Annotated in this window: 51 protein-coding genes and 1 other RNA gene (1 of these 52 cut by a window edge); 24 read left to right on the top strand and 28 right to left on the bottom strand. The window is 61.6% G+C overall.

Annotation, left to right across the window (positions count from 1 at the left end):
* Positions 1-37: 37 nt before the first annotated feature.
* Both argA and argE read right to left on the bottom strand, forming a co-directional pair.
* Complete coding sequence (gene argA / locus ACM6I7_RS13875; protein ID WP_007967974.1) at positions 38-1,336, bottom strand: amino-acid N-acetyltransferase; 1,299 nt, start codon at positions 1,334-1,336, stop codon at positions 38-40.
* A 267-nt stretch (positions 1,337-1,603) separates the two neighbouring features.
* Complete coding sequence (gene argE / locus ACM6I7_RS13870) at positions 1,604-2,758, bottom strand: acetylornithine deacetylase (RefSeq protein ID WP_414888740.1); 1,155 nt, start codon at positions 2,756-2,758, stop codon at positions 1,604-1,606.
* 156 nt (positions 2,759-2,914) lie between these two features.
* Here argE and ACM6I7_RS13865 point away from each other — a divergent pair, with 156 nt between their 5' ends.
* On the top strand, positions 2,915-4,285 hold the full coding sequence (locus ACM6I7_RS13865; protein WP_150370120.1) for an inorganic triphosphatase: 1,371 nt from the start codon (positions 2,915-2,917) through the stop codon (positions 4,283-4,285).
* A gap of 89 nt (positions 4,286-4,374) precedes the next feature.
* Here the strand turns inward: ACM6I7_RS13865 and ACM6I7_RS13860 are convergent, their stop codons facing one another.
* The gene (locus ACM6I7_RS13860) at positions 4,375-4,839 is read right to left on the bottom strand and encodes an Lrp/AsnC family transcriptional regulator (RefSeq protein ID WP_027610503.1); all 465 of its coding nucleotides are present in this window, start codon (positions 4,837-4,839) and stop codon (positions 4,375-4,377) included.
* A gap of 126 nt (positions 4,840-4,965) precedes the next feature.
* Between ACM6I7_RS13860 and ACM6I7_RS13855 the strand changes: the two genes are divergently transcribed.
* From ACM6I7_RS13855 to ACM6I7_RS13845, 3 genes are all read left to right on the top strand, one after another.
* Positions 4,966-5,304, top strand: a complete 339-nt coding sequence (locus ACM6I7_RS13855; RefSeq protein ID WP_096796142.1) for a hypothetical protein — start codon at positions 4,966-4,968, stop codon at positions 5,302-5,304.
* A 90-nt stretch (positions 5,305-5,394) separates the two neighbouring features.
* The gene (locus ACM6I7_RS13850) at positions 5,395-7,179 is read left to right on the top strand and encodes a GspE/PulE family protein (RefSeq protein WP_414888739.1); all 1,785 of its coding nucleotides are present in this window, start codon (positions 5,395-5,397) and stop codon (positions 7,177-7,179) included.
* 65 nt (positions 7,180-7,244) lie between these two features.
* Positions 7,245-7,565, top strand: coding sequence for a DUF2388 domain-containing protein (locus ACM6I7_RS13845; protein ID WP_177409030.1), 321 nt, complete (start codon positions 7,245-7,247; stop codon positions 7,563-7,565).
* A 189-nt stretch (positions 7,566-7,754) separates the two neighbouring features.
* Here ACM6I7_RS13845 and gcvP read toward each other — a convergent pair whose 3' ends face one another.
* Entirely contained in the window at positions 7,755-10,628 is a 2,874-nt protein-coding gene (gene gcvP / locus ACM6I7_RS13840) for an aminomethyl-transferring glycine dehydrogenase (RefSeq protein ID WP_414888738.1), read from the bottom strand.
* Positions 10,629-10,784: 156 nt separating this feature from the next.
* Here gcvP and ACM6I7_RS13835 point away from each other — a divergent pair, with 156 nt between their 5' ends.
* Positions 10,785-11,927 (top strand): DegT/DnrJ/EryC1/StrS family aminotransferase, encoded by a 1,143-nt coding sequence (locus tag ACM6I7_RS13835; protein WP_096796140.1) that lies wholly within the window; start codon positions 10,785-10,787, stop codon positions 11,925-11,927.
* A gap of 56 nt (positions 11,928-11,983) precedes the next feature.
* Here ACM6I7_RS13835 and gcvH read toward each other — a convergent pair whose 3' ends face one another.
* From gcvH to ACM6I7_RS13795, 8 genes are all read right to left on the bottom strand, one after another.
* Positions 11,984-12,367 carry a glycine cleavage system protein GcvH gene (gene gcvH / locus ACM6I7_RS13830; RefSeq protein WP_027610498.1) on the bottom strand — a complete coding sequence of 128 codons (384 nt, stop codon included), beginning with the start codon at positions 12,365-12,367 and terminating at the stop codon, positions 11,984-11,986.
* A 49-nt stretch (positions 12,368-12,416) separates the two neighbouring features.
* The gene (gene gcvT / locus ACM6I7_RS13825) at positions 12,417-13,499 is read right to left on the bottom strand and encodes a glycine cleavage system aminomethyltransferase GcvT (protein ID WP_414888737.1); all 1,083 of its coding nucleotides are present in this window, start codon (positions 13,497-13,499) and stop codon (positions 12,417-12,419) included.
* A 156-nt stretch (positions 13,500-13,655) separates the two neighbouring features.
* On the bottom strand, positions 13,656-15,272 hold the full coding sequence (locus tag ACM6I7_RS13820; protein WP_285373065.1) for an ABC transporter permease: 1,617 nt from the start codon (positions 15,270-15,272) through the stop codon (positions 13,656-13,658).
* Positions 15,273-15,471: 199 nt separating this feature from the next.
* Complete coding sequence (locus ACM6I7_RS13815; RefSeq protein WP_183782961.1) at positions 15,472-16,476, bottom strand: extracellular solute-binding protein; 1,005 nt, start codon at positions 16,474-16,476, stop codon at positions 15,472-15,474.
* Positions 16,477-16,696: 220 nt separating this feature from the next.
* Complete coding sequence (locus ACM6I7_RS13810) at positions 16,697-17,914, bottom strand: 2-octaprenyl-3-methyl-6-methoxy-1,4-benzoquinol hydroxylase (RefSeq protein WP_414888781.1); 1,218 nt, start codon at positions 17,912-17,914, stop codon at positions 16,697-16,699.
* A 109-nt stretch (positions 17,915-18,023) separates the two neighbouring features.
* Entirely contained in the window at positions 18,024-19,211 is a 1,188-nt protein-coding gene (gene ubiH, locus ACM6I7_RS13805) for a 2-octaprenyl-6-methoxyphenyl hydroxylase (RefSeq protein WP_414888736.1), read from the bottom strand.
* Positions 19,208-20,542: a Xaa-Pro aminopeptidase gene (gene pepP, locus ACM6I7_RS13800; protein WP_414888735.1), complete on the bottom strand. Its 1,335-nt coding sequence runs from the start codon at positions 20,540-20,542 to the stop codon at positions 19,208-19,210. Before pepP ends, ubiH begins: the two co-directional genes overlap by 4 nt.
* 27 nt (positions 20,543-20,569) lie before the next feature.
* Positions 20,570-21,130 carry a YecA family protein gene (locus ACM6I7_RS13795; RefSeq protein WP_098966178.1) on the bottom strand — a complete coding sequence of 187 codons (561 nt, stop codon included), beginning with the start codon at positions 21,128-21,130 and terminating at the stop codon, positions 20,570-20,572.
* A 134-nt stretch (positions 21,131-21,264) separates the two neighbouring features.
* Here ACM6I7_RS13795 and ACM6I7_RS13790 point away from each other — a divergent pair, with 134 nt between their 5' ends.
* The 4 genes from ACM6I7_RS13790 to ACM6I7_RS13775 all read left to right on the top strand — a co-directional run bounded on the left by ACM6I7_RS13790 (position 21,265) and on the right by ACM6I7_RS13775 (position 22,683).
* Positions 21,265-21,474 carry a TIGR02449 family protein gene (locus tag ACM6I7_RS13790; protein ID WP_047597101.1) on the top strand — a complete coding sequence of 70 codons (210 nt, stop codon included), beginning with the start codon at positions 21,265-21,267 and terminating at the stop codon, positions 21,472-21,474.
* Positions 21,471-21,788, top strand: coding sequence for a cell division protein ZapA (locus ACM6I7_RS13785; protein ID WP_007967943.1), 318 nt, complete (start codon positions 21,471-21,473; stop codon positions 21,786-21,788). The genes ACM6I7_RS13790 and ACM6I7_RS13785 overlap by 4 nt, the downstream gene beginning before the upstream one ends.
* A gap of 30 nt (positions 21,789-21,818) precedes the next feature.
* Positions 21,819-21,997, top strand: a non-coding RNA gene (ssrS, locus tag ACM6I7_RS13780) — 6S RNA.
* Between the two features lie 80 nt (positions 21,998-22,077).
* A complete protein-coding gene (locus ACM6I7_RS13775; protein ID WP_414888734.1) occupies positions 22,078-22,683 on the top strand; it encodes a 5-formyltetrahydrofolate cyclo-ligase in 606 nt (201 codons plus the stop codon).
* 35 nt (positions 22,684-22,718) lie between these two features.
* Here ACM6I7_RS13775 and ACM6I7_RS13770 read toward each other — a convergent pair whose 3' ends face one another.
* Complete coding sequence (locus ACM6I7_RS13770; RefSeq protein WP_003229308.1) at positions 22,719-22,874, bottom strand: hypothetical protein; 156 nt, start codon at positions 22,872-22,874, stop codon at positions 22,719-22,721.
* A 197-nt stretch (positions 22,875-23,071) separates the two neighbouring features.
* On the opposite strand from ACM6I7_RS13770, the gene ACM6I7_RS13765 reads away from it, so the two are divergent.
* The 4 genes from ACM6I7_RS13765 to ACM6I7_RS13750 all read left to right on the top strand — a co-directional run bounded on the left by ACM6I7_RS13765 (position 23,072) and on the right by ACM6I7_RS13750 (position 28,449).
* On the top strand, positions 23,072-23,521 hold the full coding sequence (locus ACM6I7_RS13765; protein ID WP_115988661.1) for an EVE domain-containing protein: 450 nt from the start codon (positions 23,072-23,074) through the stop codon (positions 23,519-23,521).
* Positions 23,522-23,642: 121 nt separating this feature from the next.
* Complete coding sequence (locus tag ACM6I7_RS13760; protein ID WP_414888733.1) at positions 23,643-24,608, top strand: HlyD family secretion protein; 966 nt, start codon at positions 23,643-23,645, stop codon at positions 24,606-24,608.
* Entirely contained in the window at positions 24,605-27,331 is a 2,727-nt protein-coding gene (gene rbbA / locus ACM6I7_RS13755; protein ID WP_414888780.1) for a ribosome-associated ATPase/putative transporter RbbA, read from the top strand. The genes ACM6I7_RS13760 and rbbA overlap by 4 nt, the downstream gene beginning before the upstream one ends.
* Positions 27,331-28,449 (top strand): ABC transporter permease, encoded by a 1,119-nt coding sequence (locus tag ACM6I7_RS13750; protein ID WP_097089562.1) that lies wholly within the window; start codon positions 27,331-27,333, stop codon positions 28,447-28,449. The genes rbbA and ACM6I7_RS13750 overlap by 1 nt, the downstream gene beginning before the upstream one ends.
* 16 nt (positions 28,450-28,465) lie before the next feature.
* Here the strand turns inward: ACM6I7_RS13750 and ACM6I7_RS13745 are convergent, their stop codons facing one another.
* A complete protein-coding gene (locus ACM6I7_RS13745; RefSeq protein WP_027610485.1) occupies positions 28,466-28,873 on the bottom strand; it encodes a flagellar basal body-associated protein FliL in 408 nt (135 codons plus the stop codon).
* 150 nt (positions 28,874-29,023) lie between these two features.
* Here ACM6I7_RS13745 and ACM6I7_RS13740 point away from each other — a divergent pair, with 150 nt between their 5' ends.
* The gene (locus tag ACM6I7_RS13740; protein ID WP_097089560.1) at positions 29,024-30,001 is read left to right on the top strand and encodes an NADPH:quinone oxidoreductase family protein; all 978 of its coding nucleotides are present in this window, start codon (positions 29,024-29,026) and stop codon (positions 29,999-30,001) included.
* A gap of 70 nt (positions 30,002-30,071) precedes the next feature.
* Here ACM6I7_RS13740 and ACM6I7_RS13735 read toward each other — a convergent pair whose 3' ends face one another.
* Together ACM6I7_RS13735 and ACM6I7_RS13730 are read right to left on the bottom strand one after the other, a co-directional pair.
* Positions 30,072-30,686, bottom strand: coding sequence for an energy transducer TonB (locus ACM6I7_RS13735; protein ID WP_097089558.1), 615 nt, complete (start codon positions 30,684-30,686; stop codon positions 30,072-30,074).
* Positions 30,687-30,863: 177 nt separating this feature from the next.
* Positions 30,864-31,493, bottom strand: coding sequence for a flagellar basal body-associated protein FliL (locus ACM6I7_RS13730; protein ID WP_414888732.1), 630 nt, complete (start codon positions 31,491-31,493; stop codon positions 30,864-30,866).
* Positions 31,494-31,718: 225 nt separating this feature from the next.
* On the opposite strand from ACM6I7_RS13730, the gene glpT reads away from it, so the two are divergent.
* Complete coding sequence (gene glpT / locus ACM6I7_RS13725) at positions 31,719-33,068, top strand: glycerol-3-phosphate transporter (RefSeq protein ID WP_027610481.1); 1,350 nt, start codon at positions 31,719-31,721, stop codon at positions 33,066-33,068.
* Here glpT and ACM6I7_RS13720 read toward each other — a convergent pair.
* Positions 33,044-33,712 (bottom strand): gamma-glutamylcyclotransferase, encoded by a 669-nt coding sequence (locus tag ACM6I7_RS13720; protein WP_047596692.1) that lies wholly within the window; start codon positions 33,710-33,712, stop codon positions 33,044-33,046. The two genes, glpT and ACM6I7_RS13720, sit on opposite strands and share 25 nt — an antisense overlap.
* Before the next feature lie 353 nt (positions 33,713-34,065).
* Between ACM6I7_RS13720 and ACM6I7_RS13715 the strand changes: the two genes are divergently transcribed.
* On the top strand, positions 34,066-34,539 hold the full coding sequence (locus ACM6I7_RS13715) for a sn-glycerol-3-phosphate transporter (RefSeq protein ID WP_414888731.1): 474 nt from the start codon (positions 34,066-34,068) through the stop codon (positions 34,537-34,539).
* Between the two features lie 9 nt (positions 34,540-34,548).
* Here the strand turns inward: ACM6I7_RS13715 and ACM6I7_RS13710 are convergent, their stop codons facing one another.
* The 6 genes from ACM6I7_RS13710 to ACM6I7_RS13685 form a co-directional block, all read right to left on the bottom strand.
* Positions 34,549-35,517, bottom strand: coding sequence for a CDP-6-deoxy-delta-3,4-glucoseen reductase (locus tag ACM6I7_RS13710; protein ID WP_414888730.1), 969 nt, complete (start codon positions 35,515-35,517; stop codon positions 34,549-34,551).
* A complete protein-coding gene (ubiD, locus tag ACM6I7_RS13705) occupies positions 35,517-36,983 on the bottom strand; it encodes a 4-hydroxy-3-polyprenylbenzoate decarboxylase (RefSeq protein WP_414888729.1) in 1,467 nt (488 codons plus the stop codon). The genes ACM6I7_RS13710 and ubiD overlap by 1 nt, the downstream gene beginning before the upstream one ends.
* Positions 36,984-37,052: 69 nt before the next feature.
* The gene (locus ACM6I7_RS13700) at positions 37,053-39,053 is read right to left on the bottom strand and encodes an acyltransferase family protein (RefSeq protein ID WP_414888727.1); all 2,001 of its coding nucleotides are present in this window, start codon (positions 39,051-39,053) and stop codon (positions 37,053-37,055) included.
* Between the two features lie 195 nt (positions 39,054-39,248).
* The gene (rho, locus tag ACM6I7_RS13695) at positions 39,249-40,508 is read right to left on the bottom strand and encodes a transcription termination factor Rho (protein ID WP_003229334.1); all 1,260 of its coding nucleotides are present in this window, start codon (positions 40,506-40,508) and stop codon (positions 39,249-39,251) included.
* 247 nt (positions 40,509-40,755) lie between these two features.
* On the bottom strand, positions 40,756-41,085 hold the full coding sequence (gene trxA / locus ACM6I7_RS13690) for a thioredoxin TrxA (protein ID WP_003177349.1): 330 nt from the start codon (positions 41,083-41,085) through the stop codon (positions 40,756-40,758).
* A 120-nt stretch (positions 41,086-41,205) separates the two neighbouring features.
* A complete protein-coding gene (locus ACM6I7_RS13685) occupies positions 41,206-41,913 on the bottom strand; it encodes a FadR/GntR family transcriptional regulator (RefSeq protein ID WP_097089549.1) in 708 nt (235 codons plus the stop codon).
* Positions 41,914-42,169: 256 nt separating this feature from the next.
* Here ACM6I7_RS13685 and ACM6I7_RS13680 point away from each other — a divergent pair, with 256 nt between their 5' ends.
* The 5 genes from ACM6I7_RS13680 (at position 42,170) to ppx (ending at position 46,754) form a co-directional block, all read left to right on the top strand.
* Positions 42,170-42,955 carry a transporter substrate-binding domain-containing protein gene (locus ACM6I7_RS13680; RefSeq protein WP_096796124.1) on the top strand — a complete coding sequence of 262 codons (786 nt, stop codon included), beginning with the start codon at positions 42,170-42,172 and terminating at the stop codon, positions 42,953-42,955.
* 22 nt (positions 42,956-42,977) lie between these two features.
* On the top strand, positions 42,978-43,646 hold the full coding sequence (locus tag ACM6I7_RS13675; protein ID WP_027610474.1) for an amino acid ABC transporter permease: 669 nt from the start codon (positions 42,978-42,980) through the stop codon (positions 43,644-43,646).
* On the top strand, positions 43,643-44,293 hold the full coding sequence (locus ACM6I7_RS13670; RefSeq protein ID WP_150370105.1) for an amino acid ABC transporter permease: 651 nt from the start codon (positions 43,643-43,645) through the stop codon (positions 44,291-44,293). Before ACM6I7_RS13675 ends, ACM6I7_RS13670 begins: the two co-directional genes overlap by 4 nt.
* Positions 44,280-45,017 (top strand): amino acid ABC transporter ATP-binding protein, encoded by a 738-nt coding sequence (locus ACM6I7_RS13665; RefSeq protein WP_096796122.1) that lies wholly within the window; start codon positions 44,280-44,282, stop codon positions 45,015-45,017. Before ACM6I7_RS13670 ends, ACM6I7_RS13665 begins: the two co-directional genes overlap by 14 nt.
* A 234-nt stretch (positions 45,018-45,251) precedes the next feature.
* The gene (gene ppx / locus ACM6I7_RS13660; protein WP_027610472.1) at positions 45,252-46,754 is read left to right on the top strand and encodes an exopolyphosphatase; all 1,503 of its coding nucleotides are present in this window, start codon (positions 45,252-45,254) and stop codon (positions 46,752-46,754) included.
* 263 nt (positions 46,755-47,017) lie between these two features.
* Here ppx and ppk1 read toward each other — a convergent pair whose 3' ends face one another.
* Entirely contained in the window at positions 47,018-49,243 is a 2,226-nt protein-coding gene (ppk1, locus tag ACM6I7_RS13655; protein WP_041072035.1) for a polyphosphate kinase 1, read from the bottom strand.
* Between the two features lie 18 nt (positions 49,244-49,261).
* Positions 49,262-50,275, bottom strand: coding sequence for a porphobilinogen synthase (hemB, locus tag ACM6I7_RS13650; RefSeq protein ID WP_097089544.1), 1,014 nt, complete (start codon positions 50,273-50,275; stop codon positions 49,262-49,264).
* Positions 50,276-50,482: 207 nt separating this feature from the next.
* On the opposite strand from hemB, the gene ACM6I7_RS13645 reads away from it, so the two are divergent.
* Entirely contained in the window at positions 50,483-51,133 is a 651-nt protein-coding gene (locus tag ACM6I7_RS13645) for a DedA family protein (RefSeq protein ID WP_027610469.1), read from the top strand.
* A 279-nt stretch (positions 51,134-51,412) separates the two neighbouring features.
* On the top strand, positions 51,413-52,081 hold the full coding sequence (gene elbB / locus ACM6I7_RS13640; protein WP_027610468.1) for an isoprenoid biosynthesis glyoxalase ElbB: 669 nt from the start codon (positions 51,413-51,415) through the stop codon (positions 52,079-52,081).
* Positions 52,082-52,219: 138 nt separating this feature from the next.
* Here the strand turns inward: elbB and ACM6I7_RS13635 are convergent, their stop codons facing one another.
* From ACM6I7_RS13635 to ACM6I7_RS13625, 3 genes are all read right to left on the bottom strand, one after another.
* Complete coding sequence (locus ACM6I7_RS13635; RefSeq protein WP_027610467.1) at positions 52,220-52,675, bottom strand: YaiI/YqxD family protein; 456 nt, start codon at positions 52,673-52,675, stop codon at positions 52,220-52,222.
* A 108-nt stretch (positions 52,676-52,783) separates the two neighbouring features.
* Positions 52,784-54,679, bottom strand: coding sequence for an FTR1 family protein (locus ACM6I7_RS13630; protein ID WP_414888726.1), 1,896 nt, complete (start codon positions 54,677-54,679; stop codon positions 52,784-52,786).
* An 86-nt stretch (positions 54,680-54,765) separates the two neighbouring features.
* Positions 54,766-55,665: a LysR family transcriptional regulator gene (locus tag ACM6I7_RS13625; protein WP_414888725.1), complete on the bottom strand. Its 900-nt coding sequence runs from the start codon at positions 55,663-55,665 to the stop codon at positions 54,766-54,768.
* Between the two features lie 128 nt (positions 55,666-55,793).
* On the opposite strand from ACM6I7_RS13625, the gene ACM6I7_RS13620 reads away from it, so the two are divergent.
* Positions 55,794-56,762 carry the 5' portion of a COG3014 family protein gene (locus ACM6I7_RS13620; RefSeq protein WP_103368178.1) on the top strand. The gene runs 411 nt beyond the window's last position, so only the first 969 of its 1,380 coding nucleotides appear in the window; its start codon is at positions 55,794-55,796; its stop codon lies off the right edge, out of view.

Raw genomic sequence — 56,762 nt, 5'->3', positions numbered from 1 at the left:
GATGAATCCCCTCGCCACAAAAGTCCTTCGCTAATCTTCAGAGGGTCTTTTCGAAGATCTTCGAGTTACGCTGATAGTTGTACAGCGACGCCCGCGCCGCCGGCAGGCGCTCGACGCTGCTAGGTTCGAACCCGCGCTCGCGGAACCAGTGCGCCGTGCGGGTGGTGAGGACGAACAGGGTTTTCAACCCTTGCGCCCGGGCACGGGTCTCGATGCGCTCCAGCAGCTCATCGCCGCGACCACCGTGGCGATACTCCGGATTCACCGCCAGGCACGCCAGCTCACCGGCATCCGAATCGGCAATCTGGTACAGCGCCGCACAGGCGATGATCATCCCTTCGCGCTCGACCACGCTGAACTGCTCGATCTCGCGCTCCAGCACCTCGCGCGAACGACGTACCAGAATCCCCTGCTCTTCCAGCGGACTGATCAAATCGAGCAAACCACCGACGTCCTCAATCGCCGCCTCGCGCACCAGCTCGAATTGCTCTTGCGCGACCAGTGTGCCGCCACCGTCGCGGGTGAACAGTTCGGTCAGCAGCGCGCCGTCTTCGGCGTAGCTGACGATATGGCTGCGCGCGACACCGCCACGGCAAGCCTCGGCGGCGGCATCCAGCAGCTCCGCCTGATAGTTGTTGCCCAGACGCGCCAGATGCGCCGGCACCTGTTGCGGACGCAGTTCGCGCACCAGTTTGCCGTTCTCGTCGATCAGACCGAGGTCGGCGCCGAACAGCAGCAGCTTGTCGGCACCGAGGTCGATGGCGGCGCGGGTGGCGACGTCTTCGCAGGCGAGGTTGAAGATTTCCCCGGTCGGCGAGTAGCCCAGCGGCGACAGCAGCACGATCGAACGCTCGTCGAGCAGACGATTGATGCCTTTGCGATCGACCCGGCGCACTTCACCGGTGTGGTGATAGTCGACGCCTTCGAGCACGCCGATCGGCCGCGCGGTCACAAGGTTGCCGCTGGCCACCCGCAAGCGCGAGCCCTGCATCGGCGACGAGGCCATGTCCATCGACAGCCGCGCTTCGATAGCGATACGCAGCTGACCGACCGCGTCGATCACGCACTCCAGCGTTGCCGCATCGGTGATGCGCATGCCGTGGTGGTAGTGCGGGGTCAGGCCGCGCGCAGCGAGGCGGGTTTCAATCTGCGGGCGCGAACCGTGGACCAGCACCAGGCGCACGCCGAGGCTGTGCAACAGCACCAGGTCGTGGACGATGTTGCCGAAGTTCGGATGCTCCACGCCGTCGCCGGGCAGCATGACGACGAAGGTGCAGTCGCGGTGGGCATTGATGTAAGGGGACGCGTGACGAAGCCAATTGACGTATTCGGGCATGAACCTGGGCCTGTAATAAATAGCAGCCGGAAATAAGGGCGAAACGGAAAACGCACAGCGGGCTGATGGTTATCGTCGGAACAGGCTTGGCGACACGCGCGCTCTCCTCATGAATACGGGTTGGGGTGCTGGCAATTTACAGCGTTTGATCGGATAAAACACATACCTCCTGTGGGAGCGAGCCTGCTCGCGAAAGCGGTGTATCTGTCGACATTGAGGTGTCTGGAATGGCGCTTTCGCGAGCAGGCTCGCTCCCACAGGGGTTGATCATCGTTCGTCAGCTGTCAGGCAGTAATGTTCAATCAACTGCCGCAATAGATGCACGGTAGGCTGCAAACGTGACATTTCAAGGTATTCGCCGGGCTGGTGTGCACAGGCGATGTCGCCGGGGCCAAGCACGATGGTTTCGCAGCCAAGGCGCTGAAGATAAGGCGCTTCGGTGCCGAACGCTACTGCTTCGGCACTGTGGCCGGTGAGCTTTTCAGCAATGCGCACCAATTCGGTGTCTTCGGCCTGCTCGAATGGCGGCACTTCCGGAAACAACGGCTGGTAGTCGATCTTCACCTGATGACGTTCCGCAACCGGATTGAGCTTGCGCAGGATTTCCGCACGCAGGACTTTCGGGTCCATGCCCGGCAACGGGCGCAGATCGAACTCCAGCGAACACTGGCCGCAGATGCGATTCGGATTGTCGCCGCCATGAATACAGCCGAAGTTCATGGTCGGCTGTGGAACGCTGAACTGCGGGTTGTTGAATTCACGCTGCCACAACAGACGCAAACCGCGCAGCTCGCCAATGGCATCGTGCATCGCTTCGAGGGCGCTGTGGCCCAGGCGCGGATCCGACGAATGGCCGCTCTGCCCGAGGATATCGATGCGCTCCATCATGATGCCCTTGTGCATGCGGATCGGTTTGAGCCCGGTCGGCTCGCCGATCACCGCCGCACGGCCCAGTGGCTTGCCGGCCTCGGCCAGCGCCCGGGCACCGGACATCGAGCTCTCTTCATCACAGGTGGCGAGGATCAGCAGCGGTTGCTTGAACGGCTGGTCGAGCAGCGGCTGCACGGCTTCGATGATCAGCGCGAAAAAGCTCTTCATGTCGCAACTGCCCAGCCCGACCCAGCGGCCATCGACTTCGGTGAGTTTCAGCGGATCGGTCTGCCACAGCGCATCGTCATAAGGCACGGTATCGCTGTGCCCGGCCAGTACCAGGCCACCGGGGCCACTGCCGAAACTCGCGAGCAGGTTGAATTTACCGGGGCTGACCTGCTGGATATCGCAGCTGAAGCCCAGATCACCCAGCCAACCGGCAAGCAAATCGATCACCGCCCGGTTGGACTGATCCAGGCTCGGTTGGGTGCAACTGACCGACGGTGCGGCGATCAGTGCCGCGAACTGGTCTTGCATGGATGGCAAAGGCATCGCTGACTCCAACTCCCGATTTGAAGTCCATCATAGAGCCATCCGGCGCTCGGAATAAACCGCCGCAGGGCGTAGGAAGTTTGAGTCCTGTACACTGCACGGCCTTGGCAGCCACACATTCCCCCGGCTGCGCTCCCGATCCTGGATTTTCCGGCCATGCAGAAAGAAACCGAAATCAAACTCCGCGTCAGCCGCGAAACCCTCGCGGCCCTGCGCGAGCACCCGCTACTGAAAAAACGCAACAAAAATGGCTGGGAACGCCGTGAGTTGATGAACCAGTACTTCGACACCCCCGAGCGCGATCTGGCTCAGGCCAAAGTCGCCCTGCGTCTGCGCAAGGACGGTGACGAAGTGATTCAGACCCTCAAGACCCGCGGCCAGAGCGTGGCCGGTCTGTCCGAGCGTAATGAGTACGACTGGAAATTGCCCAAAGCCAAGCTCGACGTGAAGAAACTCGACGGCGAATGCTGGCCCGAGTCGCTGGCCGAGCTGGACAAGAAAACCCTGAAGCCGATCTTCACCACCGATTTCGTCCGCGAGCGCGCGGAAATCGCCTGGGGCCGCGGCAAGGCCAAAGTGGTTATCGAAGCCGCGCTGGACCTCGGTCACGTGGTGGTCGGCAAGCAGAAAGAAGAAATCTGCGAGCTGGAACTGGAACTGCGCGAAGGCGACCCGGCCGCGCTGCTGGAGCTGGCCGCCGAACTGGCCGAGACCCTGGCCCTGATGCCGTGCGACATCAGCAAGGCCGAGCGCGGCTACCGTCTGTACGACGCCAACAGCTACTCGCTGAGCCTGCCCGCGCCGCAACTGACCCCGGAAACCCAACTCGACGACGCCTTCGCCGCGCTGGCCTGGCACTTGCTCGGCAGCAGCCAGCGTCTGGCCGAACAATATCGCTTCAACGGCCACTGGCGCCTGCTGCAGGACTGGGTCGAGAACCTCGCGGAAATGCGCGCCCTGCTCAGCAGCCTCGGCCAGGCCGCACCGCGTCCGGCCACTCACGACCTGCGCGTGGCGCTGGACGCATTGCTGGAAGACTGGCGCCCACTGGTTCAGGTCGGTATCGAAGACGAAGACGTACGCAAGGCCGCGCCGGAGCAATTCCTCGAAGAACTGGAAGACCCACGCTGGGGCCTGTTCTCGCTGACTGTTTCGCGCTGGCTGCTGGCCCGCACCTGGGCCGCCGAGCGCAACACCCGCGGCAATCGTCAGGGCGCCGCGCAACTGCACAGCTGGCTGCCGCGCATGCTCGGCGAAGAAGCCACGTCCCTGCAACTGCAGCGCTATCAGCAGCAGCCGGAAGATCTGGCCGAGCAACTGCCGCGCATCGAACGCATCCAGGTCTGGCTGCACCATGCGCGTAACGTGCTGGAGATCGCGGAAATGGATCGCCTGTACGGCGAGCTGAACAAACTGGCGCAACTGGCCAACGAACCGACCATCACTGACGAACTGCTCGATGCGCGCAAGCAGCAGGCGATTGCGGTTTATCAGAATCGTGCGTGGAAAATGCTGCTGCGCATGTAAAACCGCTTTCGCGAGCAGGCTCGCTCCCACATTGGAATGCAATCCCCTGTGGGAGCGAGCCTGCTCGCGAAGAGGCCATCTGCCTTACCTCAGACAGGCAAGCTTGTTGTGGACTTGATCTCCGACAGCGCCACAATCGAGTTCACCTCCTGAATCCCTGGCACCAGCGACAGCTTTTCGAAGAAGAATCGCTCATACGCCTCGATGTCCGCCGCGACAATCCGCAACAAAAAATCCACCGCACCCATCAGCACATAACACTCCAGCACTTCCGGAAAACCGCGAATCGCCTCGGTGAATTCGGTGAAGTTCGAACGCCCGTGGGCGTTGAGTTTGATCTCGGCGAAGATCTGCGTGTTCAGGCCGATCTTCTTGCGATCAAGCAAGGTCACCTGCCCGCGAATGATCCCCTCCTCCTTCATCCGCTGAATCCGCCGCCAGCACGGCGACTGCGACAGTCCCACCTGCTCGGCGATCTGCGCGCTGGACAGTGACGCGTCCTCTTGCAGCAAGGCGAGAATCCGCCGGTCGTAGCTGTCCAGCTCGCTGTGCATAACCAATCCTCAAAGTGATCATTTTTCGAATCGTTCTAGTCGATCAATCCGCGAATCCGCTCATCTTAGACAAGAAATGCCCGACACCGAATGTAAAAATTCCTCCACTGACTCTGGAGACCGGACATGCCTCACCTCGAAGCCGTGAATACCCCTGCGCCCCGCGCCGATGTGTGGAACGTCAACAACGCGCACTGCTGTGCGCGTTATCAGTTGCTCGCCGAAGCCGAGCCGGATCTGTTGGTGCGGGTGCTGAATCTGTTTGCGCTGCAATTCCTCACGCCGCAACAGGTCCACGTCGAGCGGCTCGACGATCTGCTGTCGATCGATATCGTCATTGACGGTCTGAGCTGGCATCGCGCCCAGGTGATTGCGGAAAAACTTCGTAACCTGATCAGCGTCTGCTCGGTGAACCTGCAAGACGCCGACACGGCGTGGGCTGCGCCGGCCCAGGCGTCCGGCTGACAAATCCGGCAACGGCTTTGTCGGGTAGTGGCCCAACAGTCTGCGGGGCCACGACTATCCTTTGCGCACAGTCGTTCAAAAGGAGCCCGCATGTCCGTTCAACTCGCCACTCAGGACCGCTGGCTGGATCTCAACGATGTGTTGCGTGAGCTGGTCGCCCAAGGCTTTATCAGCCAGGACTCGGCGGAGCAGGCGCTCAACGCCCGGCGCCGCCATGCGACCCACGGCCAGCAACATCCGCTGGAGTTCATCGCCAGCCAGCAACTGGATGACCTCAGCCGTCCAGGCAAACATCTGGACCTGGAAAGCCTGACCCTATGGCTGGCGCAGCAGGCCGGCCAGCCGTACCTGCGCATCGACCCGTTGAAGATCAACGTAGCCGCAATCACCCCGCTGATGTCCTACGCCTTTGCCCAACGGCACAAGATTCTTGCGGTAGCGGTCGACCGCGATGCGGTGGTGGTCGCCAGCGCTCAGCCTTACGTCACCGGTTGGGAGGCCGACCTGACCCATGTGCTGAAGCTGCCGATCAAACGGGTGGTCGCCAACCCGGCGGATATCCAGCGCTTCAGCGTCGAGTTCTTCCGCCTCGCCAAATCGGTCAGCGGCGCCAACAACGCCGATCAGCAAAACGGCAACCTCGGCAACTTCGAACAACTGCTCAACCTCGGCGCCAGTGATCAGGAGCCGGACGCCAACGACGCGCACATCGTCAACATCGTCGACTGGCTGTTCCAGTACGCCTTCCAGCAGCGCGCCAGCGATATCCACATCGAACCGCGCCGCGAACAGGGTACCGTGCGCTTTCGCATCGATGGCGTGTTGCACAACGTCTATCAATTCCCGCCGCAGGTGACCATGGCGATCGTCAGCCGCCTGAAAAGCCTCGGGCGGATGAACGTCGCCGAGAAGCGCAAACCCCAGGACGGCCGGGTCAAGACCAAGACCCCGGACGGCGGCGAAGTGGAACTGCGGCTCTCAACGCTGCCCACCGCGTTTGGCGAAAAAATGGTCATGCGGATCTTCGACCCGGAAGTGCTGCTCAAGGACTTCGATCAGTTGGGCTTTTCCGCCGATGACCTGCGCCGCTGGCAGGACATGACCCGCCAGCCCAACGGCATCATCCTGGTCACCGGGCCGACCGGTTCGGGCAAGACCACCACGCTCTACACCACGCTGAAGAAACTGGCGACGCCGGAGATCAACCTCTGCACCATCGAAGACCCGATCGAAATGGTCGAGCCGGCGTTCAACCAGATGCAGGTCCAGCACAACATCGACCTGAGTTTCGCCGCCGGGGTACGCGCGCTGATGCGGCAAGACCCGGACATCATCATGATCGGCGAGATTCGCGACCTGGAAACCGCGGAAATGGCGATTCAGGCGGCACTCACCGGCCATCTGGTGCTGTCGACCCTGCACACCAACAATGCCCCCAGCGCGATCAGTCGGCTATTGGAACTCGGCGTGCCGCACTATCTGATTAAAGCCACGGTGCTCGGGGTCATGGCCCAGCGTCTGGTGCGCACCCTGTGCCCGCACTGCAAGGTGCCGCTGACGCTGGAAGAGGAAGACTGGCAAACCCTGACCCGGCCCTGGCAGGCGCAGCTGCCGGGCAATGCGCAACGCGCTATCGGTTGCCTGGAGTGTCGCGACACCGGTTATCGCGGACGCGCCGGGGTCTACGAAATCATGCAGTTGAGCGATAGCCTCAAAGCGCTCATCACCCCGGACACCGACCTCACCGCCATCCGCCGGCAAGCCTTCAAGGAAGGCATGCGCAGCCTGCGCCTGTCGGGTGCGCAGAAGGTCGCGGCGGGGCTGACCACCCTCGAAGAAGTGCTGCGGGTGACACCGCAGAGCGAGCAGAAATAGGCCACTACGGAACCGGATTGGCGAATCGTTATCCAACGCCGTAGTTAACCCCCAGGAGTCACTCAATCATGCGTCTCAAACTTGCTGTCGCCACCGTTGCCTTGCTGTCCCTTCCCGTTGGTTCAGCGATGGCCGACAGCTTTTGGCGTAACGTCATTTCGTCCGGCGCCACCACCGGTTCGACCTACCTGACCTTCAAGGATCACAAGCTGATCGTTGCCGCACAGGACGATGCCGGCAGCTTCGTTGCCAGCGATGGCGGCATCCGTGGGCCGTACCTGGAAGCGGCGATGCAGAAAGTCCGCGCCGACAATCCGGGCCTGCAGGCCACGGACATGGAACTGGCGAATGCGATTCTGGCGAAGAACGCAGTGGCTTCCGAGTAAGCAGGGCGCCACAAAAATGCCGCTCGATCGAGCGGCATTTTTTTGCCCGTAATGTCGAATTCACCACGCCGCCCCCCTGTGGGAGCGGGCTTGCTCGCGAAGGCGGTGGGTCAGACACATGTATTTCTCTGACACGACGCCTTCGCGAGCAAGCCCGCTCCCACAATGGCTCTGCGGGTTGCCTGAAGATCAGCGGTAATCGTCTACCGGGACGCAGGCACAAAACAGATTGCGATCCCCATAAACGTTATCCACCCGATTCACCGCCGGCCAATACTTATGCGCCTTGGTGTGCGCATCCGGGGTGATGCCCTGTTCGATGCTGTAAGGCCGCTCCCAGACTCCGGTGACGTCGGCCAAGGTATGTGGAGCACGCTTGAGCGGGTTGTCTTCCGCCGGCCAGTTGCCGTTCTGCACTTCGGTGATTTCTGCGCGAATGCTCAGCATGGCGCCGATGAAACGATCGAGTTCGGCCTTGGACTCGCTCTCGGTCGGCTCGACCATCAACGTCCCTGGCACCGGGAATGACATGGTTGGCGCGTGGAAGCCATAGTCCATCAGACGCTTGGCGACGTCTTCTTCGCTGATCCCGGTCTGCGCCTTCAACGGCCGCAGATCGAGAATGCACTCATGGGCCACCCGCCCGTTGCGCCCGGTGTAGAGCACCGGGAATGCACCGGATAAATGCTGCGCCAGATAGTTCGCGGCGAGGATCGCCACTTCGCTGGCATCCGCCAGTTGCGGCCCCATCATCGCGATGTACATCCAGCTGATCGGCAAAATGCTCGCGCTGCCCCACGGCGCCGCGCTGACCGCGCCGTTCTGTGGCAGCGGGCCGTCAATCGGCACCACCGGGTGATTGGCAACGAACGGCGCCAGATGCGCGCGAATACCGATCGGCCCCATGCCCGGCCCGCCACCGCCGTGGGGAATGCAGAAAGTCTTGTGCAGGTTCATGTGCGACACGTCGGCGCCAATGTCCGCCGGCCGCGCCAGCCCGACCTGCGCATTGAGGTTCGCGCCATCCATGTACACCTGACCACCATGCTTGTGGATAACTTCGCAGATTTCGCTGATGCCCTCCTCGTACACGCCGTGAGTCGATGGATAGGTCGCCATCAGGCACGACAACTTGTCCCCCGCCTCGGCAGCCTTGGTTTTCAGGTCGTCCAGATCGACGTTGCCGGCCTCGTCGCACTCGACGATCACCACGCGCATCCCGGCCATCTGCGCCGAGGCCGGGTTGGTGCCATGGGCCGAGGATGGAATCAGGCAAATGTCCCGTGCGCCCTGCTGCCGGCTCTCGTGATATTTGCGAATCGCCAGCAGCCCGGCGTACTCGCCCTGAGCGCCGGAATTGGGCTGCATGCAGATCGCATCGAACCCGGTGATCGCGCACAACCAACGCTCCAGTTCTTCAATCATCAAGGTGTAACCGACCGCCTGTTCCCGTGGCGCGAACGGGTGCAGATTGGCGAACTGCGGCCAGGTGATCGGGATCATCTCGCTGGTGGCGTTGAGTTTCATGGTGCAGGAGCCCAGCGGGATCATCGACTGGTTAAGCGCCAGATCCTTGTTCTCCAGTTGCTTGAGGTAGCGCAGCATCTCGGTTTCGCTGTGATGCGCGTTGAACACCGGGTGGCGCAGGTACGGCGTGTTGCGCTGCAGGTGGTCGGGAATGCCGGAAACCAGTGCTTCTGCGTCAATGTCGTCGACGTTCAAACCATGATCGGCACCGAGCAGCACATCGAACAGCTTCGCCACCGTGTTTTCATCGCACGTCTCGTCGAGGCTCAACCCCACTCGGCCACGGCCGAGAATCCGCAGGTTGATCTGCGCGGCCCTGGCACTGTCAATGATCGCGGTCTGCGCACCACCCACCTCCAGCGTGAGGGTGTCGAAAAACTGTGCGTTGATCCTTTGGATGCCATGGCGCTCAAGGCCCGCCGCCAGGATGCAGGTCAAGCGGTGCACGCGCTGGGCGATGCGTTTCAAGCCTTGCGGCCCGTGATACACCGCGTAGCAACTGGCGATGTTGGCCAGCAGCACCTGCGCGGTGCAGATGTTCGAGTTGGCCTTCTCGCGGCGAATATGTTGCTCACGGGTTTGCAGGGCCATGCGCAACGCGACGTTGCCACGAGCGTCTTTCGACACGCCGATGATCCGCCCCGGAATCGCCCGTTTGTACTCCTCGCGGCTGGCAAAAAACGCCGCATGCGGGCCACCGTAGCCCATCGGTACGCCAAAGCGCTGGGACGAACCGAACACCACATCCGCACCCAGTTCACCCGGCGGCGTCAGCAGCAACAGGCTCAGCAGATCGGTGGCGACACAGGCCAACGCCTGCTGCGCGTGCAGTTTATCGATTACCGGGCGCAGGTCACGAATCTCGCCGTGGGTGTCGGGATACTGCAGCAACGCGCCGAACACCTGATGCTGGTTGAGGTTATCCACAGCGTCGATGATCAGCTCGAAGCCGAAACCTTCGGCGCGGGTCTGCACCACGGAGATGGTTTGCGGATGACAGTTCTCATCGACGAAAAACAGATTGCTCTTCGACTTCGCCACACGCTTGGCCAGCGCCATGGCTTCTGCAGCGGCGGTGGCTTCGTCGAGCAACGAGGCGTTGGCCAGTTCAAGCCCGGTGAGGTCGATGGTCAGTTGCTGGAAATTCAGCAGCGCTTCGAGACGGCCTTGGGCGATCTCCGGTTGATACGGGGTGTAGGCGGTGTACCAACCGGGATTTTCCAGCACATTGCGCAGGATGACCGTCGGCGTGAGCGTGCCGTGGTAGCCCATGCCGATCAGGCTGGTCCAGACCTGATTCTGCTCGGCGTAACTGCGCAGCTTGGCCAGCGCCGTCTGCTCATCAAGGGCCGGCGGCAAGTCCAGCGCCCGATTCAGGCGAATGCCCGGCGGCACCGTCTGCTCGATCAGTTCGACCCGGCTGCCCAGACCGAGGCTGTCGAGCATCGCCTGTTGTTCGGCGGCGTCGGGGCCCAAATGGCGGCGCAGAAAGGCTTCGGGGTCGCATAACTGGCTCAAGGATGGCAACTGGGACATGACGGGCTCTCTCTTGGCTGGCGCTCGGCGTCAATGCAACACGGTCAAACCAGCATAGCAGCCGATCCCGACGCGCACGGCTTGGCGGCAGAGGGGGTTCCGGGGCATGCTGTAGCGCCTGCATCAGGCGTCCAACCTTCGGATGATCCAATCCTCATGAACCAACTGCCGTTCCTGCCGTTTTCCAAACCTGTCATTGATGAAGCCACGATTGCCGCCGTCGGCGATGTGCTGCGTTCCGGCTGGATCACCAGCGGGCCGAAGGTCCAAGCCTTTGAAGCACAGTTGTCGGAATACTTCGGCGGACGCCCGGTGCGCACCTTCAACTCCGGCACCTGCACCATGGAAATCGCCTTGCGCATCGCCGGCATCGGGCCGGGTGACGAAGTGATCACCACGCCGATTTCCTGGGTCGCCACCGCCAACGTGATCCTCGAAGTCGGCGCCACACCAGTGTTTGCCGACATCGATCCGGTGACCCGCAACATCGATCTGGACCAGTTGGAAGCGGCCATCACCCCGCGCACCAAAGCGCTGATTCCGGTGTACCTCGCCGGCCTGCCGGTGGACATGGATCGGCTATATGCCATCGCGCGCAAACACAATCTGCGTATCGTCGAAGACGCCGCTCAGGCCCTGGGTTCGAGCTGGAACGGCCAGCGCATCGGCGCCACCGGCGATTTCGTGTCGTTCAGTTTTCAGGCGAACAAGAACGTCACCTGCTCCGAGGGCGGCTGCCTGGTGCTGAACACCCCGGAAGAGGCGCGGCTGGCGGAGAAGTACCGCCTGCAGGGCGTGACCCGCAACGGCTTTGATGGTCTGGACGTCGATGTGCTCGGTGGCAAGTTCAACATGACCGACATCGCCGCCACCATCGGTCTGGGTCAATTCGCCCATATCGAGGCGCTGACCGCCCATCGTCAGGAACTGGCCCGGCACTACTTCAAATGTTTTGGCGATGACTTTGAAGCGACTTATGGCGCCCAACTGCCACCGGCGGACTTTACCCAGAGCAACTGGCACCTGTTCCAACTGGTCCTGCCGGAGCGCAAGGACGGCTTGCCGGCCCGCGCCACGTTCATGGAACAGATGCAGGCCAAAGGCATCGGCATTGGCTATCACTACCCACCGATTCACTTGCTGAGTCTGTACCGCGAGCGCGGTTTCAAGGAAGGCATGTTGCCAGTTGCCGAGCGCGTTGGACGCTTGATCGTGTCATTGCCGATGTTCACCACCATGACCAAGGACGACGTCGAGCGTTCGGTGGCGGCAGTGAAAGCGGTATTGCGCGACGCCTGATCGACGCCTACAAAAAAGCCCCGAGAGATCGGGGCTTTTGCAGTATTACAGTCTGCTTATTCGCCGATGGCAGCCTTGTAGGCAGCAGCGTCCAGCAGCTTGTCCAGCTCGGCCTTGTCGCTTGGCTTGAGCTTGAAGATCCATGCGGCGTACGGATCGTTGTTCAGCTCTTCCGGCGAGTCAGCCAGCGTTTCGTTGACCGCGATCACTTCACCGCCGATCGGGGAGTAGATGTCGGACGCGGCCTTCACCGACTCGACAACACCGGCAGCCTCACCGGCAGCAAACACCTTGCCGACTTCGGCCAGTTCAACGAACACCACATCGCCCAGCGCTTCCTGCGCGTGATCGCTGATGCCCACGGTAACGGTGCCGTCGGCTTCCAGGCGTGCCCATTCATGACTTTCGGCAAAACGCAGTTCAGCGGGGATATTGCTCATGCTCGGTGTCCTCAAGAAAATTGTCAGCGGTCAGGCCCGCCGGAAAAGGTCAGATCAAGGTTTTACCATGGCGCACGAAGGTCGGTTTGACCACTCGTACCGGATACCACTTGCCACGGATTTCCACTTCGGCGCGGTCGGCGGTAGCCATCGGTACACGCGCCAGGGCAATCGATTTGCTTAGCGTAGGAGAGAAACTACCACTGGTGATCTCTCCTTCGCCAACATCGGCGATACGAACCACTTGATGGGCGCGCAAAACACCGCGCTCCTCAAGCACCAGACCCACCAGTTTGTGCGCAACGCCGGTGGCTTTTTCCGCTTCCAGGGCCGAGCGACCGATGAACTGCCGCGAGGCCGGTTCCCAGGCGATGCTCCAGGCCATATTGGACGCCAGCGGCGAGACATCCTGATGAATGTCCTGGCCATAGAGGTTCATCCCGGCTTCGACCCGCAACGTGTCGCGGGCGCCGAGGCCGATTGGCGAAATGCCGGCACCGACCAGATCGTTGAAAAATCCCGGCGCCTGCTCGGCCGGCAAGGCGATTTCCAGGCCGTCTTCACCGGTATAACCGGTGCGGGCGATGAACCAGTCGCCATCGACTTCGGCTTCGAACGGTTTGAGGTGCTGGATCAGTGCGGCGCGTGACTGGGTCACCAGTTCGGCAATCTTCTGCCGGGCCTGCGGGCCTTGAATGGCGAGCATCGCCAGATCCTGACGCTCGTGCAGATGCACGTCGTAACCGGCGACCTGCGCCTGCATCCACGCCAGATCCTGGTCACGAGTGGAGGCGTTGAACACCAGACGATAACGGCCTTCGAGGCGATAGACGATCATGTCGTCGACGATGCCGCCACGTTCGTTGAGCATCGTGCTGTAGAGCGCGCGGCCGGGGCGATGCAGGCGTTCGACGTCATTGGCCAGCAAATGCTGCAGCCAGGCCTTGGCCTGGGGGCCGTTAATGTCGATAACGGTCATATGGGAAACATCGAACACCCCGCAATCGCGGCGCACCTCGTGGTGTTCCTCGACCTGCGAGCCGTAATGCAGTGGCATGTCCCAACCGCCAAAATCGACCATCTTCGCGCCGAGGGCGAGATGCAGGTCATACAGAGGCGTACGCTGTCCCATGGGTTTCTCCTTCCGGGCGTGGCGAAGGTGCGGACAGCCGCTGTACGGGGTGAAAGCCTCGAAATAGAAGGCTTTCAGCCGATTTCAGCGAACGGGTCTGTCAGACGAACCGCACCGAATGCCGCGCATTGTAGCCGCATGATTCAGGACTGACGACTAAGTGTTTCGGTGCGCCGAGCGGCGGATCAGGCCGATGACCGGTAACAGGCCGACCAACACCAGGGTCAGCGCCGGCAGCGATGCCCGCGCCCATTCCCCTTCACTGGTCATTTCGAAGATCCGCACCGCCAGCGTGTCCCAGCCAAACGGGCGCATCAGCAGGGTCGCGGGCATTTCCTTGAGCACATCGACGAACACCAGCAACGCCGCGCTCAGTGTGCCGGGCAGCAACAGCGGCAGATACACTTTGAAAAACAGTCGCGGCCCACTGACACCCAGACTACGTGCCGCTTCGGGCAAAGACGGCCGTATACGCGCCAGACTGTTTTCCAGCGGCCCGTAGGCCACCGCGATAAAGCGCACCAGATAGGCCATCAGCAACGCCGCCAGACTGCCCAGCAGCAATGGTTTGCCGGCGCCGCCGAGCCAGCCCGACAGCGGAATCACCAGTTCGCGGTCGAGATAACTGAACGCCAGCATGATCGACACCGCCAGCACCGAACCCGGCAGCGCATAACCAAGATTGGCCAGACTGACCCCGGAACGGATCGCCCGGGTCGGCGCCAGACGTCGGGCAAACGCCAGCAGCAGCGCGACGCTGACGGTGATCAACGCCGCCATGCCGCCCAGATACAGGGTGTGCAGGATCAGCCCGGCATAACGCTCATCGAGATCGAAGCGCCCGCGCTGCCAGAACCATACGAGCAGTTGCAGCAACGGAATCACGAACGCGCAGGCAAACACCAACGTGCACCAGCCGGTCGCCGCGAACGCCTTTAGCCCGCGCAGCTGATACAACGCCTTGACCCTGGGGCGCTCGTTGCTCGCCCGGTTGGCGCCACGTGCGCGCCGCTCGCCATAGAGCACCAGCATCACCACCAGCAGCAACAGGCTCGCCAGTTGCGCGGCGCTCGGCAGGCTGAAGAAGCCGTACCAGGTCTTGTAGATGGCGGTGGTGAAGGTGTCGAAATTGAACACCGAAACAGCACCGAAATCCGCCAACGTCTCCATCAGCGCCAGCGCCACACCGGCGCCAATCGCCGGACGCGCCATCGGCAACGCCACCCGCCAGAACGCCTGCCATGGCGATTGCCCGAGTACCCGCGCCGCCTCCATCAAGCCTTTGCCCTGCGCGAGAAACGCGGTGCGCGCCAGCAGGTAGACGTAGGGATAAAACACCAGCACCAGTACCACAATCACCCCGCCGGTAGAGCGCACGCGCGGCAGGCGCAGGCCGCTGCCGAACCACTCACGCAGCAGGGTTTGCACCGGGCCGGCATAGTCCAGCAGACCGACAAAAACGAACGCCAGCACATAGGCCGGAATGGCGAATGGCAACATCAGCGCCCAGTCGAGCCAGCGCCGTCCGGGGAATTCGCAGAGGCTGGTGAGCCAGGCGAGGCTTACACCGAGCAGCGTCACGCCGACGCCGACGCCGAGCACCAGCGTCAGGGTGTTGCCGAGCAGGCGCGGCATCTGGGTTTCCCACAGGTGCGACCAGATCTGCTGATCGATGGTCTGCCACGACAGCAGCAGGACACTCAGGGGCAACAGCACCAGCGCGGCAATGGCGAGGACGATGGGGTACCAGCGGCGTTGGGCGGGGTGAGCCAAGGGGGTTCTCTAATAAATCGTGGGTCGGCGCAAGCGTAACGCCAGCCCCAATTGTGGCGAGGGGATTTATCCCCGATGGGGTGCGAAGCACCCCCAATGTCGTCAATCAAGGCGTACTGATACACCGCGGGCGTAGCCTTTACGAATGCTGCGCATCCGATCGGGGATAAATCCCCTCGCCACAGGATATAACCAGGTTTTAGTTCCAACCCGCCCGATCCATCATCCGGATCGCTTCCGCCTGACGCTTGCCCGCCACTTCCACCGGCAAGGTGTCAGCGACGAACTGGCCCCACGCCGCCACTTCTTCCGAAGGCTTCACCGCCGGGTTGGCCGGGAATTCCTGGTTGACGTCGGCGAAGATCTTCTGCGCCTCAGGCGTGGTCATCCACTCGACCAGCGCCTTGGCTGCTTCCGGATGCGGTGCGTGTTTGGTCAGGCCGATGCCCGACAGGTTCACGTGTACGCCGCGATCGGCCTGATTCGGCCAGAACAGTTTCACCGGCAGGTCGGGCTTCTGCTTGTGCAGGCGACCGTAGTAGTAGGTGTTGACGATGCCGACATCGCACTGCCCGGCGTTGATCGCCTCCAGCACCGCTACGTCGTCGGAGAACACATCGGTGGACAGGTTGTTGACCCAGCCCTTGAGGATTTTCTCGGTCTTCTCGGCGCCGTGCACTTCGATCATGGTCGCGGTCAGCGACTGGTTGTAGACCTTCTTCGCCGTGCGCAGGCACAGGCGTCCTTCCCAGTTCTTGTCGGCCAGCGCTTCGTAGGTGGTCAACTCGCCCGGCTTAACGCGCTCGGTGGAGTAAGCGATGGTCCGCGCGCGCAGGCTCAGGCCAGTCCAGGCATGGGTGGACGAACGGTATTGCGCGGGAATATTGGTATCGATGGTTTTCGAGGTGAATGGCTGGAGGATGCCCATCTGCTCGGCCTGCCAGAGGTTGCCGGCATCGACGGTGAGCAGCAGGTCGGCGGTGGCGTTTGCACCTTCGGCCTTTATCCGCTGCATCAGCGGCGCTTCCTTGTCCGTGATGAACTCGATCTTCACCCCGGTTTTCGCGGTGTAGGCGTCGAACACCGGTTTGATCAACTCATCGATACGCGAGGAGTAGACCACCACCTCGTCGGCGGCCTGGGCGGCAGTGCTGCCGATCAGGGTCAGGGCCAGTGCGGTCAGGAGACGCTTGGGTGCCAACATGGGAGTGATCTCTCGGTCGGAAAATGTGGGCCAAATGATAAGGACTCACATTTACCAGCTCAATCGAACACTTGGGCAAGGAGTTACCAGATGTTGCACAAGCTGAAATTCATGGCATCGGTTCTGGCCCCTTCGCGAGCAAGCCCGCTCCCACCCTTGAAATGCATTCCAATGTGGGAGCGGGCTTGCTCTCGAAGGGGCCATCAGCCTCAAACAGATCTCAGGGTTTGGCCAGTACCGGCAGATCCCCGGTCAACCCCAGCGCCTCACGCACAAACAACGCCTTGGCCTCCGGCATCTGCTCCACCAGTTTCAATCCGGCGTTGCGCAACCAGCGCACCGGCAACGGGTCAGCCTGGAACAGACGCTCGAAGCCCTCCATCGCCGCCATCAATGCCAGGTTGTGCGGCATGCGCCGACGCTCGTAACGACTCAGCACTTTCACGTCCGCCAGCCGTTCGCCGCGTTCCGCCGCCTGCAACAACACTTCAGCCAGCACCGCCGCATCAAGGAAACCCAGGTTCACCCCCTGCCCGGCCAACGGGTGAATGGTGTGCGCCGCATCGCCGATCAGTGCCAGGCCTTCGGCCACGTAGCGTTTGGCGTGGCGTTGACGCAACGGCACACACAGCCGTGGATCAGCGCTGATCACCTCGCCCAGGCAACCTTCGAATGCCCGCTCCAGCTCACGGCAGAACGCGGTTTCATCCAGCGCCATCAGGCGTTCGGCTTCACTTGGCGTGGTCGACCAGACGATCGAGCACCAGTCCTGCTGCCCGTCACGCTCCAGCGGCAGAAACGCCAGCGGCCCGTGATCGGTGAAACGCTGCCACGCGGTCATCCGGTGCGGCTTGCTGCTGCGCACGCTGGTAACGATGGCATGGTGCAGGTAATCCCACTCGCGAGTAGCGACGCCGGTCAGCCGGCGCACCGCCGAATTCGCACCGTCCGCCGCAATCACCAGCGGCGCACGCAACTGCCGACCATCGGCCAGGGTCAGCAGCCAGTCGTCACCGGAGCGGCGCATCTGTTCCAGCCGTGCGTTGGCCAGCATGCCCAGATCGCAATCGTGCAAACGATCGAGCAAGGCATCCTGCACCACGCGGTTTTCGACGATATGGCCGAGCACTTCGGCATGCACACTGCTCGCCGAGAAGTGAATCTGCCCGGTGCCGCTGCCGTCCCACACATGCATGTCGGTGTAGGGGCTGCTGCGGCGCTTGGCGATGCCGTCCCAGACGCCAAGGCGTTCGAGTATCCGCTGGCTGGCCGCCGACAAGGCGCTCACTCGCGGCTCGAACGGCGCGGCGGCGTCGAACGGTTTGACGCTCAGCGGGCTGCCGTCGAGCAGGAACACTTCCAGGCCGCTGTCCTGCAACGCCAACGCGAGGGCGCTGCCGACCATTCCGGCTCCGACAATCAGCAGATCTGCGCGCATTTCCATGCTTTAAGCCTGTCTCGCTGGCGGCATGCGCCGCCCGTAAAGGGTTTTAGCGAGCGCGCCAGTTGGCGGCGCGCTGCTGAAAGTGAAAGTGCCGACCCGCCGCTCAAGCATCCGGCCGCGTCCCCAGCCCCATGGCCTGACGAGCAAACCAGCGCTTGGCCGGTGGCAACAGATCGAGACCGAGCAGGCCGATGTTGCGGCCCAGCGAGATCAGCGGCTGGGTGCTGCCGAACAGTCGGGTGACCTGATCGGAGAAGCCCACGGTGAGCTCCTGATCCAGACGCTGCCGCTCGCGATAGGCCTGCAAGGTGGCGAAGTCGCCCAGCGGTTTGTCGCTGGCGAGCAGTGCGGCAGCCAGTGCATCAGCATCCCGCAGGGACAGGTTGAAACCTTGTCCGGCAATCGGGTGCAGGCTGTGCGCGGCATTGCCCAGCACGGCCAGATGCGAGCGCACCTGCTCTTCGGCCTCGACCAGCGATAACGGATACAGATGCCGCGCACCGACCTGTTTCAAGGTGCCGAGGCGGTAGCCGAACACACCCTGCAATTCACTGAGGAAATCGCGCTCACTCAAGTCTGCCAGACGCTGCGCGTCCATGCCCAGGCGGGTCCAGACCAGCGCGCAACGGTTGTCCGGCAGTGGCAGCAGCGCCATCGGCCCTTCGTCGGTGAAACGCTCAAAGGCCATGCCGTTGTGCGCTTCGCTCGGGGTGATGTTGGCGATCAGCGCGCTCTGGTTGTACGGACGCTTGCGCACGTTGATGCCCAGTTGTTCGCGCAGACCGGAGCGACCACCATCGGCGAGCACCGCCAGATCGCACTCGACGGTGGTTTCATCATTGAGGGTCAGGCGATAGCCGTCGGGCAGCGGCTCCATGCGCGTGACTTCCGCCGGGCAGCGCCAGCTGATCACGTCTTTATCCAGGTGCTGCCACAGGCACTGGCCGAGCCAGGCGTTTTCCACCACGTAGCCGAGCGCCGGCACGCCCTCTTCCATCGCCGACAGACGGGCGGTGGAGAAGCGACCACGGTCGGACACGTGAATCTGTTTGATCGGCTCGGCGCGGCGGGAAATCTCCTGCCACACGCCCAGCCGTTGATAGATCTGCCGGGAACCGAAGGACAGCGCCGACGAACGTGCGTCGTAGCTCGGCTGCCAGCTGTCGCCGGGGGCGAACGGTTCGATCAGGACGATTTTCCAGCCGCGGGCCTTGGCCCCGGCCTGCAAGGCCAACGCCAGACTGGCGCCGACCAAGCCGCCACCGATGATTGCCAGATTGACTCGACTCATGCCGCGTGTTTCCGTGCTTGCGCCATCAGCGCTTCGATCTCGGCGACGGTTTTCGGTACGCCGCTGGTCAGGATTTCACAACCGGTCTTGGTCACTACCACGTCATCCTCGATGCGCACGCCAATGCCGCGCCATTTCTTTGCTACGTTCTGGTTGTCCGGGGCGATGTAGATGCCCGGTTCCACGGTCAGCGCCATGCCGACCTCAAGCACCCGCCATTCGCCGCCGACCTTGTACTCGCCAACGTCATGTACATCCATGCCCAGCCAGTGGCCGGCACGGTGCATGTAAAACGCTTTATAGGCTTCGGTCGCGATCAACTCATCGACCTCGCCTTGCAGGATTCCGAGCTTGACCAGGCCTGCGGTAATCACCCGTACCGTGGCTTCGTGCGCCTGATTCCAGTTTTTGTTCGGGGCGATTTCGGCGAACGCGGCTTCCTGCGAAGCCAGCACCAGTTCGTAGATCGCTTTCTGCTCGGCGGAAAACTTGCCGTTGACCGGCCAGGTGCGGGTGATGTCGCTAGCGTAGCAGTCGATCTCGCAACCGGCGTCGATCAACACCAGATCACCGTCCTTGAGCAGCGCGTCATTCTGCTGGTAATGCAGGATGCAACTGTTGCGCCCGGCGGCGACGATGGAACCGTAGGCCGGCATCTTCGCCCCGCCCTTGCGGAATTCGTAATCGAGTTCGGCTTCGAGGCTGTATTCGTACAGTCCCGGCCGGCTGGCCTGCATCGCGCGGATATGCGCCTGAGCGGAAATCCGTGCGGCTGCGCGCATCACCTTCACTTCTGCCGCCGATTTATACAGGCGCATGTCGTGCAGCAGATGATCCAGGGCAACGAATTCGTTCGGTGGCTGGGCGCCGAGGTGCGCCTTGGAGCGGATCACGTTGATCCAGTCCATCAGATGGCGGTCGAACTCCGGGTTGCTGCCCATCGCCGAATACACCCGGTCGCGGCCTTCGATCAGGCCCGGCAGGATGTCGTCGATGTCGGTAATCGGGAACGCGTCGTCGGCGCCGTAATCACGGATCGCGCCTTCTTGGCCGGCGCGCAGGCCGTCCCATAACTCACGTTCGGCGTTGCGCTCACGGCAGAACAGTACGTACTCGCCGTGCTCGCGGCCGGGCATCAGGACGATGACCGCCTGTGGCTCGGGGAAACCGCTGAGGTACTGAAAGTCGCTGTCCTGACGGTAGACGTGCTCGACGTCGCGGTTGCGGATCGCCACTGCGGCGGCGGGCAGGATCGCGATGCTGTTGGGTTCCATCTGCGCCATCAGGGCCTTGCGGCGACGGCTGTATTCCGCTTTGGGGATATGGGTCATGGGCAGATGGCTTTCCCTGGCACGCGATTAATGCAGCGACGGCTTGGCGGCTGGCGGCACGTCGGCTTTCTTGGTTTCCGAGAACAGCAGCAGCGGCGCGACGCGCAGGTATTCCATGACTTCCATGTAGTCGCTTTCGCCGTCTTCGGATTCTTCCAGGGCGTCTTGCACCTGGGAGATCGCCGCCAGATCCTGCAGCACTTCGGTGGCTTCGGTGCTGAGCATGCTGCTGTCGCGGCAGTTCAAGCCGAAACCGCTGAGGAAGCCCTGACACCATTGGCCCAGTGCGGCGGCGCGGTCGGCCAGCGGCGCGTCATCAGTCGGCAGCAGCAGAACGACGGTGACGTCGTCACCGGTCAACTCACCCTTGACCATCTCTTGCAGGCCAATCAGGGCGTTGCGGACGTTGTCCTGTGGCTCGTTTTCCAGAAGTTCGGCGGCATCGATCAGCCACTCGTCGGCGTTGAAGCCGGCACCGGCGCAGCTGCGGCCGAGCAGCAGGCCGTGCAGTTCGGCAGGCGAGACGTTGTGGCCGCTGGACGTCAGCAGGGTGGCAAAGGCTTGGTACGGGGAATTCGCAATGGTCATGGGCAGCTAGGCGCCAGACGGCGCTATGTCTAGAATGAAGGCCTTGTATCCTACATCGACAGACTCGCCAAGACTATTAAAGGCTGTCCGCCAGCCAGGCGCCTGCCGCCCATCAGATGAATTCAGTGGACACAATGGAAGACACCGACCTGCAAGCGCTGATGGCCAGACTCGAAAAGCTGATTAGCCGAGTCGAGCAACTAAAGAGTCAAAACGCACTCTTACTAGCTCAGGAAAAGACCTGGCGCGAGGAACGCGCTCACCTCATTGAAAAAAACGAAATCGCCCGGCGTAAGGTCGAATCGATGATTTCGCGCCTCAAGGCCCTGGAGCAAGACTCATGAGTTCAAGCAATAGCGTTACCGTGCAGATCCTCGACAAAGAATATTCGATCATCTGCCCCCAGGAAGAACGCAGCAATCTGGTCAGCGCCGCCCGCTACCTGGACGGCAAGATGCGCGAGATCCGCAGCAGCGGCAAAGTCATCGGTGCCGACCGTATTGCGGTGATGGCTGCGCTGAACATCACCCACGACCTCTTGCACAAAGAAGAGCGCCCGGACATCCAGGCCAGCGGCTCGACCCGTGAACAGGTGCGCGACTTGCTCGATCGTGTCGATCTGGTGCTGGCCGACGATCCGGACATCAGCAAGGGCTGATTCGCCAGGCCGCTTGAGGTATACTCGCGGCACTCCCTGGGGTGCTTGCCAGTTGACGATGTCCCTGAGCCGATTTGCACTACCCTGGAGGTTGCACGTTGGGCTGGTGTGCATGTCCGCCAGACGGAAAGCCTTAAAGTCTACTGCATCCTCCACCTTGAACTTTCGGGTTCAAGGGCTAAGTTGACAGCGGTTCATCCGGGGAGCCTGATTCGAATCCGATGCCGGTTTTTGCCGGCATCGGATTTTTTATGCGTGCGTTTTCGCCCTCACCTGCCGAAGCCGAACCATGACCGAACCTGCGCTGCTGCCCCGCCCGCAACTCCGCCGCCTGCTGCGCAAGGCGCGTCGTTCACTGACTCCCGCCGAACAACGGCAGGCCGCCAAAGGCCTGTTCCGCCAACTGGCGCAAGACCCGCACTTTCGCCGGGCGAAACACATCTCTCTGTATCTGCCCACCGACGGTGAAATCGACCCACGCCTGCTGCTGCGCGAAGCCCAGCGGCGCGGCAAAGCCACCTACCTGCCGGTGCTCAGCGCCTGGCCGCGAACCAAAATGGTGTTCCAGCGAATTCACCCCGGCGACAAGCTCAAGCCCAATCGCTTCCGTATTCTTGAGCCTCGGGCCAATCTGGCTCTTCAGCGCAAGATCTGGACCCTGGATCTGGTGCTGTTGCCACTGGTGGGGTTTGACGATGTTGGCGGACGTCTGGGGATGGGCGGCGGATTCTACGACCGCAGTCTGGCGTACCTGGCCCGGCGCAAGAACTGGCGCAAGCCGACGTTGCTGGGCCTGGCCCATGAATGTCAGAAGGTCGAACGCCTGGCGCAGGCCAGCTGGGATGTACCGTTGCAAGGCACGGTCACCGATAAGGCGTGGTATTTCGCAGGATAGACGCCGCGCAGATCAGCGGCGTCGGGAAGGCAGTTTCAGCGTTTGAAGGCGGTCGACTGTTGGACCTGTTGCGCGACTTCAACCGGAGCATCGGTCTTGCTCGTCCACAGACTTTGCGCATAACCGGTGGTTACGACGCCAAGGCCGAACAAAATAACCAAAGTCCATAGCAAATCCGGTTTGCGTTTCATCGATTGCCCCCCTCAAGGCACATCATCACGATGACAGCAGCGGTTTCCGTTCGTAGGCCGTGCAGCAGCGTCAAGCTTTAAAGGCCGGCATTTTGCGACAACGTGAACCCGGGCGCAAATGCTGACGTCAACCGACCGTCGGTTTGTCATAAAATTGCCCGACAACCTGCCCAATGACCGCTTGAGGAGCAAAAGACATGGCCTATTGGCTGATGAAATCCGAGCCCGACGAACTCTCGATCAAAGATCTGGAGAAACTCGGCAAAGCGCGCTGGGACGGGGTTCGCAACTATCAGGCGCGCAACTTCCTGCGGGCGATGGCGGTGGGCGATGAGTTCTTTTTCTACCACTCCAGTTGCCCGGAGCCGGGTATCGCCGGAATCGGCAACATAATCGAGGCGGCGTACCCGGATCCCACCGCACTGGAACCCGAGAGCCATTACTTCGACCCGAAGGCCACACCCGAGAAAAACGCCTGGAGTGCGATTGATGTGGCACACGTCGAGACGTTTGCCCGGGTGCTGAAGCTCGATTACCTGAAACAGCAGACTGCGCTGGCCGAAATGCCGCTGGTGCAAAAAGGCAGTCGCCTGTCGGTGATGCCGGTGACGGCCGAACAGTGGGCCGCCGTACTCGGTTTGCGCTGAGAACTCGCCAGTCACGGTTTTTACCGGCAAAAGGGGCTAGGCTTGGCGCTCATTTGACTGACATCAAGCGAATGGAACGCTTGAACAGTCAGACTGCAAGCCACAGCCGCAGGATGCCCCCATGTCGACGCACAGCCGTTCTTCACTTCTATACGCCGGTTCGCTCTTGGTATTACTCGCCATCGCTGGCGGACTCGGTTACTGGATGTCCATCAGCAGCCGCCTGGTCGAAGGACTGTCGATGGGCAACGGGCGGCTGGAAGCCACCGAAGTGCAGATCGCCAGCAAGACTCCTGGGCGCCTCGCCGAAGTACTGGTCGACGAAGGCGACAAGGTCAGCAAAGGGCAATTGCTGGCACGCATGGACACCCGCACCCTTGAAGCCCAGCGTAATCAGGCCGAAGCCGAAGTGTTGCGCGCCCGGGAGAATCTCAACGCCGCTCAGGCCAACGTGCAGTTGCGCCAGAGTGAACTGCTGCTGGCCCAGCAAGAGCTCGGGCGTTCGCAATCACTGTTCAAGCACGGTTATGTCAGCGCGCAGATCATCGATCAGCTGCAGTCACGCATCGGCACTGGCAACGCTGCCGTTGTCGCCGCCCGGGCCCAAGTGTCTGCTGTCAGTGCGGCAATTGGCGCGGCACAGGCTCAAGTCGCACAGTTGACCAGTGAAATTGACGACAGCAGTCTGCGCGCGCCGATTGATGGCGTGATCCAGCTGCGCATGGCCGAGCCCGGCGAAGTGCTGGGAGCCGGTGGCCGGGTCTTGCTGCTGATCGATCCCAACGACCAGTACATGAACCTCTATCTGTCAGCCGCGGTGGCCGGGCGCCTGGCGGTGGGCGATGAGGCTCGCGTGCTGCTCGATGCCTTGCCCGATAACCCGCTGCCGGCAAAAATCAGCTTCGTCGCAGCCAAATCGCAGTTCACTCCCAAAGAGGTCGAGACCCGCGACGAGCGGCAAAAACTGGTGTTCCGCGTCAAGCTGCGCCTGGTTCAGCCCAGCGCCGTGCCGCAGGCCAAACCCGGCATGCCCGGGGCCGGCTACGTGCGGATCGCGCCCGTCGAATGGCCGGCCAATCTGCAATGAGCGGCCTTGCGGTGCAAGCAACCGGTGTCGCCCACCGCTACGGCAAACAGCAAGCGCTGAGCGACATCGCCTTCAGCCTGCCCGCCGGTACGCGCTGCGGGCTGATCGGCCCCGATGGCGCCGGCAAATCCAGCCTGCTGGGGTTGATTGCCGGCGTGAAGACCTTGCAGCAAGGGCAACTGGACGTGCTCGGTGGCGCGATCGAGGATCGCCGGCATCGCGACACACTCTATGCGCGCATCGCCTTCATGCCGCAGGGGCTGGGCGGCAACTTGTACCCGGAGCTGTCGATCCGCGAGAACATCCAGTTCTTCTCGACGCTGTTCGGCCTGTCCAGGGCTGAAAGCGAGCAGCGCATGCACAGCCTGTTGCTCGCCACGGATCTGCTGAAGTTCGCCGAGCGCCCCGCCGGCAAGTTGTCCGGCGGCATGAAGCAGAAACTCGGGCTGTGTTGCGCGCTGATCCATGAACCGGATCTGCTGATCCTCGATGAGCCGACCACCGGCGTCGACCCACTCTCGCGCCGGCGCTTCTGGGAGTTGGTCGACGATGTGCGACGCCAGCGCCCGCAACTGACGCTGCTGGTCGCCACGGCCTATATGGAAGAAGCCGAGCAGTTCGAGCATTGCCTGATGCTCGATGCCGGCAAGTTGATCGCCACCGGCCTGAGCCGCGAGCTGGCGAACGTCACCCCCAGCGGCAAACTCGATGACGCCTTCACCCATTTTCAGGGTGACAGCCAGCATGACGCTCAGCCGCTGGTGATTCCACCGCGCACCGGCAACAGCAGCGACATCGCCATCGAAGCCCACGACCTGACGCTGCGCTTCGGCGATTTCACCGCTGTGGATCACGTCAGTTTTGCCATTGGCCGTGGCGAAATTTTCGGCTTTCTTGGCTCCAACGGCTGCGGCAAGACCACCACCATGAAAGTCCTGACCGGGTTGATGCCGGCCAGTGAAGGCAGTGCGACGCTGCTCGGCAACCCGGTGAACGCCAAGGATCTGGCCACGCGCAAGCGGGTCGGCTTCATGTCGCAGAGTTTTTCGCTGTATGGCGAACTCAGTGTGCGGCAGAACCTCGAACTGCACGCGCGGCTGTTCGACCTGCCCAAAACCGAGAGCGCACAACGCATCGAGGCATTGATTCAGCGCTTCAATCTGCTCGCGGTCGCCGACCAGCTATCCGGAGCATTGCCATTGGGGCTGCGCCAGCGTCTGTCACTGGCGGTGGCGGTGCTGCACCGCCCGGAGGTGCTGATTCTCGACGAGCCGACTTCCGGCGTCGATCCGGCAGCCCGTGATGATTTCTGGCGACTGTTGATCGAGTTGTCCCGCGAACAGGGCGTGACGATCTTCCTCTCCACGCACTTCATGAACGAAGCGCAGCGCTGCGACCGCATCTCGCTGATGCACGCGGGCAAAGTTCTCGCCTGCGACACCCCGGCGGCGCTGCAACGCCAGTTTGCCGGCGAGACGCTGGAAGCGGCCTTCGTCACCTGCCTGGAACAGGCTCAGGGCGCTCAGCCACCAGCGCCTGTGGCCGAGCCGCAAATGGCACCGCCGAGCGCAGCGACAACACCAGTGCCCCGCCATGGTTTCAGCCTCGGTCGCCTGTTGGCCGTGGCCAGTCGCGAAGGCAAGGAGCTGTTGCGCGACAAGGTGCGCATGGCGTTCGCCTTGGCCGGGGCGATTTTCATGATGGTGATTTTCGGTTACGGCATCTCGCTGGACGTGGAAAACCTCGCGTTCGCCGTGTACGACCAGGATCAGACGCCGCAGAGCCGGGCTTATCTGGAGGCGTTTCGCGGCTCCCGGTACTTCGACGAACAGCCGGCCATTCATGACCCGCAGGAACTGCACCGGCGCCTGCAACGCTCGGAAATCAAACTGGCGCTTGAGATTCCCCCCGGATTCGGCCGCGATCTGTACGCCGGGCGCCAACCCGCCGTGGCGGCGTGGCTGGATGGCGGCATGCCGTTTCGCGCCGAAACCAGCCGCAATTATGTTGAAGCAGTGCACTTGGCCAATCTGCAACAGCTGGCCGAGCAGAGCAGCCCCGCGCTGGCCCACCCGGCGGCCGCCAGCCTGGAAACCCGCTTTCGCTACAACCAGGACGTGGTCAGCGTCAACGCTATTGGCCCCGGGGTCATGGCGCTGATCCTCGCCTTCATTCCGGCGATGCTCACGGCGCTGGGCATCGTCCGCGAAAAGGAGTTGGGGTCGATCACCAATTTCTACGCCACGCCCCTGACCCGCCTCGAATTTCTGCTGGGCAAACAGGCGCCGTACCTGCTGGTCAGTCTGGTCAACCTGGCGCTGCTGGTGGCGATGAATCGCTGGCTGTTCGGCGTGCCGTTCAAGGGCAGCCTGCTGACGCTGGCATTCGGCGGCCTGCTGTACGTGCTGGCGACCACCAGCATGGGCCTGCTGATCTCGGCGTTCACCCGCACACAAATCGCCGCGATCCTCGGCACCATGATCATCACCAGCCTGCCGACCATCCAGTTCTCCGGGCTGATCGTGCCGCGCTCGTCGCTGGAAGGTGCGGCAGCAGTGATGGGCATGCTGTTTCCGGCGGGGCACTTCCTCGACATCGCGGTGGGTACGTTCACCAAGGCGCTGGACTTGCGTCAGCTGTGGCCACAGTGCCTGGCGCTGTTCGGGTTCTTTGTCGGGTTCACCGGGCTGAGCCTGATCATGCTGAAAAAGCAGGAGGCCTGATGCACAAGTTCGCGCACATCCTGCGCCTGGGACTCAAGGAACTGACCAGCCTGCGCCATGACAGCGTGTTGCTGCTGTTCCTGTTCTACGCCTTCACCGTGGCGATTTACATGCCCGCCGCCGGTTCGGTGATCGGCGTGCACAACGCCAGCGTGGCCATCGTCGACGAAGACCACAGCGCCCTCTCACGCCAATTGGCCCAGGCCCTGCAGCCGCCGGAATTCCAGACGCCGGTGCTGCTGCCTTATGCGCAACTGGATCAGGTCATGGACAGCGGTGAGTACACCTTCGTGATCAATATTCCGGCGGGCTTTCAAACCGACTTGCTCGCCACGCGGCAACCGGCGATTCAGGTCAACGTCGATGCCACAGCCATGAGCCAGGCGTTCATGGGCGCCGGCTACATCGGCCGGATCTTCCAGCGCGAATTGCTCGACTATGCCGGTCAGGGCGGTGCAGCGGCCAAGGCACCCGTGCAACTGACTACTCGCGCCCTGTTCAACACCAATCTGGAGGGCGGCTGGTTTCTGGCGGTGATTCAGATCGTCAACAACATCACTATTCTGGCGATCATCCTCACCGGCACGGCGCTGCTGCGCGAACGCGAACACGGCACGCTCGACCATTTGCTGGTGCTGCCACTGACGGCGCTGGAAATCATGCTGGCGAAAATCTGGAGCAACCTGCTGGTGGTGGTGTTGTGCACCTGGCTGTCGCTGGAGGTGGTGGTCAAAGGCCTGTTGAATGTGCCGTTGGCCGGCTCGATGAGCCTGTTTTTGCTGGTGACTGCGGTTTATCTGTTTGCCAGTACCGCGCTGGGCATCTTTCTGGCGACGCTGGCGCGCTCGACGCCGCAGTTCGGTCTGCTGGCGATTCCGGTGATCATCCCGATGTTGCTGCTGTCGGGCGGCAGCACGCCATTGGACAGCATGCCGCAGTGGCTGCAGTGGGTCATGCAGGGCTCGCCGTCCACGCATTTTGTCAGCCTCAGCGCCGCGATTCTGTTTCGCGACGCCGGGCTGAGCGTGGTCTGGCCGGACTTGCTGGCGCTGACGGCCATCGGTCTGCTGTTCTTCGTTATCGCCCTGGCGCGCTTTCGCAAGAGCCTGGCGTCCTGAACAGCGGCCAGCGTGGTTACTGAATGATCAGGTTGTTGAACAACAGATCTTCAACCACCGGTTTGCCGGTCTCGTCATTCATCACTTGCTGGGTCTGCTTCAGGGCTTCCTGACGCAGCTTTTCCTTGCCTTCGATGCTGCCCATCGCCTCGGTTGTCTGCTGAGTGAACAGCGCCACCAGTTGATTGCGGATCAGCGGCTCGTTGGCCTTGACCAGCTTGGTCGCCTCTTCGCCCGTTACACGCAGCGCCACGTCGGCCTTGTAGACCTTCAGCTTAGGCGTGCCGTCCAGCCCGTAGTTACCCACGAACGGCGGGCTCAGGGTGATGTAGTTGACCTTCGGCGCCTCGCCTTCTTTGGCTTCTTCGGCCAGCGCTGCCACAGGCAGAGACAGGGCCAGCAACAACATGATCCACGCTTTCACAATTCGCTCCTTATCCGGTTTGCGGCCTAGCATAACGACCCGCCGCGCAAGCACAAGCTTATGGCTGACTATCAGGGCCGGGCATGCTCGTTGACCCGTTGACTGACACACCTACACTTATCGGCCATCACTCCCAAAGGAATAGCCCTGATGAAAGCCGTGCTGTGCAAAGCCTTCGGCCCTGCCGAATCGCTGGTGCTGGAAGACGTCGCCAGTCCTGTCGCGAAGAAGAACGAAATCCTGCTGGAGGTGCACGCCGCCGGGGTCAACTTCCCGGACACGCTGATCATCGAGGGCAAGTATCAGTTCAAGCCGCCCTTCCCGTTTTCGCCGGGGGGCGAAGCGGCCGGCGTGGTCAGCGCCGTCGGTGAGAAAGTCAGCCACCTGAAAGTCGGCGACCGGGTCATGGCCCTGACCGGCTGGGGCAGCTTCGCCGAACAGGTCGCGGTGCCGGGCTACAACGTGCTGCCGATCCCGCCGTCGATGGATTTCAACACCGCCGCCGCGTTCAGCATGACCTACGGCACTTCGATGCACGCCCTCAAGCAACGGGCCAACCTGCAACCGGGCGAGACCCTGCTGGTGCTCGGCGCTTCCGGTGGCGTCGGTCTGGCGGCGGTGGAAATCGGCAAAGCCATGGGTGCCCGGGTCATCGCCGCCGCCAGCAGCACGGAAAAACTCGCCGTGGCCAAGGCCGCCGGTGCCGATGAACTGATCAACTACAGCGAAACCAGCCTCAAGGACGAAATCAAACGCCTCACCGACGGCCAGGGCGCCGACGTGATCTACGACCCGGTCGGTGGCGACCTGTTTGACCAGGCCATCCGCGCCATCGCCTGGAACGGCCGCCTGCTGGTGGTCGGCTTCGCCAGCGGACGCATCCCCGAGCTGCCGGTCAACCTCGCCCTGCTCAAGGGCGCCGCGGTACTCGGCGTGTTCTGGGGCTCCTTTGCCCAGCGCCAGCCGCAGGACAACGCGGCGAACTTCCAGCAACTGTTCGGCTGGTTCGCCGAGGGCAAGTTGAAACCGCTGGTGTCGCAGGTGTATCCGCTGAGCAACGCGGCGCAGGCGATCAACGATCTGGGGCAGCGCAAGGCGGTGGGCAAGGTGGTGGTGCAGGTGCGCTGAGTTTTTGCAGGCCGGTGACTCTCGGCGCCGGCCTGATTCGCGCCAGGCAGCAACCCAGCGTCGCTGGCTATTAAAGCAACTCACGAACCTCTCCCGGCAGAAAACTCATGTAGCTACGCATAGGGGCTTCCCGGCAGCCTCTGACGATCATCGGTACACGCCGGTTCATCTTGGCGATGATCGCCAGACGCTGTTCATCGGCCATCTGACTCTTGAGAATCACGTTGGAAACGTAAGCACGGGTGTAATTAAACACTTGTGCATCGACCCAGGCATGCTCAGGCATGTTCCTGAAATTGTCATTGATGCCGCGACACTTTACTGACTTCAGCCACTGGTTGATGTCGATCGGCTGATCTCTGGCCAATCGAAAGAGCATCGGCGCCACAACGGGCTGCTCCGCAGGCCGACCGTCTTCAACCGTCCAGGGCTTGAAGCGCCACTGTGTTATTGCGTCTCTGACCGCCTCCGCCAGATCGGGGTGATCACTCTGCACAGTGTCGATCGCGCTGACCGAGCCATCCGCCTTGACGATAAAGCTGACCCTGACCTCGCCTTCGACCCCTGCCCTGGACAACCTCTTCGGGTAAATCGGCTGCGGGTTGTTTTCAGGTATGAGTAACCCTTCTGCCGCCAGTGCAAGACTGAAGATCGTCAATAAAAGCCCTGCAAAAAACCACCGCATGATCGCGCCCCTTCCCTATTGAGATGCCTGTCCGGCAACAACAGAAAGTTTAAGGAGCACTGTCTTTTTACTGAATGGCGCAGCTTCGCTATTGAATGCAGGACATTTCCTGATCCCGATGGGAAATCCGACGAAACCGCTGGGCAAATGACGGCAGGTACATTTTCTGACGGACGTTTAGCCGCCGCTCGCACCAGCAACGTCGCCCGGCAACAAGTGCTCCTGCACCTTCAGACTGCGCGACGGAATCAGCCGGCCCTTGTCATCGAAGCGCAGGACGATCAGCCAGTCAAAGACCTCATCCGGCCATTTTTCCTGGCCCATCAGCGCTGTGGGGTCGCCGCCGAAGGCTTTGATCAGTTTATTGATATGGCCGTGGTGCCAGGCGATCAGCACCGTCTGCGCCTGATTGCTCTTGCGCAACAGTTTGACCAGTTGATGCAGATCGCCATTGACGTAAGGCTGCTCGATCGCAAGGTTCAAGCGCTGGGCCAACGGGGTCAGGGTCAGGCGTGAGCGCGAACTTTCCGGGGTATCGCCGGCAGCGATCAAACGCTGGGGGATGAACGTCTGGCAGTCGAGTTTCAGCGGATTGAAATAGTCGACGTAGGCGGCGGCGCGTTGCTCGCCTCGGGCATTGAGCACCGATCCCGTATCCGGTTTTTCCGCATGCCGAATGATCAGCACCGTGGCGTTGCGCAGGCCGGAATGAGAAGGATGATCGGTGACGATCAATGTCAGCAACACGACGGCAAGTCCAGCTGCCACCAAAAATCTCGGCACCAACATGCGAACCTTCAGTGACATTGCTTATCTCGGCTGATCAATCGGCTGAACGGGCCGCGAGTCTAAGTCACTCCAGGTAGATAAGTGGTGAAAACGCCCTGTTCTTACAGCTGAGCGACAGGTTCGTAAAAGAACGCGCGAATTCCAACATTTCCCCTGTTTTGCCAATGCGAACCGGTGCTATTTTCGGTAACGAAACTGTAACATTCGCATCCGCAGTCAAAACAAGAAATCTGGAGCTCTTGAATGTTTGCTTTCTTTCGTCCTGCCGCACATCAGGCTCCATTGCCTGAAGAAAAAATAGACAGTACTTACCGACGCCTGCGCTGGCAGATCTTCGCCGGTATCTTCTTTGGCTACGCGGGTTACTACCTGCTGCGCAAAAACTTCTCGCTGGCCATGCCGTACCTGATCGACGAAGGCTACAGCCGTGGCGATCTGGGTCTGGCGATGTCGGCCATCGCCATTGCCTACGGTCTGTCGAAGTTCCTGATGGGCCTGGTGTCCGACCGTTCCAACCCGCGCTACTTCCTGCCATTCGGCCTGCTGGTGTCAGCCGGGGTGATGTTCATTTTCGGTTTTGCGCCTTGGGCGACTTCCAGCGTGACCATGATGTTCATCCTGCTGTTCATCAACGGCTGGGCCCAAGGCATGGGCTGGCCGCCGAGCGGACGCACCATGGTGCACTGGTGGTCGCAGAAGGAACGTGGCGGCGTGGTTTCGGTGTGGAACGTGGCGCATAACGTCGGTGGCGGTCTGATCGGCCCGCTGTTCCTGATCGGCATGGGCCTGTTCAATGACTGGCACGCAGCCTTCTACGTTCCGGCAGCGGTGGCGCTGGGCGTGGCGGTGTTTGCCTTCATCACCATGCGCGACACCCCGCAATCGGTCGGCCTGCCGCCGATCGAGAAGTACAAGAACGATTACCCGGAAGGCTACGACGCCAGCCACGAAGACGAATTCAGCGCCAAGGAAATTTTCGTCAAATACGTGCTGCGCAACAAAATGCTCTGGTACATCGCCATGGCCAACGTGTTCGTTTACCTGCTGCGCTACGGCGTACTGGATTGGGCGCCGACCTACCTGAAAGAAGCCAAAGGTTTCACCGTGGATAAAACCTCGTGGGCCTATTTCTTCTACGAGTGGGCGGGCATTCCGGGCACGCTGCTGTGCGGCTGGATGTCGGACAAGATCTTCCGTGGCAATCGTGGCCTGACCGGCATGGTGTTCATGGCGCTGGTGACCGTGGCTACGCTAGTGTACTGGCTGAACCCGGCCGGCAACCCGACGGTGGACATGATCGCGCTGTTCTCGATCGGCTTCCTGATCTATGGCCCGGTGATGCTGATCGGCCTGCAGGCGCTGGAACTGGCACCGAAGAAAGCCGCCGGTACGGCAGCGGGCTTTACCGGTCTGTTCGGCTATCTGGGGGGGTCGGTCGCGGCGAGTGCGGCGATGGGCTACACCGTTGACCACTTCGGCTGGAACGGTGGTTTTGTCCTGCTGGTGGGCGCTTGCCTGCTGTCGATGGCCTTCCTGGCCCCGACCCTATGGCACAAGCAAGTCGCCAGTCAGAGCCGCGAAGCCGTCGCCTGATCGGCTTTTGACTGACAGCGCTTGAGCCGCGCCTCCAGATTTCGATCCGGCATGGCGTGGCTGCGCAGGGCGTGGGCGGTCTGCTCGACATAATCACGAGTGGTGCCGTAACGCCCGCAAGCGCTTTCGAACACCTGACTCAGCACGTGATCCGGCAAGTTGCCGGCATAGCTGGGCAGGTGTCGCTCCAAAACAAACCCTAACGCCTGAACCTGACTGCCATCTTCGAGCCGGCAGTTCAGCCAGTGCGGGCGATAGGACGGGAACGGCATCTCGCGTTTCCACAGCGCGTACAGCGCAGCGTCGAGGTTCTCTTCCGGCAGCCGATAGGCGAAGCCGCTGCATGAACCGCCGCGATCCAGACCAAATACCAGCCCGGGCATTTCCGGCGTTCCGCGATGCTCATGCGACCACAGGTACAAGCCACGATGGTAGCCATGGACTCGTCCGCGCACCCGCTCCACCGCCGTACATTCCGGGCGCCAGATCAGCGAACCGTAGGCGAACAGCCACACCGGGCCGCCCTTGTGGCGCGCCATGGTCGATTGCATCGAGACGAGAAGTTGTTCGTGGGTCAGCTGCGGCCCCAGATCGAGCCGCGGAGGGTAAGCCAGATTCACAAAAGCAGATTCAATGGCTGTCATGACGGAAGTGTTCGGCCCCGCAAGTATTACAAGATGTAAGCACAATTCGCTGGATAGAACATATAGCAGTAACTGTAAAACGAAAAGTGCTAAAGGATGTATGGCCTGCCCGATAGCGCTACTGGGGGTTATCAGCCCCGGCTATGCGGCTTTATATAGCCTAATACCATTGCAGAAATATCTTAAATACCCGAATGAAATATGCATAAGCCTTCGCTTGTTCAGGTTTCGTTCATGAAGGCGCGGGAAACTTCCTACTAAAATGTCGGACTTTCTTTCTTCTCCGTCGCTGAACGCCTACGTATAACGGCCTTCCTCTGGCGCAAGCCATCCCGTTTAACCGAGGCTGCTCAATGAAAATCCCGAGACTATTGACCGCATTACTGATGACTCAGGCCGGCCATGCATTGGCCGAGGACAATGCGCAAGGCAAAGGTTTCTGGTATACCCAGACCAGTGTCTACACCCGACATTACTCGCCCGACCCCGAACACAATAATCATCAGGACTTGATCGGCATCGAACGCAATCAGGCTTCCGGCTGGGTATTTGGCGGGGCAACTTTCCGCAATTCGTTTCGTCAGCGTTCGAACTATGCCTATGTCGGCAAGCGCTATGACAGCAGCGAGTACCCGGTGTATCTGAAACTCACGGGTGGGCTGTTGCAGGGTTATCACGGTGATTACAAGGACAAGATTCCTTTGAACCGCTACGGCGTTGCGCCGGTGATCATTCCGTCCGTCGGGACTCACTACGGCCCATTGGCCGCCGAGCTGGTATTTCTCGGCGCCAATGCGGCGATGGTGACTAGCGGCGTACGTTTCTAGGGGCGCGGTTCAAGACCGAGGCGCATACGCAAATACATCGGCGCGCATCTGGTGCGCATCCATCCCGGCTTCCACCAGCGCATCCAGAGTGCCGTAGACCATCGCCGGCGAGCCGCTGGCGTAGACGTGCAAGGGCTTCAGATCCGCGAAGTCTTCACACACGGCCTGGTGCAACATCCCGCAGCGCCCTTCCCAACCGCACTGGTCGCTGACGACTTTGTGCAGGAACAGATTGGGCAGCTTCAACCATTCGTCCCAATGTTCGATCTCGTAGAAATCTTCCGGACGGCGTACACCCCAATACAGATGCACCGGGTGTTTGAAGCCGTTGGCGCGGCAGTGTTCGATCAGGCTGTGGATCTGGCCCATGCCGGTGCCGGCGGCGATCAGCACCAGCGGCCCGTCAGGCAATTCGGCGAGGTGCGTGTCGCCGAACGGCAGTTCGACGCGCACCAGCGGGTTGCGCTGCAGTTGCTCGATCAGACTCAGGGCACTGGCTTCGCGGGCCAGCACGTGGATTTCCAGATCACGCCCGCCGTGCGGCGCCGAGGCCATGGAGAACGCCGACTTCTCGCCGTTTTCACGCTCGATCATCAGGTACTGCCCGGCGTGATAACGCGGCGGCTTGCCGGCCGGCGCACGCAGACGCACGCGCCAGGTGTCGCTGCCGACATCCCGGCATTCGATGACCTGACACGACAGGCTGCGCACCGGCAGTTCTCCCAGCGCGAGCACGCCATCCCACAGCAGGACGCAGTCTTCCAGCGGCTCGGCTATGCAAGTGTAGAACTCGCCGTGGTCATGCACCTTGCCGGCCTGCTCGACCCGGCCTTCCACCAACAGCGCCGCACACACGTGGCAATTGCCGTTGCGGCAGCTTTGCGGGCAGTCGTAGCCCAGGCGCCGCGCACCATCGAGAATCCGCTCGCCGGGCTGTATCTCAAGCACCGCTCCGGAGGGCTGCAGGGTTACACGCATCAATCTATTCCTAACTGATTCCAGATGGCATCGATCCGCTGGGTGACGGCGTCGTCCTTGACGATTACGCGGCCCCACTCGCGAGTGGTTTCGCCCGGCCACTTGTGGGTGGCATCCAGGCCCATTTTCGAGCCCAGGCCGGACACCGGCGAGGCGAAGTCGAGGTAGTCGATCGGCGTGTTGTCGATCATCACTGTGTCGCGCTTGGGGTCCATGCGCGTGGTGATGGCCCAGATCACGTCGTTCCAGTCCCGGGCGTTGATATCGTCGTCAGTGACGATAACGAACTTGGTGTACATGAACTGTCGCAAAAACGACCAGACACCGAGCATCACGCGCTTGGCATGCCCCGGATACGACTTCTTCATCGTCACCACGGCCATGCGGTACGAGCAGCCTTCGGGCGGCAGATAGAAATCGGTGATCTCCGGGAACTGCTTCTGCAGGATCGGCACGAACACTTCGTTCAGCGCCACGCCGAGAATCGCCGGCTCATCCGGTGGACGGCCGGTGTAGGTGCTGTGATAGATCGGCTTGATCCGGTGGGTAATGCGCTCGACGGTGAACACCGGGAAGCTGTCGACTTCGTTGTAGTAACCGGTGTGGTCGCCGTACGGGCCTTCGTCGGCCATTTCGCCCGGATGAATCACCCCTTCGAGGATGATCTCGGCAGTGGCCGGCACCTGCAGGTCGTTGCCACGGCACTTGACCAGCTCGGTGCGGTTACCGCGCAACAGACCGGCGAAAGCGTATTCGGAGAGGCTGTCCGGCACCGGCGTCACGGCGCCGAGGATGGTCGCAGGGTCGGCGCCCAGCGCCACGGAGACCGGGAACGGCTGGCCCGGATGCTTCTCGCACCACTCACGGAAGTCCAGTGCACCGCCACGATGGCTGAGCCAGCGCATGATCACCTTGTTGCGGCCGATCACTTGCTGACGGTAGATACCGAGGTTCTGGCGGTCCTTGTTCGGGCCTTTGGTGACGGTCAGGCCCCAAGTGATCAGCGGGCCGACGTCGCCGGGCCAGCAGGTCTGCACCGGCAGCATCGCCAGGTCGACGTCGTCGCCTTCGATGACCACTTCCTGGCACACCGCGTCTTTGACGACTTTCGGCGCCATCGAGATGATCTTGCGGAAGATCGGCAGTTTCGACCACGCGTCCTTCAAGCCCTTCGGCGGCTCCGGCTCCTTGAGGAAGGCCAGCAGCTTGCCGATCTCGCGCAGTTCGCTGACCGACTCGGCGCCCATGCCCATGGCCACCCGCTCGGGGGTGCCGAACAGGTTGCCGAGCACCGGGATGTCGTAGCCAGTGGGCTTCTCGAACAGCAGCGCCGGGCCCTTGGCCCGCAGTGTGCGGTCGCACACCTCGGTCATCTCCAGCATCGGCGAGACGGGAATCTGGATGCGTTTCAACTCTCCGCGCTGCTCAAGCTGCTGCACGAAATCCCGAAGATCCTTGAATTTCATTGACGATGGCACCCTCAAAATAGGCGTACATCCTACCTGCTATGCAGCCCTGTGGCAGCCTGTCGCTGCTTACTTGGCTGCATTCGTCTGTGCTTTTCCACGGTTTTCCCGGGCTTGCAGGCCGATAAACAGCGGCTCGAGGATCGGCGCCACAAACCGCGCACCGACTTCGGACAGGTGATTGTCATCGGTGTACAGCGAATACCCACCGAGTTCGGCGTGGCACAGGCCGTTTTCATCACACAGTCGCGGCGCCGGATCGACCACGCGCACCGCCGGATCATTCTGCGCCAACTGCGCGAACAACTGACTGATGAACACCTGACGTTTGTGGTGCGCCTCGACGGCCAGTCCGACGTCATCCACCGGGCGATCAAGCATCGCCAGCCGCGTCAGCCGATACGGCGGGCTGAACGCCTGCAACGGCGCCTCTTTCACCAGCCATACGCGATGCCCGGCTGCCCGCAATTGTGCGACGCGAGTGCGCAGGCCTTCGGCAAAACGCTGCTCCGCCTCGGCGCGATCGTAACGACCGTCTGGCGTTCTCAAGACATGCCCGAGATCACCCTTGGCATCGCCGTACAGGTACAGGCTCCAGCGGGCGACCAGCACCACATCGCTGATCGCCTGGGTTTTCAGCCCCTGCTCGACCCGCTTGTTGAAGCGTGCACAAACACCGTCATGCTCCAGCCCATCGACCGGAATGCAACCCGGAGAACTGGCCAGAATCACACTGACACCGTGGGCCTTGGCACCGTCATCGAACACCGGGATCAGCGCGGTGGCATGGCTGTCGCCCCAGACCAGCGCGCGGGTCGGCAGATCCGCCACGCCGTAATGGCAGAACAGCTTGTCGTCAGGGGTCTTGTCGTCCGCCAGACATGCCATCAGCTCCGGCCGCCACTCGCGGCCCTTGGCATATTGCAGCGCCTGCTCGGACAGGCGCCATGGCAAGCCATCGGTCCAGCGCAGTGATTGCCCGGCCAGACCGAGCACCAGGATCCCGCAGAAACCGGCCAGCAGAATCTGCCGACGACCGGCGAGCAGGCGCCGTTCACGGAACGGCGTTTCGACGAACTTCCATGACAGATAACCCAGCACCAGGGTCAGCAGAATCAACCCGGCCGTGTCGAGCGCGCCCGGCTCATCGACACTGGCGTAGCTGGAAAACACGAATACCGGCCAGTGCCACAAATACCAGGAATAGGAGATCAGCCCGAGGCCGACCATCACCCGACTGCTCAACAATTGACCAACCAGCGTTTCGCGATGACCGTTGGCCAGAATCAGCAGCACCACGCCCAGCACCGGCAGCAACGCGGTGACACCCGGGAACGGCGTCGACTTGTCATAGGCAAACACCGCCAGCAGGATCAACCCCATGCCGAGCAGGCTCAAGGCCTGGGCGGCCAGCGGTTTCAAGCGCCAGGCGTGTTTCGGCGCAATCGCCAGCATCGCCCCGGCGAGCAACTCCCAGGCGCGCATCGGCAGCAGGAAGAAGGCTTTCTCCGGATGATGCTGGATCGCCCACACACTCAGCCCGAACGACACCAGCAGCACGCCGAACAGCGCCAGCCGCCAGTGTTTCAGGCGGCTCGAGAGCAACGTCAGCAGCAGCGGGAAGAAGATGTAGAACTGCTCCTCCACCGCCAGTGACCACGTGTGCAACAGCGGTTTCAGGTCAGAGGCAACGTCGAAGTAGCCGTCCTGACGCATGAACAGGATGTTCGAGACGAACGTCACCTGATAGCGCACCGAACGCCCCAGCTCTTCGTAGTCCTTGGGCGCCAGCAGGAACCAGCCCACCGCCAGCACCGCAATGATCATCGCGAACAGCGCCGGCAGAATCCGCCGCGCACGCCGCGCCCAGAACTCGACGAAGCTGAAACGGCCAGCCTGACGCTGATTCCAGATGATCGAGGTGATGAGGTAGCCGGAAATCACGAAGAACACGTCCACGCCGACAAAACCGCCGGTAAACCCCGGGACGCCAAAATGGAACAGCACCACGGCGATCACCGCGACTGCTCGCAGGCCGTCGATATCCCTTCGATAAGCGAGTGTGCTCATAAAATCTTTAATGCCAATCAGGTGGTTGTTTTTTGTACAGCTCGAGCCTTATTCACAGAGGCTCCGAGCGCTGTTTGTGGGTTGCCCGATCACAGACCTTACCAGATCAGGAACCTCCCATTGCCGGGGTAAATTTCATGCAAAAAAAAGGCGCCCCCCAAAGGGGCGCCCTTTTTATCGGTTCAACCGGCGATGTTACTTGCGCTTCATCGACAGGAAGAACTCGTCGTTGGTCTTGGTCGTTTTCAGCTTGTCGACCAGGAACTCGATGGCAGCCACTTCGTCCATCGGGTGCAGCAGCTTGCGCAGGATCCACATGCGCTGCAGTTCGTCGTCGGCGGTCAGCAACTCTTCGCGGCGGGTGCCGGAACGGTTGATGTTGATGGCCGGGAACACACGCTTCTCGGCGATCTTGCGATCCAGAGGCAGTTCCATGTTGCCGGTACCCTTGAACTCTTCGTAGATCACTTCGTCCATCTTCGAGCCGGTTTCAACCAGCGCGGTGGCGATAATGGTCAGCGAGCCGCCTTCTTCGATGTTGCGCGCAGCACCGAAGAAACGCTTCGGTTTCTCCAGGGCGTGAGCATCGACACCACCGGTCAGCACCTTGCCGGAGCTCGGGATCACGGTGTTGTAGGCACGGGCCAGACGGGTGATGGAGTCGAGCAGGATCACCACATCCTTCTTGTGTTCGACCAGGCGCTTGGCCTTCTCGATCACCATTTCGGCAACCTGCACGTGACGGGTCGGCGGTTCGTCGAAGGTCGAGGCAACCACTTCGCCGCGCACGGTGCGCTGCATTTCGGTTACTTCTTCCGGACGTTCGTCGATCAACAGCACGATCAGGTGAACTTCAGGGTTGTTACGGGCGATGTTCGCCGCGATGTTCTGCAGCATGATCGTCTTACCGGCTTTCGGCGGTGCAACGATCAGACCACGCTGGCCTTTGCCGATCGGGGCGCACAGGTCGATCACACGACCGGTCAAGTCTTCGGTGGAACCGTTGCCGGCTTCCATCTTCATGCGCACGGTCGGGAACAGCGGGGTCAGGTTCTCGAAGAGAATCTTGTTCTTCGCGTTCTCCGGACGATCGAAGTTGATCGTGTCGACCTTGAGCAGAGCGAAGTAACGCTCGCCTTCCTTCGGAGGGCGGATCTTGCCAACGATGGTGTCACCGGTGCGCAAGTTGAAACGACGGATCTGGCTCGGCGAGACGTAGATATCGTCCGGGCCGGCGAGGTAGGAAGCGTCAGCGGAGCGCAGGAAGCCGAAGCCGTCCTGGAGAATCTCCAGCACGCCATCACCGGAGATTTCCTCGCCGCTTTTCGCGTGCTTTTTCAGCAGGGAGAAAATCACGTCCTGCTTGCGCGAACGGGCCATATTTTCTATGCCCATCTGTTCGGCCAATTCGAGCAGTTCGGTAATCGGCTTTTGCTTGAGTTCAGTCAGATTCATATAGGAATGACGTAATCATTTATGGAGGGGGGGAATTAAGCTTTTGGCTTAATGAGGCCGCGCCGCGGAGAAGGCGACAGGATCGCGAACTTGTTCGAAAAGGAGTGCGTCGGCGACGGCTAGCAGGGGGCAGTGGAGAAACCAGTGCGGGGCCGAATGTACCACCTGAGTTTCGGAGCGTCTAGCCCTGAATACGCAAAAAGCCCCGCAAATTGCGAGGCTTTTTTTCGGCGATTTACTGCGACGCTTAGATGTTGGCGTCGAGGAAAGCAGCCAGTTGCGACTTCGACAGGGCGCCGACTTTGGTCGCTTCAACGTTGCCGTTCTTGAACAGCATCAGCGTCGGGATACCACGCACGCCGTGCTTGGCCGGGGTTTCCTGGTTTTCGTCGATGTTCAGTTTGGCGATGGTCAGCTTGCCTTTGTAAGTCTCGGCAATCTCGTCCAGAACCGGAGCGATCATTTTGCAAGGGCCGCACCATTCAGCCCAGTAGTCGACCAGTACAGCGCCTTCGGCCTTGAGTACGTCGGCTTCGAAGCTGGCGTCGCTAACGTGTTTGATAAGATCGCTGCTCATGGAATTCTCCAGGTTGTAAGCAAAAAAACGTGGCCCATCATAGCCGCCCTTCCCTTGTTCAGGAAGCCGCAGTTGATTGAGTCTTGCTATGGCACTCGATGAGTTTGGGTATAGCCCAAGTCACGCCGTGGCGGGGGCAATGAAGGAAATTCCGGTGCGCAGGGCGGCGTTGCGCACGTGTTCCTGCATGGCCTTCTGGGCCGCAGCGGATGCCCGGCGCGCCAGTGCACGAAGGATCTTGCGGTGCTCCTGCCAGGTTTCCATCGCCCGTTCGGCGCGGATGAACGGTAGCTTCTGGCTCTCCAGAAAGATCTCGGCGCTGGCGGTGAGGATGCTCAGCATCGCCTGATTGCCGCTGGCCAGCAGAATACGCCGATGGAATTCGAAGTCGAGTTTCGCCGCGGCCTCGAAGTCGCCGGCCTTCAATTGCTCACGCATCGCCGCGACGTTGTCCTCAAGCGCATCCAGGTCAAACGTGCTTAAGGTCACCGCCGCCAGCCCGGCGGCAAACCCCTCCAGCGCATAGCGCAACTGAAAGATGTCCAGTGGCGAGGCCTGCGCTGCGAACGGCCAGCCCGGCGCATTGTCACCCTGCGCAATGTCCACCGGTGCCTGCACGAACACGCCTTTGCCCGGCTGGATGCTGACCACGCCCAGCGCACTGAGCGACGACAGCGCCTCGCGCAACGACGCCCGACTGACCCCCAGTTGCACCGCCAGATCCCGTTGCGACGGCAACGCATCGCCCGCACCGAAACCCTGCTCAGTGATCAGTTTGCGTATGGCTTGCAGCGCCACTTCGGGTACGGCGCGGGAGATCGAGTTCATGGTTTTTCAGACGAGCCAGGCCAAGGTGCGGCTAGTTGTAAAGCTATTCGCCGGTTCCGGCAAGTCGTGCCCCAGCAGGGTTCGGCGCCCGCTGCCGGTGCGCTATCGGGGTGCGAAATACAACCTGACTGTTCAGACCAGTAAGACCGAACAAACCCGGCAAACCCGTGGCCTGCCGGGGATAAAACCGGGTATTGGCACGGCGCATGCTCTGTCCGATCGCAGAAATCACTTCCCGTCGATCCGGAGATTTGCCATGACCCTGCGTTACCGAGCCCTCCTCGCCGCTCTGTTTTCCAGCCTGATGCTGAGCCAGATCCCCGCCCACGCCGATGGCCTGGAAGACGTGGTCAAACGCGGCACACTGAAAGTTGCCGTGCCTCAGGACTTCCCGCCATTCGGCTCGGTCGGCCCGGATATGAAACCCCGTGGCCTGGACATCGACACGGCAAAACTGCTGGCCGACCAGCTCAAGGTCAAACTCGAACTGACCCCGGTCAACAGCACCAACCGCATCCCGTTCCTCACCACCGGCAAGGTCGACCTGGTGATCTCCAGCCTCGGCAAGAACCCGGAGCGCGAGAAAGTCATCGACTTCTCCCACGCCTACGCGCCTTTCTACCTCGCGGTGTTCGGCCCGCCTGATGCCGCCGTCACTACGCTCGACGACCTCAAGGGCAAAACCATCAGCGTCACCCGTGGCGCCATCGAAGACATCGAGCTGACCAAGGTCGCCCCCGAAGGCGTGACCATCAAGCGCTTCGAGGACAATAACTCGACCATCGCCGCCTACCTCGCAGGGCAAGTCGATCTGATCGCCAGCGGCAACGTGGTGATGGTGGCGATCAGCGAGAAGAACCCGAAACGCGTGCCAGCGCTGAAAGTGAAGCTCAAGGATTCGCCGGTCTACGTCGGCGTGAACAAGAACGAGCCCGCGCTGCTGGGCAAGGTCAACGAAATCCTCGCCACCGCCAAGGCCGACGGCGCGCTGGAGAAAAACTCGCAGACCTGGCTCAAAGAGCCGCTGCCGGCCGATCTCTGATCGGTCGCGCTGGAGACAATCGATGGCTTATCAGTTCGATTTCATGCCGGTGGTGCAAAACACCGACCTGTTGCTGCGCGGCGCCCTGTTCACCCTGGAGCTGACGGCGATTGGCGCGCTGTTCGGGGTCGGCGTGGGCATCGTCGGCGCGCTGGTGCGGGCGTGGAACATCCGCCCGTTCTCGGCACTCTTCGGCGTCTACGTCGAGTTGATCCGCAACACGCCATTTCTGGTGCAACTGTTCTTCATCTTCTTTGGCCTGCCCTCGCTCGGGGTGCAGATTTCCGAGTGGCAGGCGGCGGTGCTGGCGATGGTGATCAACCTCGGCGCGTATTCGACCGAGATCATCCGCGCCGGCATCCAGGCGATTCCGCGCGGACAACTGGAGGCCGCTGCCGCATTGGCGATGAGCCGTTTCGAAGCGTTCCGCCACGTGGTCCTGCTGCCGGCGCTGGGCAAGGTCTGGCCGGCCCTGAGCAGCCAGATCATCATCGTCATGCTCGGCTCGGCAGTGTGTTCGCAAATCGCCACCGAGGAGTTGAGCTTCGCTGCCAACTTCATTCAGTCGCGCAACTTCCGCGCCTTTGAAACCTATGCGCTGACCACGCTGATCTACCTGTGCATGGCGCTGCTGATCCGCCAGTTGCTGAACTGGATCGGCCGCCGCTATATCGCGAGGAGCAGCCAATGAGCGACTTCACCTTCTGGGACATCCTGCGCAACCTGCTCACCGGCCTGCAATGGACACTGGCGCTGTCGCTGGTAGCGTTCATCGGTGGCGGCATCGTCGGTCTGCTGATTCTGATCATGCGCATCTCGAAAAATCCGTTATCGAGCAATATTGCTCGCACCTGGATCGAGCTGTTCCAGGGCACACCGCTGCTGATGCAGCTGTTTCTGGTGTTCTTCGGCGTGGCGCTGGCCGGGATCGAGATCTCGCCGTGGATGGCGGCAGCCATTGCCCTGACATTGTTCACCAGCGCCTATCTGGCGGAGATCTGGCGCGGTTGCGTCGAAGCGATCCCCAATGGCCAATGGGAAGCCTCGTCGAGTCTGGCGCTGAATCCGCTGGAGCAGTTGCGCTACGTGATCCTGCCGCAGGCGCTACGCATCGCCGTGGCGCCGACCGTGGGCTTCTCGGTGCAGGTGGTCAAGGGCACTGCGGTGACCTCGATCATCGGTTTCACCGAGCTGACCAAGACCGGCGGCATGCTCGCCAACGCCACCTTCGAACCGTTCATGGTCTACGGCCTCGTCGCCCTCGGCTACTTCCTGCTCTGCTACCCCTTGTCGCTCAGTGCGCGCTACCTGGAAAGGAGACTGCATGCCTCTGCTTAGAATTTCCGCCCTGCATAAATACTACGGCGATCACCACGTGCTCAAAGGCATCGACCTGAGCGTCGAGGAAGGCCAGGTGGTGGCGATCATCGGCCGCAGCGGCTCGGGCAAATCGACCCTGCTGCGCACCCTCAACGGCCTGGAGTCAATCAACGACGGAGTGATCGAAGTCGACGGCGAATACCTCGACGCCGCCCGCGCCGACCTGCGCAGCCTGCGGCAGAAAGTCGGCATGGTGTTCCAGCAGTTCAACCTGTTCCCGCACCTGACCGTCGGCGAAAACGTGATGCTCGCCCCGCAAGTGGTGCAGAAAGTACCGAAGGCCAAGGCGGCCGAACTGGCGCGCAAGATGCTCGAACGCGTCGGGCTGGGGGAGAAGTTCGACGCCTTCCCGGATCGGTTGTCCGGCGGACAGCAACAGCGCGTGGCGATTGCCCGGGCACTGGCGATGTCGCCGAAAGTGTTGCTGTGCGACGAGATCACCTCGGCGCTGGACCCGGAGCTGGTCAATGAAGTGCTCGCCGTGGTGCGCCAACTGGCCAAGGAAGGCATGACGCTGATCATGGTCACCCACGAAATGCGCTTTGCCCGGGAAGTCGGCGACAAGCTGGTGTTCATGCACCATGGCAAGGTGCATGAGGTGGGGGATCCGAAGGTGTTGTTTGCCAATCCGCAGTCGGCGGAGCTGGCGAATTTCATTGGCACGGTGGAAGCAACAGCCTGAAATAGCCGCAGTGATGGGGCGGACGCCTTCGCGAGCAGGCTCGCTCCCACAGGGATCTCTGTTGGACCACTATGGTGAGTTCGCTGCAAAACCTGTGGGAGAGAGCCTGCTCGCGAATGGCCGCGCCGCGGTCTCAAGCTTTTATGCGCAGGATCAACGGTTTGAACCATGCGCGTTGGCGTCAGCGTTTGATCGTGGCACGATGGCGGGGTTATCGACCGAGACCCCCTGACCATGCCGCAATCCAAAGCCAAGAATCTGTCCCTGATCGCCGCAATCGACCTGGGCTCCAACAGCTTCCACATGGTCGTGGCCAAGGCCCAGAACGGTGAAATCCGCATCCTGGAGCGCCTCGGAGAGAAAGTGCAGCTCGCCGCCGGTATCGACGATGAGCGCCATCTCAACGAAGAATCGATGCAGCGTGGCCTCGACTGCCTCAAGCGCTTTGCCCAACTGATCAACGGCATGCCACTGGGCGCCGTGCGGATCGTCGGCACCAACGCCCTGCGCGAAGCACGCAATCGCCTGGAATTCATCCACCGCGCCGAAGAGATCCTTGGCCACCCGGTGGAAGTCATCTCCGGCCGTGAAGAAGCGCGGCTGATTTATCTGGGCGTTTCGCACACCCTCGCCGACACCCCGGGCAAGCGTCTCGTGGCCGACATCGGCGGCGGCAGTACCGAATTCATCATCGGGCAGCGTTTTGAACCGCTGCTGCGCGAAAGCCTGCAAATGGGCTGCGTCAGCTTCACTCAGCGTTATTTCAAGGACGGCAAGATCACCCCGGCCCGTTACGCCCAAGCGTACACTGCGGCGCGGCTGGAGATCATGAGCATCGAGCACGCCCTGCACCGCCTGACCTGGGATGAAGCCATCGGCTCCTCGGGCACCATCCGCGCCATCGGCCTGGCGCTGAAGGCCGGCGGGCATGGCACCGGCGAAGTGAATGCCGAAGGCCTGGCCTGGCTCAAGCGTCGTCTGTTCAAACTGGGTGACGTCGACAAGATCGACTTCGAAGGCATCAAGCCTGACCGTCGGGCAATCTTCCCGGCTGGCCTGGCGATTCTCGAAGCGATCTTCGACGCCCTCGAACTGCAACGCATGGATCATTGCGAAGGCGCACTGCGTGAAGGCGTGCTCTACGACCTGCTCGGCCGCCATCACCACGAAGACGTGCGCGAACGCACCCTGACTTCGCTGATGGAGCGCTATCACGTCGATCTGGAACAAGCCGCGCGAGTTGAACGCAAGGCACTGCACGCCTTCGATCAGGTCGCCGCAGACTGGGAGCTGGATGACGGCATCTGGCGTGAACTGCTGGGCTGGGCGGCGAAAGTCCACGAAGTCGGCCTCGACATCGCGCACTACCACTATCACAAGCACGGCGCCTATCTGATCGAGCACTCGGACCTTGCCGGTTTCTCCCGCGAAGACCAGCAAATGCTCGCCCTGCTGGTGCGCGGCCATCGCCGCAACATCCCCAAGGACAAGTTCGCCGAGTTCGGTGACGACGGCGACAAGCTGATCCGCCTGTGCGTGCTGCTGCGCTTCGCGATCCTGTTCCACCACATCCGTGGTACCCAGGCGATGCCGCAAGTGACGCTGCATGCCAAAGGCAACACCCTCGACGTGGAATTCCCGGAGAACTGGTTGGATGAAAACCAACTGACTCAGGCTGACTTTGGCCTCGAAGCCGACTGGCTGACGCGGGTGGGGATCGTTCTGACCGTGCATTGAGTAACGGGCAGGCACAAAAAAGGCGATCCTTCGGGATCGTCTTTTTATTGGGTGTTTGGCTTGGTTCAAAAGGGGTGCTTGAGATCGATCCCCCTCACCCCAGCCCTCTCCCCCAAAGGGGCGAGGGGGAAAGGGAGCCGATTTATGGGCCTTTCAAATCCTGAGTTCGACTCGAAATCTCAGGTCGATGTACCTCGAACATCCAACTCGGTCAGTCCCCTCTCCCTCCGGGAGAGGGTTAGGGTGAGGACGCTTTTAAGCTGTTAGCTGCTCACCGGCAGAATCGGGCTGCCCAGGCGTTCCAGCAACGTCGCCTGCGCGCTGCGCGGGTTCTGGTTGCCGGTTGGCGTGTTGCGGATGTAACGGCCATCCGACTGCAGGCTCCAGCTATGGGTGTTGTCGGTCAGGTACAGCTCCAGCTCTTTCTTGACGCGGGTCAGCAGCTTCTTGCCTTCCACCGGGAAGCAAGTCTCGACGCGCTTGTCGAGGTTGCGCTCCATCCAGTCGGCGCTGGAGAGGAACATCTGCTCCTCGCCGCCGTTGAGGAAGTAGAACACTCGGGTGTGTTCAAGGAAGCGACCGATGATCGAGCGCACATGGATGTTGTGCGAAACCCCGGCGATGCCCGGACGCAGGCAGCACATGCCACGCACCACCAGATCGATGCGCACGCCGGACTGGCTGGCCTTGTACAGCGCACGAATGATCTTCGGATCGGTCAGCGAGTTGAACTTGGCGATGATGTGCGCCGGTTTGCCTTCGACGGCGAACTGGGTTTCCCGGGCAATCATGTCGAGCATGCCTTTCTTCAGGGTGAACGGCGCATGCAGCAGCTTTTTCATGCGCAGGGTTTTACCCATGCCGATCAACTGGCTGAACAATTTGCCGACGTCTTCGCACAAGGCGTCGTCGGAGGTCAGCAGGCTGTAGTCGGTGTACAGACGGGCGTTACCGGCGTGGTAGTTACCGGTGCCGAGGTGCGCGTAACGCACGATCTCACCGGCCTCGCGACGCAGGATCAGCATCATCTTGGCGTGGGTCTTGAAGCCGACCACACCGTAGATCACCACCGCACCGGCCGCTTGCAGACGGCTGGCCAGTTGCAGGTTGGACTCTTCGTCGAAGCGTGCGCGCAGTTCGATGACTGCGGTCACTTCCTTGCCGTTACGCGCGGCGTCCACTAGCGCATCGACGATTTCCGAGTTGGCACCGGAGCGGTACAGGGTCTGGCGCACCGCCAATACATGCGGGTCTTTCGCCGCTTGGCGCAGCAGGTCGACCACCGGAGTGAACGACTCGAACGGGTGCAGCAGCAGGATGTCCTGCTTGCTCACCACGCTGAAAATATTCTCGCTGTTCTGCAGCAGTTTCGGGATCTGCGGGGTGAACGGCGTGTATTGCAGCTCCGGGTGGCTGTCCAGACCGGTGATGCTGAACAGACGGGTCAGGTTGACCGGACCGTTCACCTGATACAGCTCGGTCTCGCTCAGGTTGAACTGCTTGAGCAGATAGTCCGAGAGGTGTTTCGGGCAAGTGTCGGCGACTTCCAGGCGCACCGCATCGCCGTAACGCCGCGAGAACAGCTCGCCACGCAGGGCGCGCGCAAGGTCTTCGACATCTTCGGAGTCGAGCGCCAGGTCGGCGTTTCGGGTCAGGCGGAACTGGTAGCAACCCTTGACCTTCATGCCCTGGAACAGGTCATCGGCGTGGGCGTGGATCATCGACGACAGGAACACATAGTTGTCGCCCGGGCCGCCGACTTCTTCCGGAACCTTGATGATCCGTGGCAGCAGACGCGGTGCCGGGATGATCGCCAGACCGGAATCGCGACCGAAGGCGTCGATACCTTCCAGCTCGACGATGAAGTTCAGGCTCTTGTTCACCAGCAACGGAAACGGGTGCGTCGGGTCGAGGCCGATCGGGGTGATGATCGGCGCGATCTCGTCGCGGAAGTAGCGGCGCACCCAGGTCTTGATCTTGGTCGTCCAGTGACGGCGACGGATGAAGCGCACCTGATGCTTTTCCAGCTCCGGCAGCAGGATGTCGTTGAGGATCGCGTACTGGCGGTCAACGTGACCGTGCACCAGCTCGCTGATCCGCGCCAGTGCCTGGTGCGGTTGCAGACCGTCGGCACCGGCCTGTTCGCGAGCGAAGGTGATCTGCTTTTTCAGACCAGCGACGCGGATTTCAAAGAATTCGTCGAGGTTGCTGGAGAAGATCAGCAGGAACTTCAGCCGCTCCAGCAACGGATAGGACTCGTCCAGCGCCTGTTCCAGCACGCGGATGTTGAACTGCAGTTGCGAGAGCTCGCGATGGATATACAGGCTGCTGTCATCCAGGCCCGGGATCGCAATCACTGGCGCCGCCGCGACGGCTTCGGTAACCGGCGCGGGTGGCGCAGGCTCGAGTTCCGGCGGGGTTTCGGTGATTTGCTCCACCACCGGTTGAGCTTCTTTTACTGCAACTTCAGTGAGTCCTTCGGTATTCATCGAATGTTCCTGGGAGGGCTATTTCTGCTCTCGTAACAATTGAGCGGCGCGGACAGCAAAGTAAGTCAGGATGCCATCAGCGCCGGCACGTTTAAAGGCGGTCAGTGATTCAAGAATTACCGCCTCGCTCAACCAGCCATTCTGGATCGCCGCCATGTGCATGGCGTATTCGCCGCTAACCTGATAGACGAAGGTCGGCACTTTGAAGGCATCTTTTACCCGGAAAAGAATGTCCAGGTACGGCATGCCGGGTTTGACCATGACCATGTCCGCGCCTTCAGACAAGTCCGCGCCGACTTCGTGCAGCGCTTCGTCGCTGTTGGCCGGGTCCATCTGATACGAGGCCTTGTTGGCCTTGCCCAGATTCGCCGCCGACCCCACGGCATCGCGGAACGGCCCGTAATAGGCGCTGGCGTACTTGGCCGAGTAGGCCATGATCCGCACGTTGACGTGACCGGCCAGCTCCAGCGCCTCGCGGATCGCCTGAATCCGACCGTCCATCATGTCCGACGGCGCCACGACCTGAGCGCCGGCTTCGGCGTGGGACAAAGCCTGTTTGACCAGTGCGTCGACGGTGATGTCGTTCTGCACGTAGCCTTCTTCGTCGAGAATGCCGTCCTGCCCGTGGGTGGTGAACGGATCGAGGGCGACGTCAGTGATCACGCCCAATTCCGGGAACCGCTCACGCAACGCGCGAGTAGCACGTTGGGCAATGCCCTCGGGGTTCCAGGCTTCGGCAGCATCAAGGGATTTCAGTTCGACAGGCGTGACCGGGAACAGCGCCAGCGCCGGGATCCCCAGTTCGACCCATTGCGCCGCTTCTTCAAGCAGCAGGTCGATGGTCAGGCGCTCGACACCGGGCATCGAGGCCACGGCTTCGCGACGGTTTACACCATCGAGCACGAACACCGGCAAGATCAGGTCATCGACCGTCAGCACGTTTTCCCGCACCAGCCGACGCGAAAAATCATCACGACGATTGCGACGCAGGCGAGTGGCAGGGAACAGACGATTGGCAGGGGTAAAGCTCACGGCGGACTCCTGAGCCCGCGCAAACGGGCGAGCGTGACAGTTATAGACGGCCATTATGACCAACAGATTACAGTTGTGCGTACCCCGTGACATGTAGCCGCATTCCATTGTTAGCGTAGGAATTGTTCACGTCGAGACACATTTGGACACTTTCATGAATGTGTCCGAAGGGTTAGGCTGCGCGTTCATTTCGCCAGCACCCAGACAATGCTCCAACAATTTCTGCATGACTTTGGCTACTTTGCCTTGTTCCTCGGCACGTTCTTCGAAGGCGAAACCATCCTGGTGCTCGCAGGCTTCCTCGCGTTCCGTGGATACATGGACATCAACTTGGTAGTGGTCGTGGCGTTCTTCGGCAGCTATGCCGGCGATCAGCTGTGGTACTTCCTGGGGCGCAAGCACGGGCGCAAATTGCTCGCGCGCAAACCGCGCTGGCAGATGATGGGCGACCGCGCGCTGGAACATATCCGCAAACATCCGGACATCTGGGTCCTGAGTTTCCGCTTCGTTTATGGCCTGCGCACGGTGATGCCGGTGGCGATCGGCCTGTCGGGTTACCCGCCGGGACGTTACCTGCTGCTGAACGGCATCGGCGCGGCAATCTGGGCAACCGCGCTGGCGGCCGCCGCCTACCACTTCGGCGCGGTGCTCGAAGGCATGCTCGGCAGCATCAAGAAGTACGAGCTGTGGGTGCTCGGTGCGCTGCTGATTCTTGGCGTTGGTCTGTGGCTGCGCCGCCGCTTCAAGAATGCGCGACTGGCAAAACAGGTTTACGCCGATGAGCAAGCCGCAAAAGCGGCACTGCTGAATCAAGCCGAAGTGGCCAAACCTGCCGAACCGAAGACGCCAGCCGAATAACGCGCTGGCGCCTGGCGCACAGCCCTGCGCAAAGCCCGGGCTGGCCGGCTCTTTTAGTCATTTATCCCCTCTGCGCCAGCGGACTCCCGTTCGCCAGCGGCGTTCTCACGCCAAAAATCTCCTGCTCGTCACGAAGCAGGCAACCGCAAATAATGAACACCCCGCCGTTGTTGCGATCCATTTAGAAAGCGCTCCATGCAGGTGCAGCCGCCACTTGGGCCTATGGCAACGCACGACAAATTAGTGGACATTTAGCGCCATGAATCTGGAGAGAAACCCATGAGCAAAAAAGTTGCAGTGATCCTGTCCGGCAGCGGCGTGTACGACGGCGCCGAAATCCATGAAAGCGTCATCACCCTGCTGCGCCTGGATCAACGCGGCGCACAGGTGCAATGCTTCGCGCCGAACATCGCGCAATTGCATGTGATCAATCACCTGACCGGTGAAGAAATGCCCGAAACGCGCAACGTGCTGGTGGAGTCGGCGCGCATTGCCCGCGGCAACATCAAGGACATCCGCGAGGCCGACGTCGATGACTTCGACGCGCTGATCGTACCTGGCGGTTTTGGCGCCGCGAAAAACCTCTCGAACTTCGCCGTTGAAGGCGCCGGTTGCGCAGTACAGCCTGAGGTGCTGGCCTTGGCGGAAGCATTTGCCGAAGCGGGCAAACCGGTGGGCCTGATGTGCATCTCGCCGGCGCTGGCAGCGAAGATCTACGGCCCGGGCGTGACCTGCACCATCGGCAACGATGCCGACACCGCCACCGCGATGAACAAGATGGGCGCCAGCCACGAAGACTGCGCGGTGACTGACATCATTGAAGACAAGGCACGCAAACTGGTGACGACCCCGGCTTACATGCTGGCGCAGAACATCAGTGAAGCGGCTTCGGGGATCAACAAACTGGTCGACCGCGTGCTCGAACTGACTCACGAGAACGATGCCTGATGCGACCTTGATGAAGGTTTTTGTGGTGAGGGGATTTATCCCCGATGGCTGCGCAGCAGCCCCTTTGCATCTTGAAGCATTGGGCCTGCTGTGCAGGCCATCGGGGATAAATCCCCTCACCACAGGAATACGGTTGAATCAGGACTGACGTGCAAGGCGGGTGAGGATGCGGTCCAGCGCATTGGCAAACGCCTGCTTCTCACGCTCGCCGAACGGTGCCGGGCCGCCGCTGATCTGGCCCTGCTCACGCAGGTCGGTGAACAGGTTGCGCACCGCCAGCCGCTCGCCCATGTTCTGCGCGTCGAACTCCTTGCCGCGCGGGTCCAGCGCCGCCACGCCCTTCTTCACCAGGCGGTCGGCCAGCGGAATATCGCTGCAGATCACCAGCTCACCGGGCACCGCGTGCTCGACCAGATAATCGTCCGCCGCATCCGGGCCGCTGGGCACCACGATCAGTTTGACGATGGCCAGCCCCGGCTTGGTCTGCGGCTGCCCGGCCACCAGCACCACTTCGAACTGGCGCTTGAGGGCGAACTTCACCACCAGATCCTTGGCGGCCCGAGGGCAGGCGTCGGCATCGATCCATACACGCATGATTTTTTCCTCTTCAAAAAAGCATCGCGGGCAAGCCCGCTCCCACAAGGTTAACGCTAAACCTGTGGGAGCGTGGCTTGCCCGCGAATGTGAGCGCAGCGAATGCTGTTAAGCAGTGACCCGCTTCTTCTCCGCGATCCGACTCCGCCCGTACAGCACAACAATCGCCAGAATCGCCACGGCCTGAGCCGTCAGCGAATAGGCATCGGCGTGAATCCCCAGCCAGTCGAATTCAAAGAACGCCACCGGCCGCGTGCCGAAGATCCCGGCTTCCTGCAGCGCTTTCACGCCATGCCCGGCGAACACCACCGACAAGGCACAGAGCAGACCGGCGTTGATGCTGAAGAACAGCGCCAGCGGCAGTTTCGCCGAACCGCGCAGGATCACCCAGGCCAGACCGATCAGCAGCACCAGCGCCGTCGCACCACCGGCCAGCACCGCGTCATGCCCGGCGGGGCCGGCCTGCAGCCACAGGGTTTCGTAGAACAGGATCACTTCGAACAACTCGCGGTACACCGAGAAAAACGCGAGGATCGCGAAGCCGAAACGCCCGCCGCCGCCCACCAGACTCTGTTTGATGTAATCCTGCCAGGCCGCGGCGTGGCGCCGGTCGTGCATCCACACGCCGAGCCACAGCACCATGACGCTGGCGAACAGCGCCGTGGCGCCTTCGAGCAGTTCACGCTGCGAGCCGCTGACGTCGATCACATACGCCGCCAGCGCCCAGGTGCCAAGACCGGCGAGCAACGCCAGGCCCCAACCGATGTTGACGCTGCGCACCGCCGACTGCTGGCCGGTGTTGCGCAGAAACGCGAGGATCGCCGCCAGCACCAGAATCGCTTCGAGGCCTTCACGCAGCAGAATCAGCAGGCCGGAGATAAAGCTCAGCGACCAGCTCAGACCATCGCTGCCGAGCAATTCGGCAGATTCTTTCAACTTGCCCTTGGCTACGTCCAGACGCTGTTCGGCCTGCGCCACCGGCAAGCCGTCCTGCAACGACTGACGGTAGGCCATCAGCGATTTTTCGGTGTCCTTGCGCACGTTGGCGTCGACGTTATCCAGCGAGCTTTCGACCAGTTCGAAACCTTCCAGATACGCCGCCACCGACAGGTCGTAAGCCTGATCGTGATCACCGGCGCGGTACGCCGCCAGGCTCTTGTCCAGCGTGGCGGCGGTGTAATCGAGCAATTGCGCCGGGCCGCGTTTGACCTGCGGCGGTTGCGCGCGCTGGGCACGGAAGCTTGCGGCGACCTGCGGGCCTTCGGCGGCTTGCACTTCGGCCGGCGTCTGGCGTGCCAGATCAGCGATGTTGAAGGTCTTGTCGGACTTGGCCGCAGCCGGGTCGGCACTGAAACCGGCAATGTAGGTCGCCAGATCCCAACGCTGACGGTCGTCCAGTTGATCGGCGAACGCCGGCATGTCGGTGCCTTCAACGCCTTGGCCGAGGGTGCTGTAGATCGCGTACAGGCTCAGGTGATCGATGCGTGCGGCATCGCGCAGATTGGCCGGTGGCGGCGTCATGCCGAGCCCCGCCGGGCCGTCACCGGCGCCGGTTTCACCGTGGCATACCGAGCAGTTCTGCGCGTACAGCGGCGCGCCCCGGGTCGGATCGGGAGTGATGATCGGCGCTTGGCTGACTTCATATGCTACCGCCAGTTTCGCCCCCAGTTGTCGGGCCTGACGCGCGACCTCGGCGCCGTCCTGTTTCGCGGTGATGGCGGCGTGCAGCGCCTCGACACCCTGCTCCAGCTCAGCCTTCTCCGGTTTGGCCGGCAGACCGCCGATCAGCCCTTGCAGCACCTGGGTGAATTCCAGTTGCTCGCGGTATTCGCCGTCGTCGACGACCTTGCCCGCCTCGACCGTCGGCGGATAGTCGGCGCTGATGTAATCGAGCAGGTGCAGCGCCTGCGGGGCGCCTTCCAAGGTGTCGGCCAGCAGGTTGAAGCTGCTCAGGGCAAACAGCGGGAACACCAGCCAGGCCAGAAATCGGGACGCGGCAGTCATGAATGAGTCTCAAATGGAAATGCGAAGTTACATATTGTTCACTTCGAACGCTTTTCACTCAAGCTTTGTCGACATCTCGTGGCGTTTTAACGCAACGCTGCGGCGCTGTTGTGGTAGTGCTCAAGCATGAATTCAACGAACACCTGCACCTTCAGCGCGACGTGCCGGGCATGCGGATAGAGCGCGTAATAGTGGCGCTGCCCGAGGCTGTAGTTGGGCAGGATTTGTACCAGCCGGCCGCTGAACAGATCGTCCTGCACTGTGGCCCGGGTGAACGCGGCGATACCAACCCCGGCCAACGCGGCGGCGTGCAGCGAACTGATCGAATCGGCCTTGAACCGGCCCTGCACGCGCACGCTGGTGGTGAGTCCACGCGTATCGGTCAGCACCCAGTCACTGCCACCGGCAAACGCCAGTAACTGCTGCTCGGCGAGTTCGCGCACCTGGCGCACCAGACCATTGCGCGCCACATACACAGGCGAAGCCACCAGCAACATGTCCGAGACAGTCAGCAACCGCGCCACTATGGATGAATCGGCCAACGGCCCGCAGATACGCAGGGCCACATCGAAACCCTCGGCGATCAGATCGACGAAACGGTCATCGCAGGACAGGTCCACTTCAATCTCGGGATAGCGCTGCTGAAACGCCGGCAACCAGCTCGCCAGCTCCAGCGTACCGATGACCATCGGTGCACTGATGCGCAGCACACCGCTGGGGCTTTCATGTGCCTGCCCCACCGCCAGTGCGGCTTGATCGAGGCGATCGAGAATGTCCACGCACGCCGCGTAATACTGCTGCCCTGCCGTGGTCAGGCTGAAACCTCGGGTGTTGCGATTGATCAGCCGCGTGCCCAGCTCGCGTTCCAGCTGCTGCAACTGCCGGGAGATGGTCGAGTGAGTGGTGTCGAGGCGCTCGGCAGCGGCGCTGAACCCGCGACACTCGACGATGCAACGAAACGCGCGCATGGCTTGCAGTTGATTCATTAAAGCCCCGGATCTGTTGAGCGCTGAGCGCGCAAGCCTAGCGCAATCCTTGTCCACCCGGCAGCAGCAAAGCGCCCCTATAATGCGTCACCTCCGTGCTTTTGCCGTTCAAGGAAGAACCCGTCTCCATGCGCCATTGCCTGCCGCTCTACCTGCTGCTTAGCCTCATCATGCAACTGAGCGGGTGCGCCGCTTACCGCAATTACGATCAGGAAATGCAGCAGACCATCGATCAGATGGCGCAGGGCAATCTCAACGAAGCGCTTTATCTGATGGAGCTGCACAATCCTTGGGAAGACAAGGATCTGCTGTATTTCATGGAACGCGGCGCGATCCTCAGCGCCGGCACCAACCTGCCAAAAAGCCAGGAAGCGTGGCGCAGTGCTGACCGGATGATTTTTCAGCGCGAAGAAGCCGTGCCCTCCGCAGGCATGAAGTTGCTGACCCGCTTCGGCAACGAAATGGGCACGATGCTGGTCAACGACAAGCTGCTGCGCTACGAGGGTTACGACTACGAAAAAGTCATGCTGACCACCGAGATGGCGCTCAACCAACTGGCGGAAAACGATTTCGACGGTGCCCGGGCCGACATCAAGAAAACCCACGAGCGCGAAACCCTGATCGCCCGCCAGCGCGAAAGGCAATACGAAGAAGCTGAAGAGCAAGCCAAAAGCCAAGGGATCAGGCTGCATTACAAAGATTTGCAAGGCTATCCGGTGACCATCCTCGACGCTCCGCAAGTCATCGCGCTGAAGAATGGCTACCAGAGTGCGTTCAGTCATTATCTGGCAGGCTTCACCTATGAAGCCTTGGGCGAGCGTACGCTCGCGGCGCCCGGCTATCGACAGGCGATCGAATTGCGCCCGGGCCTGCGGTTTCTCGAAAACGCTCTGCGCAATCTGGACAAACCCGGGCCGACAGGCGATGAAAGCGAGATTCTGATCGTGGTCCAGGCCGGCTTCGCCCCGGCACGCAGTTCGGTGCAAGTGCCGATCCCGGTACGGCTGAACGAAAACCTGACGATTATCGCCCCGATTTCGTTCCCGGTGATGGTGCCCGACACTCTCACACCTCCGGTTCCAAGCGTGCTCGTGGAT

It is taken from the genome of Pseudomonas sp. IT-93MI4 (assembly GCF_949767635.1).
Classification (GTDB): Bacteria; Pseudomonadota; Gammaproteobacteria; order Pseudomonadales; family Pseudomonadaceae; genus Aquipseudomonas; species Aquipseudomonas putida_A.
This window is presented reverse-complemented; position numbering and strand designations above follow the sequence as displayed.

Excerpts from the sequence above, each read along its gene's own strand:
- argA (WP_007967974.1), bottom strand. The coding sequence starts at position 1,336 with ATGCCCGAATACGTCAATTGGCTTCGTCACGCGTCCCCTTACATCAAT.
- argE (WP_414888740.1), bottom strand. The coding sequence starts at position 2,758 with ATGCCTTTGCCATCCATGCAAGACCAGTTCGCGGCACTGATCGCCGCA.
- ACM6I7_RS13865 (WP_150370120.1), top strand. The coding sequence starts at position 2,915 with ATGCAGAAAGAAACCGAAATCAAACTCCGCGTCAGCCGCGAAACCCTC.
- ACM6I7_RS13860 (WP_027610503.1), bottom strand. The coding sequence starts at position 4,839 with ATGCACAGCGAGCTGGACAGCTACGACCGGCGGATTCTCGCCTTGCTG.
- ACM6I7_RS13855 (WP_096796142.1), top strand. The coding sequence starts at position 4,966 with ATGCCTCACCTCGAAGCCGTGAATACCCCTGCGCCCCGCGCCGATGTG.
- ACM6I7_RS13850 (WP_414888739.1), top strand. The coding sequence starts at position 5,395 with ATGTCCGTTCAACTCGCCACTCAGGACCGCTGGCTGGATCTCAACGAT.
- gcvP (WP_414888738.1), bottom strand. The coding sequence starts at position 10,628 with ATGTCCCAGTTGCCATCCTTGAGCCAGTTATGCGACCCCGAAGCCTTT.
- ACM6I7_RS13835 (WP_096796140.1), top strand. The coding sequence starts at position 10,785 with ATGAACCAACTGCCGTTCCTGCCGTTTTCCAAACCTGTCATTGATGAA.
- gcvH (WP_027610498.1), bottom strand. The coding sequence starts at position 12,367 with ATGAGCAATATCCCCGCTGAACTGCGTTTTGCCGAAAGTCATGAATGG.
- gcvT (WP_414888737.1), bottom strand. The coding sequence starts at position 13,499 with ATGGGACAGCGTACGCCTCTGTATGACCTGCATCTCGCCCTCGGCGCG.
- ACM6I7_RS13815 (WP_183782961.1), bottom strand. The coding sequence starts at position 16,476 with ATGTTGGCACCCAAGCGTCTCCTGACCGCACTGGCCCTGACCCTGATC.
- ACM6I7_RS13810 (WP_414888781.1), bottom strand. The coding sequence starts at position 17,914 with ATGCGCGCAGATCTGCTGATTGTCGGAGCCGGAATGGTCGGCAGCGCC.
- ubiH (WP_414888736.1), bottom strand. The coding sequence starts at position 19,211 with ATGAGTCGAGTCAATCTGGCAATCATCGGTGGCGGCTTGGTCGGCGCC.
- pepP (WP_414888735.1), bottom strand. The coding sequence starts at position 20,542 with ATGACCCATATCCCCAAAGCGGAATACAGCCGTCGCCGCAAGGCCCTG.
- ACM6I7_RS13795 (WP_098966178.1), bottom strand. The coding sequence starts at position 21,130 with ATGACCATTGCGAATTCCCCGTACCAAGCCTTTGCCACCCTGCTGACG.
- ACM6I7_RS13790 (WP_047597101.1), top strand. The coding sequence starts at position 21,265 with ATGGAAGACACCGACCTGCAAGCGCTGATGGCCAGACTCGAAAAGCTG.
- ACM6I7_RS13785 (WP_007967943.1), top strand. The coding sequence starts at position 21,471 with ATGAGTTCAAGCAATAGCGTTACCGTGCAGATCCTCGACAAAGAATAT.
- ACM6I7_RS13775 (WP_414888734.1), top strand. The coding sequence starts at position 22,078 with ATGACCGAACCTGCGCTGCTGCCCCGCCCGCAACTCCGCCGCCTGCTG.
- ACM6I7_RS13770 (WP_003229308.1), bottom strand. The coding sequence starts at position 22,874 with ATGAAACGCAAACCGGATTTGCTATGGACTTTGGTTATTTTGTTCGGC.
- ACM6I7_RS13765 (WP_115988661.1), top strand. The coding sequence starts at position 23,072 with ATGGCCTATTGGCTGATGAAATCCGAGCCCGACGAACTCTCGATCAAA.
- ACM6I7_RS13760 (WP_414888733.1), top strand. The coding sequence starts at position 23,643 with ATGTCGACGCACAGCCGTTCTTCACTTCTATACGCCGGTTCGCTCTTG.
- rbbA (WP_414888780.1), top strand. The coding sequence starts at position 24,605 with ATGAGCGGCCTTGCGGTGCAAGCAACCGGTGTCGCCCACCGCTACGGC.
- ACM6I7_RS13750 (WP_097089562.1), top strand. The coding sequence starts at position 27,331 with ATGCACAAGTTCGCGCACATCCTGCGCCTGGGACTCAAGGAACTGACC.
- ACM6I7_RS13740 (WP_097089560.1), top strand. The coding sequence starts at position 29,024 with ATGAAAGCCGTGCTGTGCAAAGCCTTCGGCCCTGCCGAATCGCTGGTG.
- ACM6I7_RS13735 (WP_097089558.1), bottom strand. The coding sequence starts at position 30,686 with ATGCGGTGGTTTTTTGCAGGGCTTTTATTGACGATCTTCAGTCTTGCA.
- ACM6I7_RS13730 (WP_414888732.1), bottom strand. The coding sequence starts at position 31,493 with ATGTCACTGAAGGTTCGCATGTTGGTGCCGAGATTTTTGGTGGCAGCT.
- glpT (WP_027610481.1), top strand. The coding sequence starts at position 31,719 with ATGTTTGCTTTCTTTCGTCCTGCCGCACATCAGGCTCCATTGCCTGAA.
- ACM6I7_RS13720 (WP_047596692.1), bottom strand. The coding sequence starts at position 33,712 with ATGACAGCCATTGAATCTGCTTTTGTGAATCTGGCTTACCCTCCGCGG.
- ACM6I7_RS13715 (WP_414888731.1), top strand. The coding sequence starts at position 34,066 with ATGAAAATCCCGAGACTATTGACCGCATTACTGATGACTCAGGCCGGC.
- ACM6I7_RS13710 (WP_414888730.1), bottom strand. The coding sequence starts at position 35,517 with ATGCGTGTAACCCTGCAGCCCTCCGGAGCGGTGCTTGAGATACAGCCC.
- ubiD (WP_414888729.1), bottom strand. The coding sequence starts at position 36,983 with ATGAAATTCAAGGATCTTCGGGATTTCGTGCAGCAGCTTGAGCAGCGC.
- ACM6I7_RS13700 (WP_414888727.1), bottom strand. The coding sequence starts at position 39,053 with ATGAGCACACTCGCTTATCGAAGGGATATCGACGGCCTGCGAGCAGTC.
- rho (WP_003229334.1), bottom strand. The coding sequence starts at position 40,508 with ATGAATCTGACTGAACTCAAGCAAAAGCCGATTACCGAACTGCTCGAA.
- trxA (WP_003177349.1), bottom strand. The coding sequence starts at position 41,085 with ATGAGCAGCGATCTTATCAAACACGTTAGCGACGCCAGCTTCGAAGCC.
- ACM6I7_RS13685 (WP_097089549.1), bottom strand. The coding sequence starts at position 41,913 with ATGAACTCGATCTCCCGCGCCGTACCCGAAGTGGCGCTGCAAGCCATA.
- ACM6I7_RS13680 (WP_096796124.1), top strand. The coding sequence starts at position 42,170 with ATGACCCTGCGTTACCGAGCCCTCCTCGCCGCTCTGTTTTCCAGCCTG.
- ACM6I7_RS13675 (WP_027610474.1), top strand. The coding sequence starts at position 42,978 with ATGGCTTATCAGTTCGATTTCATGCCGGTGGTGCAAAACACCGACCTG.
- ACM6I7_RS13670 (WP_150370105.1), top strand. The coding sequence starts at position 43,643 with ATGAGCGACTTCACCTTCTGGGACATCCTGCGCAACCTGCTCACCGGC.
- ACM6I7_RS13665 (WP_096796122.1), top strand. The coding sequence starts at position 44,280 with ATGCCTCTGCTTAGAATTTCCGCCCTGCATAAATACTACGGCGATCAC.
- ppx (WP_027610472.1), top strand. The coding sequence starts at position 45,252 with ATGCCGCAATCCAAAGCCAAGAATCTGTCCCTGATCGCCGCAATCGAC.
- ppk1 (WP_041072035.1), bottom strand. The coding sequence starts at position 49,243 with ATGAATACCGAAGGACTCACTGAAGTTGCAGTAAAAGAAGCTCAACCG.
- ACM6I7_RS13645 (WP_027610469.1), top strand. The coding sequence starts at position 50,483 with ATGCTCCAACAATTTCTGCATGACTTTGGCTACTTTGCCTTGTTCCTC.
- elbB (WP_027610468.1), top strand. The coding sequence starts at position 51,413 with ATGAGCAAAAAAGTTGCAGTGATCCTGTCCGGCAGCGGCGTGTACGAC.
- ACM6I7_RS13635 (WP_027610467.1), bottom strand. The coding sequence starts at position 52,675 with ATGCGTGTATGGATCGATGCCGACGCCTGCCCTCGGGCCGCCAAGGAT.
- ACM6I7_RS13630 (WP_414888726.1), bottom strand. The coding sequence starts at position 54,679 with ATGACTGCCGCGTCCCGATTTCTGGCCTGGCTGGTGTTCCCGCTGTTT.
- ACM6I7_RS13625 (WP_414888725.1), bottom strand. The coding sequence starts at position 55,665 with ATGAATCAACTGCAAGCCATGCGCGCGTTTCGTTGCATCGTCGAGTGT.